The sequence below is a fragment of the Arthrobacter sp. LAPM80 genome (assembly GCF_046736435.1).
In the GTDB taxonomy this organism is placed as follows: Bacteria; Actinomycetota; Actinomycetes; order Actinomycetales; family Micrococcaceae; genus Specibacter.
In genome coordinates this window covers 1-57,671 of sequence record NZ_JBCHVD010000008.1, presented here as the reverse complement: position 1 = coordinate 57,671, position 57,671 = coordinate 1, and the positions used below count along the sequence as shown (strand labels likewise).

The 57,671-nt window shown below is 64.3% G+C and carries 49 protein-coding genes (1 of these 49 running past the window's edge); 35 read left to right on the top strand and 14 right to left on the bottom strand.

What is annotated here, in order from left to right; all coding sequences use genetic code 11:
* The 11 genes from AAGW05_RS10010 to AAGW05_RS09960 all read left to right on the top strand — a co-directional run.
* On the top strand, positions 1-1,163 hold the 3' portion of the coding sequence (locus tag AAGW05_RS10010) for a dihydroorotase (protein ID WP_411804372.1). The gene continues 154 nt to the left of window position 1, outside the view; 1,163 of the gene's 1,317 nt are visible here — the last part of the coding sequence; its start codon lies beyond the left edge, outside the window; the stop codon is at positions 1,161-1,163.
* Positions 1,163-1,687, top strand: coding sequence for a hypothetical protein (locus AAGW05_RS10005; RefSeq protein ID WP_411804371.1), 525 nt, complete (start codon positions 1,163-1,165; stop codon positions 1,685-1,687). Before AAGW05_RS10010 ends, AAGW05_RS10005 begins: the two co-directional genes overlap by 1 nt.
* Positions 1,688-1,689: 2 nt before the next feature.
* Positions 1,690-2,871: a glutamine-hydrolyzing carbamoyl-phosphate synthase small subunit gene (gene carA / locus AAGW05_RS10000; protein ID WP_411804370.1), complete on the top strand. Its 1,182-nt coding sequence runs from the start codon at positions 1,690-1,692 to the stop codon at positions 2,869-2,871.
* Positions 2,871-6,182: a carbamoyl-phosphate synthase large subunit gene (gene carB, locus AAGW05_RS09995; RefSeq protein ID WP_411804369.1), complete on the top strand. Its 3,312-nt coding sequence runs from the start codon at positions 2,871-2,873 to the stop codon at positions 6,180-6,182. The genes carA and carB overlap by 1 nt, the downstream gene beginning before the upstream one ends.
* Positions 6,172-7,077 (top strand): orotidine-5'-phosphate decarboxylase, encoded by a 906-nt coding sequence (gene pyrF, locus AAGW05_RS09990; RefSeq protein WP_411804368.1) that lies wholly within the window; start codon positions 6,172-6,174, stop codon positions 7,075-7,077. The genes carB and pyrF overlap by 11 nt, the downstream gene beginning before the upstream one ends.
* A 125-nt stretch (positions 7,078-7,202) precedes the next feature.
* Positions 7,203-7,523: an integration host factor, actinobacterial type gene (gene mihF, locus AAGW05_RS09985; RefSeq protein ID WP_411804367.1), complete on the top strand. Its 321-nt coding sequence runs from the start codon at positions 7,203-7,205 to the stop codon at positions 7,521-7,523.
* Complete coding sequence (gene gmk, locus AAGW05_RS09980; RefSeq protein WP_411804366.1) at positions 7,520-8,134, top strand: guanylate kinase; 615 nt, start codon at positions 7,520-7,522, stop codon at positions 8,132-8,134. The genes mihF and gmk overlap by 4 nt, the downstream gene beginning before the upstream one ends.
* Before the next feature lie 66 nt (positions 8,135-8,200).
* A complete protein-coding gene (rpoZ, locus tag AAGW05_RS09975) occupies positions 8,201-8,458 on the top strand; it encodes a DNA-directed RNA polymerase subunit omega (protein WP_044575390.1) in 258 nt (85 codons plus the stop codon).
* Positions 8,459-8,487: 29 nt separating this feature from the next.
* Positions 8,488-9,783, top strand: coding sequence for a bifunctional phosphopantothenoylcysteine decarboxylase/phosphopantothenate synthase (locus AAGW05_RS09970; protein ID WP_411804490.1), 1,296 nt, complete (start codon positions 8,488-8,490; stop codon positions 9,781-9,783).
* Between the two features lie 85 nt (positions 9,784-9,868).
* Positions 9,869-11,071 carry a methionine adenosyltransferase gene (gene metK, locus AAGW05_RS09965; RefSeq protein WP_411804365.1) on the top strand — a complete coding sequence of 401 codons (1,203 nt, stop codon included), beginning with the start codon at positions 9,869-9,871 and terminating at the stop codon, positions 11,069-11,071.
* A gap of 134 nt (positions 11,072-11,205) precedes the next feature.
* Positions 11,206-13,323: a primosomal protein N' gene (locus AAGW05_RS09960; protein WP_411804364.1), complete on the top strand. Its 2,118-nt coding sequence runs from the start codon at positions 11,206-11,208 to the stop codon at positions 13,321-13,323.
* A 141-nt stretch (positions 13,324-13,464) separates the two neighbouring features.
* Here the strand turns inward: AAGW05_RS09960 and AAGW05_RS09955 are convergent, their stop codons facing one another.
* Genes AAGW05_RS09955 through AAGW05_RS09945 form a run of 3 tightly spaced genes read right to left on the bottom strand, consistent with a single transcriptional unit; the run spans position 13,465 to position 16,347 of the window.
* Positions 13,465-14,550: a glycosyltransferase family 4 protein gene (locus AAGW05_RS09955; RefSeq protein WP_411804489.1), complete on the bottom strand. Its 1,086-nt coding sequence runs from the start codon at positions 14,548-14,550 to the stop codon at positions 13,465-13,467.
* Positions 14,551-14,582: 32 nt separating this feature from the next.
* A complete protein-coding gene (locus AAGW05_RS09950; protein ID WP_411804363.1) occupies positions 14,583-15,512 on the bottom strand; it encodes an alpha/beta fold hydrolase in 930 nt (309 codons plus the stop codon).
* Position 15,513: 1 nt separating this feature from the next.
* On the bottom strand, positions 15,514-16,347 hold the full coding sequence (locus tag AAGW05_RS09945; RefSeq protein WP_411804362.1) for an aldo/keto reductase: 834 nt from the start codon (positions 16,345-16,347) through the stop codon (positions 15,514-15,516).
* A gap of 153 nt (positions 16,348-16,500) precedes the next feature.
* On the opposite strand from AAGW05_RS09945, the gene AAGW05_RS09940 reads away from it, so the two are divergent.
* Together AAGW05_RS09940 and AAGW05_RS09935 are read left to right on the top strand one after the other, a co-directional pair.
* Entirely contained in the window at positions 16,501-17,319 is an 819-nt protein-coding gene (locus tag AAGW05_RS09940; RefSeq protein ID WP_411804361.1) for an NYN domain-containing protein, read from the top strand.
* A 102-nt stretch (positions 17,320-17,421) separates the two neighbouring features.
* Positions 17,422-17,817 (top strand): hypothetical protein, encoded by a 396-nt coding sequence (locus AAGW05_RS09935; protein WP_411804360.1) that lies wholly within the window; start codon positions 17,422-17,424, stop codon positions 17,815-17,817.
* Between the two features lie 4 nt (positions 17,818-17,821).
* Here AAGW05_RS09935 and AAGW05_RS09930 read toward each other — a convergent pair whose 3' ends face one another.
* Complete coding sequence (locus tag AAGW05_RS09930; RefSeq protein ID WP_411804359.1) at positions 17,822-18,760, bottom strand: sugar-binding transcriptional regulator; 939 nt, start codon at positions 18,758-18,760, stop codon at positions 17,822-17,824.
* Between the two features lie 191 nt (positions 18,761-18,951).
* Here AAGW05_RS09930 and AAGW05_RS09925 point away from each other — a divergent pair, with 191 nt between their 5' ends.
* The 8 genes from AAGW05_RS09925 to holA all read left to right on the top strand — a co-directional run bounded on the left by AAGW05_RS09925 (position 18,952) and on the right by holA (position 30,932).
* Complete coding sequence (locus AAGW05_RS09925) at positions 18,952-20,724, top strand: glycerol-3-phosphate dehydrogenase/oxidase (RefSeq protein WP_411804358.1); 1,773 nt, start codon at positions 18,952-18,954, stop codon at positions 20,722-20,724.
* Between the two features lie 83 nt (positions 20,725-20,807).
* Positions 20,808-21,554: an MIP/aquaporin family protein gene (locus tag AAGW05_RS09920; RefSeq protein ID WP_411804357.1), complete on the top strand. Its 747-nt coding sequence runs from the start codon at positions 20,808-20,810 to the stop codon at positions 21,552-21,554.
* Positions 21,555-21,603: 49 nt separating this feature from the next.
* On the top strand, positions 21,604-23,118 hold the full coding sequence (gene glpK, locus AAGW05_RS09915; protein ID WP_411804356.1) for a glycerol kinase GlpK: 1,515 nt from the start codon (positions 21,604-21,606) through the stop codon (positions 23,116-23,118).
* A gap of 325 nt (positions 23,119-23,443) precedes the next feature.
* Positions 23,444-25,945 carry a leucine--tRNA ligase gene (gene leuS, locus AAGW05_RS09910; RefSeq protein WP_411804488.1) on the top strand — a complete coding sequence of 834 codons (2,502 nt, stop codon included), beginning with the start codon at positions 23,444-23,446 and terminating at the stop codon, positions 25,943-25,945.
* A 114-nt stretch (positions 25,946-26,059) separates the two neighbouring features.
* A complete protein-coding gene (locus AAGW05_RS09905; RefSeq protein WP_411804355.1) occupies positions 26,060-27,091 on the top strand; it encodes a DegV family protein in 1,032 nt (343 codons plus the stop codon).
* A gap of 60 nt (positions 27,092-27,151) precedes the next feature.
* Positions 27,152-27,988, top strand: coding sequence for a helix-hairpin-helix domain-containing protein (locus AAGW05_RS09900; protein ID WP_411804354.1), 837 nt, complete (start codon positions 27,152-27,154; stop codon positions 27,986-27,988).
* Positions 27,985-29,829: a ComEC/Rec2 family competence protein gene (locus AAGW05_RS09895; RefSeq protein ID WP_411804353.1), complete on the top strand. Its 1,845-nt coding sequence runs from the start codon at positions 27,985-27,987 to the stop codon at positions 29,827-29,829. The genes AAGW05_RS09900 and AAGW05_RS09895 overlap by 4 nt, the downstream gene beginning before the upstream one ends.
* Positions 29,830-29,924: 95 nt before the next feature.
* A complete protein-coding gene (gene holA / locus AAGW05_RS09890; protein ID WP_411804352.1) occupies positions 29,925-30,932 on the top strand; it encodes a DNA polymerase III subunit delta in 1,008 nt (335 codons plus the stop codon).
* 96 nt (positions 30,933-31,028) lie between these two features.
* On the opposite strand, the gene rpsT is transcribed toward holA, so the two are convergent.
* Together rpsT and AAGW05_RS09880 are read right to left on the bottom strand one after the other, a co-directional pair.
* The gene (rpsT, locus tag AAGW05_RS09885; protein ID WP_411804350.1) at positions 31,029-31,289 is read right to left on the bottom strand and encodes a 30S ribosomal protein S20; all 261 of its coding nucleotides are present in this window, start codon (positions 31,287-31,289) and stop codon (positions 31,029-31,031) included.
* 178 nt (positions 31,290-31,467) lie between these two features.
* Complete coding sequence (locus AAGW05_RS09880; RefSeq protein ID WP_411804348.1) at positions 31,468-32,046, bottom strand: type II toxin-antitoxin system PemK/MazF family toxin; 579 nt, start codon at positions 32,044-32,046, stop codon at positions 31,468-31,470.
* A gap of 177 nt (positions 32,047-32,223) precedes the next feature.
* Here AAGW05_RS09880 and lepA point away from each other — a divergent pair, with 177 nt between their 5' ends.
* Both lepA and hemW read left to right on the top strand, forming a co-directional pair.
* A complete protein-coding gene (gene lepA / locus AAGW05_RS09875; RefSeq protein WP_411804347.1) occupies positions 32,224-34,080 on the top strand; it encodes a translation elongation factor 4 in 1,857 nt (618 codons plus the stop codon).
* Positions 34,077-35,306, top strand: a complete 1,230-nt coding sequence (gene hemW / locus AAGW05_RS09870) for a radical SAM family heme chaperone HemW (RefSeq protein ID WP_411804346.1) — start codon at positions 34,077-34,079, stop codon at positions 35,304-35,306. The genes lepA and hemW overlap by 4 nt, the downstream gene beginning before the upstream one ends.
* 9 nt (positions 35,307-35,315) lie before the next feature.
* On the opposite strand, the gene AAGW05_RS09865 is transcribed toward hemW, so the two are convergent.
* A complete protein-coding gene (locus AAGW05_RS09865; RefSeq protein ID WP_411804345.1) occupies positions 35,316-35,708 on the bottom strand; it encodes a DUF4870 domain-containing protein in 393 nt (130 codons plus the stop codon).
* A 58-nt stretch (positions 35,709-35,766) separates the two neighbouring features.
* The gene (locus tag AAGW05_RS09860) at positions 35,767-36,615 is read right to left on the bottom strand and encodes a DUF3097 domain-containing protein (protein ID WP_411804344.1); all 849 of its coding nucleotides are present in this window, start codon (positions 36,613-36,615) and stop codon (positions 35,767-35,769) included.
* A gap of 204 nt (positions 36,616-36,819) precedes the next feature.
* On the opposite strand from AAGW05_RS09860, the gene hrcA reads away from it, so the two are divergent.
* The 3 genes from hrcA to AAGW05_RS09845 are packed head-to-tail and all read left to right on the top strand — an operon-like array spanning position 36,820 to position 39,794.
* Positions 36,820-37,833, top strand: coding sequence for a heat-inducible transcriptional repressor HrcA (hrcA, locus tag AAGW05_RS09855; RefSeq protein ID WP_411804343.1), 1,014 nt, complete (start codon positions 36,820-36,822; stop codon positions 37,831-37,833).
* Positions 37,834-37,867: 34 nt separating this feature from the next.
* Positions 37,868-38,998, top strand: a complete 1,131-nt coding sequence (dnaJ, locus tag AAGW05_RS09850; protein ID WP_411804342.1) for a molecular chaperone DnaJ — start codon at positions 37,868-37,870, stop codon at positions 38,996-38,998.
* 4 nt (positions 38,999-39,002) lie between these two features.
* Positions 39,003-39,794: a 16S rRNA (uracil(1498)-N(3))-methyltransferase gene (locus tag AAGW05_RS09845; protein ID WP_411804341.1), complete on the top strand. Its 792-nt coding sequence runs from the start codon at positions 39,003-39,005 to the stop codon at positions 39,792-39,794.
* 24 nt (positions 39,795-39,818) lie between these two features.
* On the opposite strand, the gene AAGW05_RS09840 is transcribed toward AAGW05_RS09845, so the two are convergent.
* Both AAGW05_RS09840 and AAGW05_RS09835 read right to left on the bottom strand, forming a co-directional pair.
* A complete protein-coding gene (locus tag AAGW05_RS09840) occupies positions 39,819-40,826 on the bottom strand; it encodes a GerMN domain-containing protein (RefSeq protein WP_411804340.1) in 1,008 nt (335 codons plus the stop codon).
* A 69-nt stretch (positions 40,827-40,895) separates the two neighbouring features.
* Entirely contained in the window at positions 40,896-41,051 is a 156-nt protein-coding gene (locus tag AAGW05_RS09835; RefSeq protein ID WP_411804339.1) for a hypothetical protein, read from the bottom strand.
* A gap of 118 nt (positions 41,052-41,169) precedes the next feature.
* Between AAGW05_RS09835 and AAGW05_RS09830 the strand changes: the two genes are divergently transcribed.
* The 5 genes from AAGW05_RS09830 to AAGW05_RS09810 all read left to right on the top strand — a co-directional run bounded on the left by AAGW05_RS09830 (position 41,170) and on the right by AAGW05_RS09810 (position 46,751).
* Positions 41,170-42,243, top strand: coding sequence for a PhoH family protein (locus AAGW05_RS09830; RefSeq protein WP_411804338.1), 1,074 nt, complete (start codon positions 41,170-41,172; stop codon positions 42,241-42,243).
* Positions 42,240-42,713, top strand: coding sequence for an rRNA maturation RNase YbeY (gene ybeY, locus AAGW05_RS09825; RefSeq protein WP_411804336.1), 474 nt, complete (start codon positions 42,240-42,242; stop codon positions 42,711-42,713). The genes AAGW05_RS09830 and ybeY overlap by 4 nt, the downstream gene beginning before the upstream one ends.
* Positions 42,710-44,044 (top strand): hemolysin family protein, encoded by a 1,335-nt coding sequence (locus tag AAGW05_RS09820; protein WP_411804335.1) that lies wholly within the window; start codon positions 42,710-42,712, stop codon positions 44,042-44,044. The genes ybeY and AAGW05_RS09820 overlap by 4 nt, the downstream gene beginning before the upstream one ends.
* Positions 44,041-45,006: a GTPase Era gene (gene era, locus AAGW05_RS09815; protein WP_411804334.1), complete on the top strand. Its 966-nt coding sequence runs from the start codon at positions 44,041-44,043 to the stop codon at positions 45,004-45,006. The genes AAGW05_RS09820 and era overlap by 4 nt, the downstream gene beginning before the upstream one ends.
* Before the next feature lie 302 nt (positions 45,007-45,308).
* The gene (locus AAGW05_RS09810; protein ID WP_411804333.1) at positions 45,309-46,751 is read left to right on the top strand and encodes an LCP family protein; all 1,443 of its coding nucleotides are present in this window, start codon (positions 45,309-45,311) and stop codon (positions 46,749-46,751) included.
* 84 nt (positions 46,752-46,835) lie between these two features.
* Here the strand turns inward: AAGW05_RS09810 and AAGW05_RS09805 are convergent, their stop codons facing one another.
* A complete protein-coding gene (locus AAGW05_RS09805; RefSeq protein WP_411804331.1) occupies positions 46,836-48,800 on the bottom strand; it encodes a M13 family metallopeptidase in 1,965 nt (654 codons plus the stop codon).
* A gap of 253 nt (positions 48,801-49,053) precedes the next feature.
* Between AAGW05_RS09805 and leuA the strand changes: the two genes are divergently transcribed.
* The 3 genes from leuA to AAGW05_RS09790 all read left to right on the top strand — a co-directional run bounded on the left by leuA (position 49,054) and on the right by AAGW05_RS09790 (position 52,553).
* Entirely contained in the window at positions 49,054-50,796 is a 1,743-nt protein-coding gene (gene leuA, locus AAGW05_RS09800; RefSeq protein ID WP_411804330.1) for a 2-isopropylmalate synthase, read from the top strand.
* Between the two features lie 145 nt (positions 50,797-50,941).
* Positions 50,942-51,694 (top strand): DNA repair protein RecO, encoded by a 753-nt coding sequence (recO, locus tag AAGW05_RS09795; protein ID WP_411804329.1) that lies wholly within the window; start codon positions 50,942-50,944, stop codon positions 51,692-51,694.
* Positions 51,695-51,704: 10 nt separating this feature from the next.
* Entirely contained in the window at positions 51,705-52,553 is an 849-nt protein-coding gene (locus AAGW05_RS09790) for an isoprenyl transferase (RefSeq protein WP_411804328.1), read from the top strand.
* Positions 52,554-52,583: 30 nt separating this feature from the next.
* Here the strand turns inward: AAGW05_RS09790 and AAGW05_RS09785 are convergent, their stop codons facing one another.
* Positions 52,584-53,666 carry an alpha/beta hydrolase gene (locus AAGW05_RS09785; RefSeq protein ID WP_411804327.1) on the bottom strand — a complete coding sequence of 361 codons (1,083 nt, stop codon included), beginning with the start codon at positions 53,664-53,666 and terminating at the stop codon, positions 52,584-52,586.
* On the bottom strand, positions 53,663-55,336 hold the full coding sequence (locus AAGW05_RS09780) for an FAD-binding dehydrogenase (RefSeq protein WP_411804326.1): 1,674 nt from the start codon (positions 55,334-55,336) through the stop codon (positions 53,663-53,665). Before AAGW05_RS09780 ends, AAGW05_RS09785 begins: the two co-directional genes overlap by 4 nt.
* A gap of 93 nt (positions 55,337-55,429) precedes the next feature.
* Here AAGW05_RS09780 and AAGW05_RS09775 point away from each other — a divergent pair, with 93 nt between their 5' ends.
* On the top strand, positions 55,430-56,497 hold the full coding sequence (locus tag AAGW05_RS09775; protein WP_411804325.1) for a quinone-dependent dihydroorotate dehydrogenase: 1,068 nt from the start codon (positions 55,430-55,432) through the stop codon (positions 56,495-56,497).
* A 150-nt stretch (positions 56,498-56,647) separates the two neighbouring features.
* On the opposite strand, the gene AAGW05_RS09770 is transcribed toward AAGW05_RS09775, so the two are convergent.
* On the bottom strand, positions 56,648-57,652 hold the full coding sequence (locus tag AAGW05_RS09770; protein ID WP_411804324.1) for an aldo/keto reductase family protein: 1,005 nt from the start codon (positions 57,650-57,652) through the stop codon (positions 56,648-56,650).
* Between the last annotated feature and the right edge of the window lie 19 nt (positions 57,653-57,671).

Here is a 57,671-nt window from a genome sequence, read left to right as displayed (position 1 = left end):
CCGGCATGGTGGACCTGCACACCCACCTGCGGGAACCGGGCCGCGAAGACGCCGAAACGGTTGAAACGGGCACCCGCGCCGCGGCCCTTGGCGGCTTTACCGCCGTGCATGCCATGGCCAACAGCTCACCCGTCGCCGACACGGCAGGCGTCGTCGAGCAGGTCCACACCCTCGGGCGCGAATCCGGCTGGGTCGACGTGCGTCCCGTCGGCGCCGTCACCGTGGGCCTGGCCGGCAAGCAGCTCGCCGAGCTCGGCGCCATGGCTGACTCCCGCGCCCAGGTCCGCGTCTTCTCCGACGACGGCATCTGCGTCAGCGACCCCGTCATGATGCGCCGTGCGCTTGAATACGTGAAGGCGTTCGACGGCGTGATCGCCCAGCACGCGCAGGAACCCCGCCTCACCGAAGGCGCCCAAATGAACGAGGGCATCGTATCTGCAGACCTCGGACTGGCCGGCTGGCCCGCCGTCGCCGAGGAATCCATCATTGCCCGCGACGTCCTGCTGGCCCACCACGTCGGCTCACGCCTGCATGTGTGCCACGTGTCCACGGCCGGCTCGGTGGAGATCATCCGCTGGGCCAAGGAGCGCGGCATTTCGGTCACCGCCGAGGTCACCCCGCACCACCTGCTGCTGACAGAGGAACTCGTGCGCAGCTACAACCCTGTGTACAAGGTCAACCCGCCCCTGCGCGCCGACGCCGACGTGCACGCCCTACGTGCCGCGCTGGCAGACGGCACGATCGACATTGTCGGCACCGACCATGCCCCGCACCCGAGCGAAGCGAAGGAATGCGAGTGGGCCTCCGCGGCCATGGGCATGACGGGCCTGGAAACGGCACTGTCGGTGGTGCAGGAAACCATGATCGAGACCGGCCTGATGACCTGGGCTGACTTCGCCCGCGTCACCTCAACCACGCCGGCTCAGATCGGCCGGGTCCCCGACCAGGGCCGCCCTCTTGAGGTGGGGGAGCCGGCCAACATTGTGCTGGTTGACCCCAACGCACGCTGGAACGTCAACCCGGCGGCCATGGCCACCAAGGGCCGCAACTCGCCTTTTGCCGGCATGGAACTGCCGGGCAAAGTTGTCGCGACGTTCTTCCACGGCCATCCCACGGTGTTGGAAGGCAAGCTGAACACCCCTTATCTGCACGGGGCAAACTAGTGGACGAGCGGATCCTGCCGGGCGTCCTTGTGCTGTTGCTTGTTCTCGTCGTCTTTGCCCTGATGGGGTGGGGCTGGCGCAACAAGCTCAAGCGCCAGGGCGGGCTGGCCGAACTGCCTGGGATTCCAGGGAACCTGGGGGAGGCTTTGATCAGCGTTCCCGGCCAATATGTGGTCACCACCGCGGCCGGCGACTGGCTTGAGCGGATGGCAGTCCACGGACTCGGCATCCGCACCCCGGCAGTCGTCAACGTTCACCCCCACGGCGTCGTCATCGAGCGGAAAGGCGCCCAGGACCTGTTCATCAGTGCCAAGGCCCTGACGCAAGTGGACACGCAGGCGGGCATGGCCGGTAAATTTGTAGAGAAGGACGGGCTGGTGGTCATCAGCTGGCTTCTGGCGGACACTGAAGTGGACACCGGATTCCGCACCACCGAAGCAGGCGCCAAGCGCCCATTGATTCAAGCATTGCAGGCACTGCTGCCCGACGGCAGTGCACCAGAGAGCAACGGAAAGAACAATTGAGAATGAGTGATGCAACCATGCCTGCACAGGCACTTTTGGTCCTTGAAGACGGCCGCACTTTCCGTGGCACCAGCTACGGCGCACAGGGCACCGCCCTGGGTGAGGCTGTCTTCACCACGGGAATGACAGGCTACCAGGAGACCCTCACGGACCCCTCCTACGCCCGCCAGCTGATCATCCAGACGGCACCGCACATCGGCAACACCGGCGTCAACGCGGCAGATAACGAGTCAACCAAGATTTGGGCTGCCGGCTACGTCGTCCGCGACGCCGCCCGCCGACCGTCAAACTGGCGCTCCGAGGGCACGCTCGACGACGAGCTCATCTCCCAGGGCGTTGTCGGCATCCAGGGCGTTGACACGCGTGCCATCACCCGCCACCTGCGCGAACGCGGCGCCATGAAGGCAGGCATCTTCTCGGGCGCCGACGCCGGGCGCACCGATGCCGAGCTGCTCGCCGAGGTCCTGGCGCAGCCCGCCATGGCCGGACTGCGCCTGGCCGAGGAGGTCAGCGTGAAGGAAGCCTACGTCGTCGAGCCCTCAGCCCATGGCTGGGAAGGTGAGCCGCTCTTCACCATCGTGGCCCTTGACCTTGGCATGAAGGCCATGACGCCGACCCGCTTTGCCGAGCGCGGCGTGCGCCTGCACGTCCTGCCCGCAACGAGCACCTTCGACGAAGCCATGGAACTGAACCCCGACGGCGTGTTCATCTCCAACGGCCCAGGTGACCCCGCCACGGCCGACCGCCAGGTTGCATTTGTCCGCAGCTTCCTCGACGCAAGCGTCCCGTACTTCGGCATCTGCTTCGGCAACCAGATCCTGGGCCGCGCCCTGGGCTTTGGCACCTACAAGCTCCGTTACGGCCACCGCGGCATGAACCAGCCCGTCATGGACCGGACCACCGGCAAGGTCGAAATTACCAGCCAGAACCACGGCTTCGCCGTCGACGCGCCCCTGGATGGCCCCACACAGGCCCCCGAAGAACGCTTCGGACGTGTGGAGGTAAGCCACATCAGCCTCAACGACCAGGTCGTTGAAGGGCTTTCCTGCCTTGACATCCCGGCGTTCTCCGTCCAGTACCACCCCGAGGCAGCAGCCGGCCCGCACGACGCCGCCTACCTCTTTGACCGTTTCATCGCCCAGATGACAGCCCACAAGAACGCACAGACTGAGGAATCCAAGTAATGCCGAAGAGAGAAGATCTTAAGTCCGTCCTGGTGATTGGATCCGGTCCCATTGTGATCGGCCAGGCCGCAGAGTTTGACTACTCCGGCACCCAGGCACTGCGCGTGTTGAAGGAGGAGGGCCTGCGGGTCATCCTCGTCAACTCCAACCCGGCCACCATCATGACCGATCCCGAGTTTGCCGACGCAACCTACGTGGAGCCGATCACCCCCGAGGTGGTCGAGAAGATCATCGCCAAGGAACGCCCCGACGCGATCCTGCCCACCCTCGGTGGCCAGACCGCGCTGAACACGGCCATTGCCCTGGACAAGAACGGCGTCCTTGCCAAGTACAACGTCGAGCTGATTGGCGCGAACATCGCAGCGATCGAGCTCGGCGAAGACCGTGAAAAGTTCAAGGGCGTCGTGGAGCGCTGCGGTGCAGAGTCGGCCCGCAGCCACATCATCCACACCATGGATGAGGCCTTCGAAGCGGCCAAGGATCTTGGCTACCCCATGGTTGTCCGCCCCTCCTTCACCATGGGCGGGCTCGGCTCAGGCCTGGCCTACAACCCGAAGGACCTGGAGCGCATTGTGGGCCAGGGCCTGCAGTACAGCCCCACCACCGAGGTTTTGCTCGAAGAGAGCATCCTTGGCTGGAAGGAATACGAGCTTGAGATGATGCGCGACAAGAACGACAACGTCGTTGTTGTGTGCTCGATCGAAAACTTTGACCCGGTGGGCGTCCACACGGGCGACTCCATCACCGTGGCCCCGGCCATGACGCTGACCGACCGTGAATACCAGAACCTGCGCGACATCTCCATCGCGGTCATCCGCGAGGTGGGCGTTGACACCGGTGGCTGCAACATCCAGTTCGCGATCGAGCCTGACACAGGCCGCGTCGTCGTCATTGAGATGAACCCGCGTGTTTCACGGTCCTCGGCACTGGCCTCCAAGGCAACGGGCTTCGCCATTGCCAAGATCGCCACGAAGCTCTCACTGGGCTACACGCTCGATGAGATCCCGAACGACATCACCCAGAAGACCCCGGCCTCCTTTGAGCCGACCCTTGACTACGTTGTTGTCAAGGTTCCGCGCTTCGCGTTCGAGAAGTTCCCGGCAGCGGACGACACGCTGACCACCACGATGAAGAGCGTCGGCGAGGCCATGGCCATGGGCCGCAACTTCACCGAAGCCCTGCAGAAGGCACTGCGCTCACTCGAGCAGAAGGGTTCCAGCCTTGACTTCAAGACCGTCAACGCTCTGGATGTCCCCGATCTGATCGAAGCAGCCAAGCGCCCCACCACGGCGCGCCTGTCCCAGGTCCAGCGCGCACTGCTCGGCGGCGGCACCATTGAGGAGCTCTACGCAGCCACCGGCATCGACCCCTGGTTCCTTGACCAGCTGGTGCTGCTGAACGAAGTTTCGGCAACCATCCGCCAGTCAACCGCGCTGACCCCGGAAATGCTGAAGCTGGCCAAGCGGCACGGCTTCTCCGATGCCCAGATCGGCGCCCTGACGAACAACTCAGAGGCAGTGGTCCGCGGCGTCCGCCAGGCACTGAACATCCGCCCCGTCTACAAGACCGTGGACACCTGTGCGGCCGAGTTCAACGCGTACACCCCGTACCACTACTCCTCCTACGACGAGGAAGACGAGATCGCGCTGCACGAAAAACCGTCCGTCATCATCCTCGGCTCGGGCCCGAACCGCATCGGCCAGGGCATCGAGTTCGACTACTCCTGCGTCCACGCCTCCATGGCGCTGCGCAAGGCTGGCTATGAGACCGTCATGGTCAACTGCAACCCGGAAACCGTCTCCACCGACTATGACGTCTCCACCCGCCTGTACTTCGAACCCCTGACGCTTGAGGACGTGCTTGAGGTCATCGCGGCCGAGGAGCGCACCGGCGGCGTCATGGGCGTCTTCGTGCAGCTAGGCGGCCAGACCCCGCTGAAGCTGGCCCAGGAACTGGCCGACGCCGGTGTCCCGATCCTTGGCACCTCACCGGAAGCCATTGACCTGGCCGAGCACCGCGGCATGTTCTCGCGCGTTTTGGACGAGGCGGGCTTGATTGCGCCCAAGAACGGCACTGCCGTGTCCTTCAACGACGCCAAGAAGATCGCCGACGAAATCGGCTACCCCGTCCTTGTCCGCCCGTCCTACGTTTTGGGCGGCCGCGGCATGGAAATCGTCTACGACGAGGCCAACCTCTCGCGCTACATCAAGAACGCCACCGAAATCACGCAGGCGCACCCGGTCCTGATCGACAGGTTCTTAGAAGATGCCATCGAAATTGACGTTGACGCGCTCTTCGACGGCAAGGAGATGTACCTCGGCGGCATCATGGAGCACATCGAAGAAGCCGGCATCCACTCCGGTGACTCCGCGTGTGTGCTGCCTCCTATCACCCTGGGCAAGGACGTGCAGGAGCGGGTCCGCAAGGCCACCCTGGCCATCGCCGAGGGCGTTGGCGTGCGCGGCCTGATCAACATCCAGTTCGCCCTCGCAGCCGACATCCTCTACGTGCTCGAAGCCAACCCGCGGGCCTCTCGCACAGTGCCGTTCGTCTCCAAGGCAACCGGCGTGCAGATGGCCAAGGCCGCAGCGCTGATCGGTGTTGGCGTGTCCATCGCCCACCTGCGCAGCGTCCACCACATCCTGCCCGAAATTGGCGACGGCGGCACCCTTCCGGACAGCGCTCCGGTCGCCGTGAAGGAAGCCGTCATGCCGTTCAACCGTTTCCGCACGGTTGAGGGTCACGTTGTGGACTCCCTGCTCGGGCCGGAAATGCGTTCCACCGGTGAAGTCATGGGCATTGACAAGCACTTCGACACGGCATTTGCCAAGAGCCAGGCGGCCGCTAATGGCGCCCTGCCCGTTGACGGGAAGGTCTTCGTCTCTGTCGCCAACCGTGACAAGCGCAATATCATCATGGCCGTCAAGCGCCTCGCCGACCTCGGATACGAGATCGTCTCCACGGGTGGCACCGCTGACGTGCTGCGCCGCAACGGCATCGCCTCCACGACTGTCCGCAAGATCGCCGAAGGCACCTCCGAAGCCGGTGAGGGAACCATCGTTGACCTGATCAACAACGGCGAGATCGACATGATCTTCAACACCCCTACGGGTGGCCAGGCTCGCGGTGACGGTTACGAGATCCGCGCGGCAGCCGTCTCCAACGGCAAGCCCTGCATCACCACGGTGGCCGAGTTCAACGTGGCCGTCCAGGCCATGGAGGCACTGCGTACGTACGAATGGGATGTCACGAGCCTGCAGGAACACGCCAAGGTTTTGGCGGCAGGTCAGGCGCTCCAGCATGCCAAGTAACATCCCCAGCCCCTCCCACAGCTCGCAAGCTCGCAGTGGGTCCCTCGGGGCCGGGGGGCCCCGCGGCGGCCAGGGATTCGGCGCCCGCCTCGCCGCCGCGATGGTTGCCCGCGGCCCGCTGTGCGTTGGCATCGACCCGCACCCGGGGCTGCTTGCAACCTGGGGTCTTGAGGATTCCGTGCAGGGCCTGCGCACGTTCTCACAGACGGTGCTCGAAGCCGTCGCGCCGCTTGCGGCGGCCATCAAGCCGCAGGTGGCACTGTACGAGCGCCACGGTTCGGCCGGCTTCTCGGTTCTTGAGGAACTGCTTGCCGCCGCTGCACAGGCGAAGGTGCTGACCATCGCCGACGCAAAGCGCGGGGATATTGGCTCGACCATGGCAGGCTACGCCGATGCGTGGCTGCGCGACGGCTCGGCCCTTGCCGCCGATTCCGTGACGCTGAGCCCGTACCTGGGCTTCGAGTCGCTGCGTCCGGCGCTTGATCTCGCGGCGGCCAATGGCCGAGGCGTGTTTGTGCTTGCCCTGACCTCCAACCCTGAGGGCGCTTCGGTGCAGCACGTGGGCGGCAGCGAATCCGTGGCCAAGCGCATTGCGCAGGCGGCCGCCGTCGAAAACCGGCGCTATGCAGCAGATGCCCTGGGCTCGGTTGGCCTGGTTGTCGGTGCGACAGTGGGCAACGCGCTCATCGAGCTGGGCATTGACCTGGCGGCTGTCCACGGGCCGCTGTTGGCGCCGGGCCTTGGTGCCCAGGGCGCCACGGGAGCCGACATGCGGGCCACCTTCGGTGCCGCCTACCCTGCCGTTCTGGCGACCTCCAGCCGTGGCATCCTTGCCGCGGGCCCCACGGTCGCCGGTTTGCGCGCGGCCACGGTGGAGACCCTGGCGGGATTGTAGCGGCAGGTGATCGGCAGCACTCCGGCAGGCCTGGATTGATTTGCTTCCCCGGTGCGGATAAGTTCGATGAATCACTGTAGTCGAACCCCGCACCGGGGACAGTCATTTTTAGGGGAGTCTTTTTCGTGAATTTGCCGCAGTTGTCCCATCAGGAACGCGCAGACGCACGCATCAAGGCCATTGCGGCACGGGCCGTCAGGTCCCAGGCAAAACAGAACCTCAAATCAGGGCAGGCAAGTGTGGCTGACGTGCTTGAGGCGGCAGCCGGTGAACCTGCACTGGACAGACTTAAAGTGTGTGAATTATTGGAAGCCCTCCCGGGCATTGGAAAGGTACGTGCAACTGTGATCATGAGCGAGCTGGGGATTGCCCCAACCCGCAGGGTGCGTGGCCTTGGCGTGCACCAGCGCCGGGCCTTGGTGGACTACCTGGGGGCCAGATCATGAACACTGTTCCTGTACCCGGTGAGAACACCACCCGCACCAAGGCCCGCAGCGGGGTAACCGTCCTGGCGGGCCCCACCGCCGTCGGCAAGGGCACGGTCTCAACCTTCATCCGGGACAACTACCCCGATGTGTGGCTCTCGGTGTCGGCAACGACACGCACGGCACGTCCGGGCGAGGACGAAGGGGTCCACTACTTCTTCAAGACGGCCGAAGAGTTCGATGCGCTCGTTCAGGACGGCGGCCTGCTGGAGTGGGCGGTTGTCCACGGCGTCAACCGCTACGGCACCCTTCGAAGCACGGTTCAGGCCGCGGTTGCCGCCGGCAAGTCGGTGCTGCTGGAAATTGACCTGCAGGGCGCCCGGCAGGTCAAGGAGGCCATGCCGGAGGCGGATTTTGTCTTCCTGGCACCGCCAAGCTGGGACGAATTGGTCCGCCGTTTGGTGGGACGCGGCACAGAAAGCGCCCAGGAACAGCAGCGACGGCTGGAAACGGCTAAACTGGAACTTGCTGCCGCGCCGGAATTTGATTACGTCATTGTCAATGACGATGTAAGCCGTGCTGCAGCCGCGCTGGTTGACCTGATGGGGCTCACACCCCACCACATTGTTTGATCAGACTTTTTGGTTCCACCATTGTTTGATCTGCAAGACACCCTTTCGAATTTTTTGGAGAAGTAATTGACTACACAACCCGAAGGCATCATCAATCCCTCAATCGATTCGCTGCTTGAGGCAGCAGACTCGAAGTACGGACTGGTCATCTTTGGTGCCAAGCGCGCACGCCAGATCAACGCCTACTACGCACAGCTCCACGAGGGCCTGTTCGAGTACGTCGGCCCCCTGGTCGACACGAAGCTGAACGAGAAATCACTCTCAATCGCCTTCCGTGAAATCGACGAGGGCCTGCTGGTCTCCACGCCGGTCGAAACCGCGTAACTGAATTAAGCACACACACGGTGTCGAGCCTGAACATAGTCCTGGGGGTGGGCGGAGGAATCGCCGCCTACAAGTCCGCGTTGCTGCTGCGCCTCTTCACGGAGGCAGGCCACGCTGTCACAGTCATACCCACCGACGCGTCCACGAAATTTGTGGGCGTTGCCACGTGGGAGGCGCTGAGCGGACGGCCCGTCACGAACAATGTTTTCGACTCCGTGGACCAGGTCAACCATGTCCGGATCGGGCATGAGGCCGACCTGATCGTTGTGGCCCCGGCAACTGCGGACCTTTTGGCCAAGGCTGCCGGCGGCCACGCCAACGATCTTCTAACCACCACCTTGTTGATGGCGCGCGGCCCGGTGCTGTTCGCCCCCGCCATGCACACGGAAATGTGGCAGCATGCCTCAACCGTGGCAAACGTGGCCCTGCTGCGTTCGCGTGGGGTCCATGTCCTTGACCCGGCTGTCGGCCGTTTGACGGGCCCCGACACCGGCCCCGGCCGCCTGCCTGAACCTGAGGCGATCTTCGCCGCGGCCATGGCCCTTGTCGATGGCTCTTGCGCCGTGACGCACGACGCCGGGTCCCCGGCCCCCGCTGCCACCCCGGCTTCCGCCGTTCCCGCAGCATCCGGCCCCCTGGCCGGCAAGCGTGTGCTCATCACTGCCGGGGGCACCCGCGAACCCCTTGATCCCGTGCGCTACCTTGGCAACAAGTCATCGGGCAAACAGGGTGTGGCACTGGCCGAAGCGGCCCTTGCCGCCGGCGCGGCCGTCACCCTGATCCACGCACCGATGGAGGTGCCCGCACCCGCAGGCGCCACAATCCAGCGGATTGAAACTGCCCTCGAACTGCGTGCGGCAACCCTTGCGGCTGCGGCAACGGCCGACGTCGTCATCATGGCGGCAGCCGTCGCTGATTTCCGCCCCTCCACCATCTCCACGGGCAAGATCAAAAAACGTGATGACACCGCCGATCCCGTCATCGCCCTTGTGCGCAACCCCGACATCCTCGTCGAGGTCGTGGCCCACAGGGCGGCGAGGAACCAGGTGCAGCTGATCGTTGGCTTTGCCGCGGAGACCGGTGACGACCGGGCAGACGCACGCAGCTACGCCCGGGAAAAACTTGTCCGCAAGGGCTGTGACCTCCTGGTCGTGAACGAGGTGGGTCCGGGGGAGTCCGGTTCCGAGCGGGTCTTCGGCCAGGACAACAACCAGGTTGAGATCCTCGCCCTTGACGGTGCCGGCCCCGTGCAGGCTGCCGGCAGCAAGCGTGAGGTGGCGGACGCCGTCGTGCTTCTCCTGGCGCAGCGCCTGGCAGCACGGTAGCCCACCACGGTGATGATCCCCTCCTGTGTGACATTCCACGACCGGCGTCCCCTTAGCGCAATTCAAACCCAAGTAGAGTAGACCAGTGACTTCAGCAAACCCCCTGCGCCTCTTCACCTCCGAATCGGTGACGGCAGGCCACCCAGACAAAATTTGTGACCAGATCAGCGACGCCATCCTTGACGCGCTGCTGGCCGAAGACCCCGATTCCCGGGTGGCCGTGGAAACCATGGCGACCACGGGGCTCGTTCACGTGGCCGGCGAGGTGACAACGAACGCTTACGTTGAGATCCCGGCGATCGTGCGCAACACGATCCTTGACATCGGCTACGACTCTTCGGCCAATGGCTTTGACGGGGCGCGCTGTGGCGTGTCTGTCTCCATCGGCCAGCAGTCGCAGGACATTTCCGACGGCGTGTTCAACGCACTTGAGGTCCGCGAGGGCACCGCCGTTGACAAGTACGACACCCAGGGCGCAGGGGACCAGGGTCTCATGTTCGGGTACGCGAGCGACGAGACCGCGTCCTACATGCCGACCCCCATCTTCCTGGCCCACAGGCTTTCCGAACGCCTCACGAATGTGCGCAAGGACGGCCTGCTCTCTTACCTGCGCCCCGACGGCAAGACCCAGGTGACCATCGGGTACGACGGCGAAAAGCCCGTGTCCGTGGACACCGTTGTCATCTCCAGCCAGCACGCCGAAGGCACCTCACTTGACCAGCTGCGCGCGGACCTGCAGGAATTTGTGATCGCACCTGTCATGGAGGCTTCGGGCCTGGATGTTTCTGCCATCAAGACCTACCTGAACCCCGCAGGCCCGTTTGTTGTCGGCGGCCCCGTGGGCGACGCCGGCCTGACAGGGCGCAAGATCATCGTCGACACCTACGGCGGCATGGCCCGCCACGGCGGCGGCGCGTTCTCCGGCAAGGACCCGTCAAAGGTTGACCGTTCGGCCGCCTACGCCATGCGCTGGGTTGCCAAGAACGTTGTGGCGGCAGGCCTGGCCTCCCGCGCCGAAGTCCAGGTCGGCTACGCCATCGGTGTTGCCCGCCCTGTCGGGGTATACGTTGAGACGTTCGGCACCGAGACCGTCGACCCGCGCCGCATCGAGGCCGCGATTGCAGCGATCTTCGACCTGCGCCCCATGGCGATCATCGACAGCCTTGACCTCAAGCGTCCCATTTACGCCAAGACCGCCGCCCACGGCCACTTTGGCCGTGACGACGCCGACTTCACGTGGGAAAACCTGGACCGCGTCGACGCGCTGAAGGCCTTCTTCAACGCCTAAGGGTTTTTGGACCACGGTTTGTCCACAACTGAGCACAGCCTGCCGACAACTTTGTCAGTGGGCTGTGCTTAGCTGGTTTTAAGGCTCCCTTTTGGACCCGCCGCATTCATCCATACTTCAGTCAGGAGGACTTCATGGACGACGATCTCAGCCACGGCGTGCAGTTGAGCCTCCTTGGCGGCTTTGTGGCCAAGAAACGCGTGGCCGACCCCCACAGCGGTGTTGTCCTGGCCCCCAACCTTCCCGTCGCCCAGGTGGTGATCGACTCGCCCCTGCCGCATCTGGACCGGATCTTTGATTACTCCGTGCCTCTGGAGCTCGACGGCGATGCGCAGCCTGGTGTGCGGGTGCGGGTGAAATTCTCGGGCCAGGACCTGAACGGTTTCATCGTGGCGCGTGTGGCCGAGTCCGAGAGTGCGCGCCTGGTTCCGCTGGCCCGCGTGTACTCCGCCGTTCCCGTCCTTGCGCCGCAAGTGCTTGAACTCGCCCGCAAGGTTGCCGCGCGTTATTGCGGCACTGTGGCCGACGTGCTGCGCGTCGCCGTGCCGCCGCGGGTCGCCAGCCTGGATAAGGTGTTTCTCCAGCAGGCGGGGGAGCGCGCGAGCCTGTCCGCCATGGCTGATGCCCCCCTTGACGCCGAACCGCCCGCCACACCGGGACACTCCCTCTTCGCTGATTTCCCGCATGCCGAGGACTTCCTCACGCGACTTGCCATGGGGGACAGCCCCAAGGCAGTCCTTGGCTCGCTGGCGGGTTACGGCGCACACTCCTGGCATCACCAGCTGGCCCAAGTCGTGGCTTATTGCCAGATTTCAGGCCGTGGCGCCATTGTGGTGGTGCCTGATCTGCGGGACCTTGAACTCCTTGAGCAGGCCTTCGCCTCCGTGTTGCCGGTTGAGAGTTTCGTGAAGCTGACCGCCGACGACGGCCCCAACCTGCGCTACGCCAACTTTCTGCGCGTCCTCTCGGGCGATGTGCGGATTGTCATTGGCACCCGTTCGGCCGCCTACGCCCCGGTGGCGGACCTGGGCCTCGTATGCTGCTGGGACGACGGCGACGAACTGCACGTTGAGCGCCGCGCGCCCTACCAGCACAGCCGCGACGTCCTGCTGCTGCGCTCGGAGGTCGAGGATGCCGCAGTCCTCATGGCGGGGCACAGCCGCAGCAGCGAATCGCAGCGCCTTGTTGCCACGGGATGGGCCCAGGAACTTCTCGCGGGGCGTCCGGAGGTGCGCAAAGGGAGCGCCCGGGTGGTCAGCACCTCCGATTCCTACGAAACGGAGCGCGACCCGGCGGCCGCCATGGCCCGGCTCCCGCACAGGGCGTGGGAAACCGCCAAGGCCGCCTTGAAGTTCGGACCCGTCCTTGTGCAGGTTGCGCGCACGGGCTACGCTCCGGCGCTAGCCTGCCAACGGTGCCGGGAGGTGGCACGGTGCCGGCACTGTGCGGGGCCTTTGATGCAGACGCGGTCCCCGGGTTCGTCATCGAATATGGTGACCTGCAAATGGTGCGGCAAGGCGGAGACCGCCTTCAGCTGCAACACCTGCGGCAACCACGAGCTGCGCGCCATAGCCGTGGGGGCGCTGCGAACTGCCGAGGAACTCGGGCGGGCGTTCCCCTCCGTCCCGGTGATTTCATCCTCGGGTGACCACATCAAGACAACGGTGCCCGACAGGCCCGCCATCGTGGTGGCGACGATCGGGGCTGAACCTGTCGCGCCCAACGGCTACGCGGCGGCATTGCTTCTGGACGGTGATTCCATGCTGCGCCGGGAATCCCTGCGTGCCGGCGAGGAAACACTGCGGCGCTGGATGAATGCCGCAGCACTCGTCCGTCCCGCCAAGGACGGTGGGATTGTCGTTGTCACGGCCGAGGAATCCGTTGAAGTCGGTGCCTTGGTGCGATGGGACCCTGCCGGACATGCCGAACGTGAATTTGCGCTGCGCCACGAACTGGGGCTGCCCCCTGCCGTCCGGCTTGCGTCGCTGACAGGCAGCGAAGCCGACGTTGAGGCGTTCCAAGCCGCCCTGAAACTGCCCGCTGAGGTGCGCAGCATCGGTCCCGCGCCGGTGCTTGTGGGGCGTGGCGGAGACAGCGGTGATGACGCACCTGACTACAGGACCATCCTGCTCTTCCCGTACCCCATGGCGGCGGCCGTGACAGCCACCATCCGTGCACTGAAGGCCGCGAATGCGGCGCGCAGGGTCGGTTCCCCCGTTCAGGTTCGGTGCGACGGGCTCGACGTACTCTAAGCCCACCTTCCGTCGCCGAGTCAGCGGGTAAGCATCGAGTCAGCGGATAATAACCCGCTGACTCGACGTTGACCCGCTAACTGAATCGCGCATCGGGTCCATGTCCGGCATGGCACACAGCGCGAAGGTGGCGGACCCACCCTAGATGCGGTACCGGCTCCGCAGCTCCTGCGCGATGGACACAAGCTCCTGGGCCGAGGAATCCCAACTGAACGTTGCCGCCTGGGCGACCGACGCCGTCGAGCTGGCAGCCCATTTTTCAGGATCGGCCAGGGCGTGGACGGCTGCCGCAAAGTCAGACGGCGAATCGGCCGGCACATAGTGCGCGGCGGAACCGCCCACTTCCTTAAAGATCTCGGTGTCGGCCACCACCACGGGGGTCCCGAGCGCCATGGCCTCGACCAGCGGCAGGCCGTAGCCCTCGGCCTTGCTGAGGGTGACAAGAGCCGTTGTGCGCAGGAGCAGCTCATCGTACTCGGCGTCGGTGACCCCGTTGTGGAACACCACCGTTGCACCTGCCGGCACGAGGGCCTCTAGTTCCGTGCGCCGTTCCGCGGAGATGCGGCTGAGCAGGTTCAGCGTGAAGTCGGGCAGCCCGGCCATGCCGCGGATCAAGGTTTCCACGTTCTTGTAGGGCATGAACGAGCCCATGTACGTGAGCGACTTCTCCGGCGCCACAGCGGGATCGCGCGGTGTGCGTTCGCCCTGCGGCGCATTGCCAATGATCCTGACGGGCCGCTTGGTCAGCGCGTGCTTGCGCATCAGGCCCAGGGTGGTTTCGCTGATCGTCGCCACCACGTTTGCCCGGTTCAGCAGCACCCGCTGCGGCCAGTACGCCTTGTGGTAGAGGCGCCACAGGATGCGGACGGGGGCAGGCAAAAAGCCGGGGGGAGCGGGGTGCTCGTAGTAAATAAGGTCGTGCAGGGTCAGCACCAGCGGGTATTTCCGCCCCCAGCTGCCCATGGTCTGCATGGGGCAAAACACCAGGTCGGCGCCCAGCTTGTTCACATGGCGGGCCACGAAAAGCTCTAGTGGGGACAGTGGAGAGTTGATCTTCACCCAGGGAAGATCCGGCAGCAGGGCAAGCTGCCGCTCGTCGTGGATGAGCATCGTCACGTCGGCGTAAGGTGCGAGGGCGGCCATGAGGGACGCGCCGTAGCGGCTGATGCCGTCGTGGTGGTCCATGCGGGTGAACCGGGCGTCCATGACGATTTTTGGCTTGCCCATGGCAGTTGGCTTGCTCGCAGCGGTTGGGTAGCTCACAGTGCGGGGTGCCTTTCAAGGAAGTCGGTGATGGCGGCCGCGGCAGGCCCGGGCGTTTCGTAGTGGATCAGGTGTCCGACGTTCTCGATGACAACCAGTTCGCCATCGGGCAGCAGGTCAAGGAGTGTGTGCTGGTGGGGGAGTGGTGCGATTTCATCCCTGTCACCGGCAATTAGCAAGGTGGGCAGCGTGAGCTTGCCGGCGACCTCGCGGACCGTGCCGCTGACCGAGGCCCGGAATGCTTCAAGGAGCATGTCCCTGTTGGCGAAGCCGCTGAAGTAGGCATGGTGCTGGCCGTGGATGAACGCCAGCAGCGCCTTGTCCCGGGTTTTCGCCATCGTCACACTCATGACGTGCACTATCAGTTTGCTGCGGAGCAGAGCGAAGCCCAGGGATTCGGGCAGCTTTGCCGCAGCCCAATAGTAGAACACGGCAAGCTTGGTCATGATGCCCTTGGTCCCGTCCAAGGCGGGGGAGGCGATCGGGTTGACAAGGATCAACGGATACACCCTGCCCGGGTTGGCCGCCACAAAATGGCTGACCACTAGGGAACCGAACGAATGCCCCAGCAGGACGGTCTGCGGGCCAAGGGAGAGAGCGTCAAGGAAGCCCGCGAGGAATTCCGCGTATCCGGTGATGCCGTGCATTCCGGGGGCAAGCGCCGGTGAGGTGCCAAAGCCGGGCAGGTCGGCCATGATGATCCGGTCATCGGGAAGGAGCTCGACGACCCGTTCCAGGCCGTGGTGGTCGCCGCGGAATCCATGAACCATCACAATGGTGCGCGTGGCAGTTCCGCCGTCCGCCGGGGCATACTCCCAGAAGTGCACGGGCGTTCCGTTGACGTCAAGACGGTGGGCACTCTCGCGCCCGGTGAGGTTCACCGCCAGCGGCGGGGTGTCCGGCGTCGTGCTTCTCTTCAGCGCCATGCTAATTAACGGCACTGGGGCTTGAACCGGAGCGGCGGCCATTGTCCATCGAGGCAATGAGGCCCATCTCGGCGTCGGTCAAAACAAAGTCAAAGACTGAAAGGTTCTCGCGGACCCGCTGCGCCGAGCTGGCCTTGGGGATCACCAGGTGCCCCGACTGAACATGCCACCGCACAACGATTTGGGCCACCGATCGGCCATGCCCTGCGGCCAGGGCCACCAGGATGGGATCATCAAGGATCGCGCCACGGGCCAGCGGGCTCCAGGCCTGGGTGGTAATGCCCAACTCGGCATGCAGGGCACGCAATGGGGTTTGCGCCAGCCACGGGTGAAGCTCCACCTGGTTCACGGCAGGGACAACCTCGCAGACGTCGAGGAGTTGAGTAAGGTGTTCGGGCTCAAAGTTGCTCACGCCGATGGCCCGCACGCGTCCCTCCCGGTACAGGGTTTCAAGGGCCTTGTACGTGGGGATGAACAGCCCGCGCTCGGGGCAGGGCCAGTGGATGAGGTACATGTCCAGGTAGTCAAGGCCAAGCTGTTCCATGCTGGCATCGAAGGCCGCCAGGGTTGAGTCGTAGCCCTGCTCGGTGTTCCATACTTTTGAGGTGACAAACAGCTCGTCGCGGGGCATGCCGCCGGCGACAGCCTGGTTTACCGCCGCCCCGACACCGGCCTCATTCGCGTACAGAGCCGCGGTGTCGATGGTCCGGTATCCGATGTCAATCGCCGTCGAGACCAGGTCTGCACAGTCCTCCGCCGGGACCTTGTAGACGCCGAAGCCGAGCTGGTCGATGCTGACGCCGTTGTTGAGCGTGTGTTTGGGGGAACGATGCATACCCATGACTTTACCCAGTGCAGGCAGCGGCAACATCATTGGTGCAGTTCCTGAGCCGCGCATGCAGGGCCCCGGCGTGGGTACCACTTGACCCATGAGCGCGATTATTGGACCACTCTAGAGAAAGCCCCGGCAAACTGGCACACTGTGCCCATGATTCATCCATTGGGTACTCAGGATCCACCGGCTGGCGGCGGGAGCCGTTCGGCCATGTTCGTTGATTTTGACAATGTCTATTCCCGGCTGAGGCAGGTTGATCCTGCCGTGGCCGAGCGGTTTGCCCGGGAACCGGTTGAGTGGCTCAAGGCAGTGTCCAATGCCGATGCGCCCGCTGCAGGGGGCACCCGGCGTTTCCTGATGAGGAATTGCTACCTGAACCCCGAGGTGTTTTCGCCCTATCGAAAATACTGGGCGCGTGCCGGGTTCCGCGTCATGGACTGCCCCTCTCTGACGATGCACCGCAAGAGCAGCGCCGACATCCACCTGGTTCTTGACGCCATGGACGTTCTGCTGGGAGACGTGCGAATTGATGAGTTCTTCATAGCGTCGCCAGATGCCGACTTCACTGCCCTGGTGCAGCGCCTGCGTGCCAAGGACCGCCGGACAACCCTCATTGTCACAGGTGCCGTCGCCTCGGCGTACAGCGAAATGGCCGACGCCGTGATTCACTCCCTTGATGCCCTGAAGTCCCTGGGTGGGGGCGCCCGCGAATACGCGGCGCTGGTCGAGTTGCCCACCAGGGTCCCCGCGAAGGCTGACCCGGTGACACCGCCGGCAGTGGCGGCCGCCGCCACAATCACCGGCCCCGCGGCAGACGCCGTCCGGGCATTGGTCCGCCATGCCCCTGGGCCACTTCACGCGTCCGCTGTTGCCGGTCTTGCTGCGTCAAAGGAACCTGCCCTGGTGAACGGTTGGGCAGGCCGAAAGAAGTTTGGGGTCTGGGTGGCTCAGATCGGCGGGCACATCGGCTAAGCACCCAAGGCTTCTCCCGGCTGGGTGTGGGATTCACGCCGGTTCTCGGTGCAAGATCTTGGCCCCAAGCCCTCCACGTCAGCGGTTACAAATCCGCCTGCGATGACCTTCGAGCAACGCATTTCCCAAGCCGCGGCCGTCCCCTGCCTGTCCATGGCGCAGTACCGCCGGATCTTCCTTTCCCTCGCTGTGCGGTCCCACTCGTCATCGAATGCCGGTGAGCTGGCAAAACTTGTCAGGGATGACTGTGTGGCTGGCGGAACCCCGGCGCCGCGGGCCAAGATCAGTCTTGTTGTTCGTGGGCTCAAGATCGCAGGGAATCCGCTCGATGGACAGTCCCCGGCAACCACATTGGCTGCCGTGTGGGTGAAACATGTTCAGGAATCGTGCCACAGCGCTGGAGTGGTGTTGGAGGAGCGGGAGACCAAGGAACTGCAGCAGTGGGTGAGCGGTGGGCTGTGGGGAAGCGGCCCAGCCAAAAAGTTGGCGATCGCCTGAGGGTTCAGATGCCGTCAAGGCTGCTGAGGAAGCCAAAAATCGGGTCAGTGGCATGGCTGTCCTGCTCCACCAGTTCACGCGCCGTCGTCTCATCTAAAATCAGGTCGGTGACGAGCCCGGCAGCGAGTGCCCCACGCAGTCCGGTGATCTTCGTACGTCCGGAAACAACACAAATACGACGCCGGACCTTGCGCAGGCTCTCCAGGCTGGGTCCGCTGGAGCGTGAGTTGAGCGCAATGCCCTCATCGCTCCCATCCGAACGGAAGAACACCGTTGCCACGTCCCCGGCCACACCGCTGGCCTCAAGCGCGTCAAGGTCCGTGGAGTCAAGGTAGCCGCCGGAGTAGACATGGCTGGGGATTTCGGCGTCCATTGAGCCCACGCCGAAGATCGCGATGGTCATGCGTTCCTGCAAGTCAAGGATGCGGCGAACACTGCGTTCCTGCCACATCAGGGCCTTGGTTTCTGCATGGTCGAAGAAGGCCGGGACGGGAAACTGTTCAACCTTGGCGCCGTAGGCCGTTCCGAAGCGCCTGATGATCTCCGAGGCGTAGGTGATGCCCGAGGTCTGGGTGTTGCCGGCACCGTTGAGCTGGACGATCGTGGTGCTGTGCGTTGTCTTGCGGGTCAGATGGCGGCTCACGGTGCTCACCGTTGAACCCCAGGCGACGCCGATGACCGCGTTGGAGTCAACCAAGGGCCCGATGGTCCTGGCGGCCTGCATGCTGACCCGCTCGAGCACCTCCATCTCATTGAGCGTGTCGGAAATAGGAACCACGTGCACCTCCACCCGGTAGCGATTGCGGATGAGACGTTCAAGTTCGGGGGCGCGGTCGGAGGGGGTCTTGATCTGGATCTGCACGAGCCCGGTTTCCCTCGCTGTCGCAAGCAGCCTGGAAACGGTGGATCGGGACGTTCTAAGCTCGCGTGCGATGGCGTCCATGGTTTGGTCCTGCAAGTAGTACATTTGTGCAGCCCTGAGGGCATCTTGCTGTTTTGTCCGCTTCGATGACACGGTATCCCAGCCCTTTCTGCACGTTCGTGCAATGCTGTTGACTATATTTTCCGTTTATTCAAACAATAATGGGAACAGGCGCTCAGTGCGCGCAACAACGGGACTCGAATGAGGTCGATGTGAGAATCCTAGGCAACGCCGGCAAGAACGAAGATTCCAAGGATGCGACACCGGTGGTGCGTGCCCAGGTGGAGTCCCTTAAGGAGCGCCCGCATGCCCGCGTTTTGATCATTGGCGGCGGCATCAACGGCGTCGGAACGTTCCGCGACCTTGCCCTGCAGGGCATCGATGTTGCCCTGGTTGAACGTGGAGATTACTGCCAGGGTGCCTCGGGTGCGTCCTCGCACATGATCCACGGTGGCATCCGCTACCTGGAAAACGGCGAGTTCCGCCTCGTGCGGGAATCGGTGGTTGAGCGCAACGGGCTGCTGAAGATCGCACCGCACTATGTCAAGCCGCTGCAGACAACCATCCCGATCTTCAGCACCTTCTCGGGCATTCTCAGCGCCCCCATCCGCTTCCTGACCCACAAGCAGGGCAAGCCGCAGGAACGCGGGGCGTTCCTGATCAAGGTTGGCCTGACGTTATACGATGCCTTCTCACGTGACGGCGGCACAGTTCCCCGCCACGACTTCAAGGGCCGCAAGAAGGCCTTGGCCGAACTTCCCCAGTTGCACCCGGGCATCAAGTACGCCGCAACCTACTATGACGCCTCGGTGCACAACCCCGAGCGCCTGACCCTGGACGTGCTCCAGGATGGTGAGAAGGCCGGGGCGACCGCCACAGAGACCAGGGCCCGCGCCACCAACTATGTTGCGGCAACCGCGGTCAAGGATGACGGCGTCGAGCTCACCGACCAGCTCACGGGCGAAACTTTTACGTTCACCGCCGACGTCATCATCAACACCACAGGCGCCTGGGTCGACATGACCAACTCGGCCATGGGTGCTGCCACCAAGTTCATGGGCGGCACCAAGGGCTCGCACATCGTCTTTGACCACCCGGGCTTGCTGGCTGCCTGCAACGGCCGCGAGATCTTCTTCGAACACACCGACGGCCGCATCGTACTGATCTACCCCATGGGTGATCGGGTTCTTGTCGGCACCACGGACGTCGACGCCGACATGACCGCGGATGCCGTTTGCACCGAGGAGGAGATCGACTACTTCTTCGATCTCATCGGGCATGTCTTCCCCAACGTCCTCGTCACCAGGGACGAGATCGTCTACAGCTTCGCCGGTGTGCGCCCGCTGCCGCGCCACGACGAAACCGCTCCCGGTTTCGTCTCCCGCGACTACCGCATCGAGCGTTCGGACCGCACCATCGCCGGCGCCTCCGTTCCCGTGCTCAGCCTGGTCGGCGGAAAGTGGACGACCTTCCGTGCCCTGTCCGAGCACATGACCAACGACGTCCTGGCCATCCTGGGTGAGACGCGCAAAACATCGACGGCCAAACTCCCCATTGGCGGGGGCGTGAACTTCCCGGACACCAGCGCAGGCATTGAAGCCTGGATCGCCTCCCACACGGGCGATTCGGTGGATGCAGCCCGGTCGGGGACGTTGTTGACCCGCTATGGCACCCGCGCCGAGGACGTCCTGGCCTACCTGAAGGAAGGCGAGGACACCGTGTTCGACTCGACCGATGAACTCAGTGACCGCGAGGTTGCCTTCATGGTGGAGAACGAGCAGGTCGGACATCTCATCGACGTCATGATCCGCCGCACCTCACTGGCCTTCCGTGGACTTGTCACCAGCGAACTACTGGCCGAGACCGCGGCCGCACTTGCGGGGCCGCTGGGCTGGAACGAGGCGAAGGTTGCTGAAGAAATCAGCCACGCCGTGTATGTCCTGGACCATTTCCACGGAGTCCAGGTACAAAGCTTGATTGCCTAGCCCTTCGGGGCAATGGGGGCTCAAGAGGGCCAACCAACAGTGGTTGGCCCTTTCGTGTAGGAATTAACCAATTGGAGTCAAAGATGTCTCTAGGAATAGTGTTCGCATCCGAAGTGATGGGAACAATGATGCTGACCCTGCTGGGTTGTGGTGTCGTTGCCAACGTTGCCTTGAAAGGAACCAAGGGTAATTCCGGCGGGTTCCTGCTGGTCAACTGGGGCTGGGGCTTGGCAGTCTTTGCCGGTGTCTTTGTCGCCGCCAAATCGGGGGCACACCTCAATCCGGCCGTCACAGTAGGTTTGTTGGCCAACGGCAAGGCCGAGTACGCACCCGGTGTCGCTGTTGATTTCGCTTCCACCATGACGTACTTCGGTGGTGAGCTCGTTGGCGCATTCATCGGCGCCGTCGTCTGCTGGATTGCCTACAAGCAGCACTTTGACAGCGAACCTGATGCTGCAACGAAGCTGGGTGTTTTCTCAACCGGACCTGCCATTCGCAGCTATGGCTGGAACGTTGCCACTGAAGTCATCGGCACGTTTGTTCTTGTATTCGTCATCCTGCACTTTGCCAACGGCCCCGCCGCGCTCGGTCCGCTTCCCGTGGCACTTCTCGTTGTCGGCATCGGCGCGTCCCTCGGTGGTCCCACCGGATACGCCATCAACCCCGCCCGTGACCTGGGGCCGCGCATTGCGCACGCACTGCTGCCCATCAAGGGGAAGGGCTCCAGCGACTGGAGCTACGCCTGGGTACCCGTGGTTGGCCCCCTCCTCGGGGGCGCACTCGGGGGACTCGCAGCATCCTGGCTGCCCCTCGTGGTGGCGGCAAGTTAGTCAACCAACTGTTTGTTCATAATGTGATTCACGAGCAAAGGAATTAAACATGTCTCAGTATGTAATTGCCATTGACCAGGGAACCACCAGCAGCCGGGCCATCGTCTTTGACCATGACGGCAACATTGTCTCCACCGGCCAGCTCGAGCATGAGCAGATTTTCCCCAAGGCCGGCTGGGTCGAACACAACGCGACCGAGATCTGGAACAACACCCGCGAGGTCATCGGCACCGCGCTGGCCCAGGCCAATCTGACCCGCCATGACATTGTCGGCGTCGGCATCACCAATCAGCGCGAAACCGCCGTCGTCTGGGACAAGAACACCGGCGTGCCCGTCTACAACGCCATCGTGTGGCAGGACACCCGCACGCAGCCCATCGTGGACGAGCTGGCAGCCGACGGCGGCGTGGAGCGCTTCAAGGCCAAGGTGGGCCTGCCGCTGGCAACCTACTTCTCGGGCACCAAGATCAAGTGGATTCTTGACAACGTTGAAGGGGCCCGTGAAAGGGCCGAGGCCGGGGACCTGCTGTTCGGCAACACCGACAGCTGGGTCACCTGGAACCTGACGGGCGGGCCCGACGGCGGCGTGCACATCACCGATGTCACCAACGCCTCGCGCACAATGTTCATGGACCTTGAAACGCTGTCGTGGGATGAGGAAATCCTGGCCGTCTTCGGCGTGCCGAAGTCCATGATGCCTGCCATCAAGTCCTCCTCCGAGGTGTACGGCCACGTGCACGGCAGCCAGCTGCTGCGCGAGGTCCCCGTGGCCGGCATCCTGGGTGACCAGCAGGCGGCAACGTTTGGCCAGGCAGCTTTCAACCAGGGCGAGGCCAAGAACACCTATGGCACCGGCTGCTTCCTGATCTTCAACACGGGCGAGGAAATTGTCCACTCGAAGAACGGGCTGCTCACCACACTGGGCTACAAGCTCGGCGACGCCAAGCCGCACTACGCCCTTGAGGGCTCCATCGCCGTCACCGGTTCACTGATCCAGTGGCTGCGCGACAATATCGGCATGATCAAGTCCGCTCCCGAGGTTGAGGAGCTGGCGGCAGCGGTGGAGAACAATGGCGGCGTGTACATCGTGCCTGCGTTCTCGGGCCTGTTTGCACCGTATTGGCGTGCGGACGCCCGTGGCGCCATTGTGGGCCTGACCCGCTTTGTGAACAAGAACCACATTGCCCGGGCCGCCTTGGAGGCCACCGCCTTCCAGACCCGGGAGGTTCTGGACGCCGTCAATGCCGACTCGGGCGTGGACCTGACAGAACTCAAGGTCGACGGCGGCATGGTCGCCAACGATGCGCTCATGCAGTTCCAGGCCGACATCCTCGGGGTGCCGGTCATCCGCCCGAAGGTCACCGAGACCACGGCCCTGGGAGCGGCTTATGCGGCGGGCCTGGCCGTCGGCTTCTGGAACGACCTGGGCGAATTGTCGGCCAACTGGTCCGAGGACAAGCGATGGGAGCCGCAGATGGAGGCCGCCGAGCGCGACCGCCAGATGCGCCTGTGGAAGAAGGCCGTCACCAAGTCCATGGACTGGGTTGACGAGGACGTGCTCTAACCCCTTCCGTCTGTGACGCGCTTATTGCACCAAGATCGATCGAATATGGTTGATTGTCAGGCAATAGGTGCGTCACAGTTTTGGTTTAAGGCGCGACGACGGCGGCGCTCATCTGCCGCCGTCGTCCTTGCCGAAAGTACCGGTGACCGTCCTCCGGAACCAGTGAGCGGGGAGGGGGAGTGTGCGCTAAAGTAAAGGTGTGCATAACTTTCTCCTCCTTACCTAGCCGCGACTGATGTTGCGGCCGCCCCTTGCTATGTCGAGGGGCTTTTGTGTGTAAGGAACGAGACGCAGGAAGCCAATGATGAATGAAGAGGCAGGGTACGTGAGCGTGCAGTTCGAGACCGATGAGAACAGCGAAGAGGGCGTCTACAGTTTCGCCCAGATCGAAGCCAAATGGCCGGCCGTCTGGGAGGACCTAAAGGTTTTCACGCCCCTTGATGACGGTTCCAAGGAACGCCGCTACGTCCTTGACATGTTCCCCTACCCCTCGGGCGACCTTCACATGGGCCACGCTGAGGCCTTCGCCATGGGCGACGTCGTCTCACGCTACTGGCGCCAGCTCGGCTACGACGTGCTGCACCCGATCGGCTGGGACTCCTTCGGCCTGCCGGCCGAGAACGCCGCCATCAAGAACAACGCGCACCCCAGCGAGTGGACGTACGCAAACATCGACACGCAGGCCGAGTCGTTCAAGCGCTATGCCATCTCCGTTGACTGGACCCGCCGCCTACAGACCTCAGACCCCGAGTACTACCGGTGGACGCAGTGGCTGTTCAAGCGCTTCCACGAGCGTGGCCTGGCGTACAGGAAGAACTCTCCCGTCAACTGGTGCCCCAAGGACCAGACGGTGCTGGCCAACGAACAGGTCGTCAACGGCGCCTGCGAGCGGTGCGGCACCCTGGTGACCAAGAAGTCCCTGAACCAGTGGTACTTCAAGATCACCGACTACGCAGACCGCCTGCTCAATGACATGGACGCACTGAAGGGTAACTGGCCGGACCGTGTGCTGGCCATGCAAAAGAACTGGATCGGCCGCTCCGAGGGGGCCCATGTCACCTTCGTCATCGAGGCAGCCGGTCAGTTGCCGCAGCAGGAGCTGACCGTCTTCACCACCCGCCCCGACACCCTCTACGGCGCAACGTTCTTCGTAGTCGCCGCCGATGCCCCCCTTGCCCTGGACCTGGTGACCGCCGAGCACGCCGAGGCGCTCAGCGACTACCGCGAGCAGGTCAAGGCGCTCAGTGACATCGAACGCCAGTCAACCGAACGCCCCAAGTCAGGTGTGTTCACCGGCCGTTACGCCATCAACCCGCTGACCTCCGAGTTGCTGCCCGTCTGGGCCGCAGACTACGTGCTGGCCGACTACGGCACGGGCGCCATCATGGCCGTCCCCGCCCACGACCAGCGTGACCTGGACTTCGCCAAGGCCTTCGGCCTGCCCGTCCGTGCGGTGTTGGACACCGGCGCCGAGGACCCCGCCGACACCGGCATCGCCACCACCGGCGAGGGCACACTGATCAACTCCGGCGATCTCAACGGACTGTCCAAGGCTGAAGGCATACCGGCGGCCATCGAGATCCTGGGGAAGCTCGGGACAGGTGAGAAGTTCGTGAACTTCCGCCTGCGCGACTGGCTGCTCTCACGCCAGCGCTTCTGGGGCACCCCCATCCCGATCATCCACTGCGCCGACTGCGGCGAAGTTCCCGTCCCGGATGACCAGCTGCCCGTCCGCCTGCCGGACAACCTGCGGGGCGAGGACCTGTCCCCGAAGGGCACCAGCCCGCTGGCAGCCGCCGCCGACTGGGTCAACGTCGACTGCCCCGCCTGTGGCAAGGCAGCCAAGCGCGACACCGACACCATGGACACCTTCGTTGACTCGTCCTGGTACTTCCTGCGCTTCGTCTCACCCCAGTACACCCAAGGCCCGTTCGACCCGGCCATGGTCAACAACTGGATGCCTGTTGGACAGTACGTCGGCGGCGTCGAGCACGCCATCCTGCACCTGCTGTACGCGCGCTTTTTCACCAAGGTCATCCATGACCTTGGCCTGTTGGAGGCCACCGAGCCGTTCAGCCGCCTGCTGAACCAAGGCCAGGTGCTCAACGGCGGCAAGGCCATGAGCAAGTCGCTGGGCAACGGTGTGAACCTCGGCGAGCAGCTGGATAAGTACGGTGTGGACGCCATCCGCCTCACCATGATCTTCGCCGGCCCGCCGGAGGACGACGTCGACTGGGCGGATGTTTCGCCGTCGGGCTCGGCCAAGTTCCTGGCCCGCGCCTGGCGTCTGGCCCGGGACGTCGACAGTGCCGCGGGCACGCCCGCCGCCGGTGGCGACGCGGCCCTGCGTTCCCTGACGCACCGCACCATCCACGAGGCCAAGGCCCTCCTTGAAGGCCACAAGTTCAACGTTGTCGTTGCCAAGCTCATGGAACTTGTCAATGCGACCCGCAAGGCCATTGACTCCGGCGCCGGCGCAACAGACCCTGCCGTCCGCGAGGCGGCCGAGGCCGTCTCGATCCTGCTGAGCCTGTTTGCGCCCTACACGGCGGAGGACATGTGGGAGACCCTTGGCCACCCCGCATCGGTCGCCAACGCCGGCTTCCCAGCAGTGGATGAGGCACTGCTGGTCGAGCAGAGCGTCACTGCCGTCGTGCAGATCCAGGGCAAGGTCAAGGACCGCCTTGAAGTCTCACCCGACATCACCGAGGATGAGCTGCGCGAACTGGCCATGGCATCCGAGATTGTCCAAAAGGCCCTCGACGGCCGTGGCATCCGCACCGTGATCGTGCGTGCGCCTAAGCTGGTCAATATCGTTCCTGCCTAGAAAGCGTTTGGCACACCACCTTGGTGCCTTCCCAGCCCACCGGCAGGGAAGGCACCTCGGTGCTTAACGGCACCTATACGACCACGTTGATGGAAGCTTTTGGAAGGGAGAGCGGTGAGCGAAACAGCCGCAGCACGCACCTGGCTCCGCCAGCAGGTCCAGCGCCTCTGTCCCAAGTCCGTTGCTTCCCCGGCAGGCGGGCCAGGGCTGCCACGGCCGCCCAGACCGAGGATTGCCATCGTCACCGACTCCGCAGCCGCGCTGCCACCGGAATGGATCCAGGAATTCGCCGGGCACGGGCTTTTGACGGTCGTTCCCATGCCCGTGATCATCGGCGAAAACGTCTACTCCGACGACGACGCCGAACTTGAGACCCACGTGTCCCTTGCCTTGGCGTCGGGCACCCCTGTAAAAACTTCCCGGCCGTCCCCTGGCCAGTTTGACCGCGCGTACAAGGGCGCCGCGGATGCGGGCTACGACGCCGTTGTGTCGCTGCACATCTCCACGAAGCTGTCGGGGACCTTCGATGCTGCGCTGATGGCGTCCCGGCGCGCACCGCTGTCCGTGCACGTGATCGATTCCTGCACGGCCGGCATGGGGCAGGGCAGGGGGGTGCAGGCTGCCATCGCCGCGACACTGCTGGGAGCCGGCGCAGAAGAGGTGATGGCTGCAGCAACCGCGGCCATGGCTTCGACAAAAGTCTATTTTTACGTTCCCAGCCTTGAGCAGCTTCGACGCGGCGGGCGGATCAGCCTTGCCTCCTCCTGGCTGGGCACCGTCCTTGACATCAAACCCATCCTTGGCATCAGGGACGGCGCCGTGGTGCCCCTCGAAAAGGTGCGTTCGGCACCAAAGGCGATAGCCCGCCTCCAAGCGCTTGCCGAGGCCGACATCGCCTCCCGCGGCGCAGCGGCAACGCAGATCAGCGTGCACCATTTCGGCAACGAGGAGCAGGCCAAGGCCCTGGGCGGCTCGCTTGAGGCGGCATTCCCTAGCCTTGATGCCGCCACCCTGACGAGGCTGCCTGCAGTGCTGGCAGCCCACGCCGGGCTGGGTGTGCTTGTCGTCGTCGTGTCCGATGCCCTTCTCCCGCAGGGCCCTTCCCTGCAGGGCGATGTTCCTCCACAGGCGGCGCCCGGAACGTAGTTGCGCACATCCGGGCAGTCCTACGCTCAAGCCCCGTCCCGTGGAGCCTAGCGTTGTCCCATGAGAGGCAACAGCGGAGGTGGCGACAACGGGCGGGACCCGACCGGGCGCTGGTCACGTCCCGGTGGCACTTCACCGCCCGACGGCAGGCCGTGCCGGCGCGGGCCCCGGTGGGTCATTTCCCTGCGCGCACTGGTTGTGGTCCTTGCCATGATTTCAGCGGCCCTGGGTGTCCTCTGGATTGAATCGGCAGGAGTGCAGGGCGCTTCAGCCGAGCTCTCCACCGAGGTAGGCCGGAAACTTGTGGTGCCGCCGGTGGGTGATACAGGCGGTTCCGCGGAGCAAGCAACGGCTGGAAAGACGCCTGCGAGCCGCCCATCTGCGGCTCCGGCGCCCGCAGCAGCACCAGCCACGCCGATGCCGGGGATTCGTGTTGTCCACGTCGCCGGTGCGGTGAAGAACCCCGGCGTTTTCCCCCTTCCGCCCGGAAGCAGGGTCTATCAGGCGCTCGATGCCGCCGGGGGAGCCCTGCCCGGCGCAGCCCTTGACGCCCTAAACCTCGCCGCGCCGCTGGCCGACGGGACCCAGATTCTTGTGCCGACCGCTGAAGAAGCCGCAGCAGCGGCGGCACGTCAAGGAACCGGCCATCCGCCCGAGGGCGGCCAAGGGCCAAGTGCCCCGGCGGGCGCTGCGTCCCGTAACGGGCTGCTCAACGTGAACACGGCAACGGCCGCGGAGTTCGACACCCTGCCCGGCGTCGGGCCCGTGCTGGCAGGGCGGATTGTTGCCTGGCGCACGGACCACGGTCCATTTACCTCTGTGGAGGGACTCACTGCCGTCACGGGCATCGGACCCAAACTCCTGGCCGGCCTGCGGGACCTGGTGACGGTTTCATGACGGGCAGGGATCCGCGGTGGGCACGTTTTACCAGGGCCGCCGTCGACGCGAAGGAGCCCGACCCCGCCACAGGCCGCTTCGGGCGCCTGCGCGGCACCATCGGCCATCGGGCCCGGGACCTGCGCCGCCGCCTGTCGGAGGCCCATGCAGCACAGGCCGATTCGAAGCCGCGGCACCGCCCGGACATCAGGCTGCTGCCTGCTGTTGCAGGAGTGTGGTTGGTCGCGGCGGTCGCCGTCGGCTGGCCCCCGGCGCTGGTTGCCGGTGGTGCCATGCTGCTTGGCGGAAGCCTGCTGCTCGCCCTGGCTGTCCGCTGGCGGCTGCGGGGTGCACGGGACCAGGGGCGCGCCGGCCAGGTGGGCGGACGGCGCGCGTCCCGGCACCGGGGCCCGTTGCTCGGTGCCACTTTGCTGCTTGCAGGCGTGTGCATCCTTGCCGTGCTGGCGGCGATAGCCCTGCGGCAGTTTGCAACCGGGGCATCTGACCTGGCCGCGGCGCAGGGGGAGGACATGGCGCTCACCTTGGAGGTCGCCACCCAGCCCCACCCCATTGCCTCAGGGAACCTTGCGCCTCGGGTGGTTTTCGACGCTGTTGTCCTGCGTGCAACCACGAAGGGGCGGGAACTGACGGGGCCGATCCGCATCCGGGTGATTGGTGCGATGGCATGGGGAAAATTGCAGCCGGGGGACAGTGCGGGCACCTCTGGAAGGATTGTGCCTGTCGCCGCGGCCGACAACGTCAAGGGGCTGCTCAGGCCCGGCACCGAACCCATGGACGTCCTCCGGGTCAGGGACGGGCCACAGGCTGTCGCGGGGACCATCCGCAGTTCGTGGGTGACAGAGGTGCAACGGGTCTGGGCGCCGGTTTCCGCCGATGTGGCCGGGCTCCTGCCGGGCATGGTCATGGGCGACCGCGGCGGGATGGATGCCTCCCTGGACGAATCAATGAAGGTCGTGGGCCTGACGCACCTGACGGCTGTCAGCGGTGCGAACTGTACGCTCGTGCTGGCCTCACTCATGCTCATCCTGCGTACGCTCCGTGCGCCCCGGCCCGCCGCAGCGGCCGCAGCGATCGCGGGGCTGGCAGGATTTGTCATTGTCGTCGGCCCCGACGCCAGTGTTCTTCGGGCTGCCGTGATGGGCGGCATCGGCGCCGTGGCCATCGCCGGCGGCAGGCCGAGGAGGACCGGGAGTCTGCTGGCGGTGAGCATTCTTGTGCTGCTGTTGGTGGATCCATGGCTTGCCGGGGACTTTGCGTTCGTCCTCTCGGTGCTGGCCACGCTGGGGCTGCACCTTGTCGGGCGGCGCTGCGTTGAGTGGCTGTCGGTCCTGCTGCCCCTGTGGCTGGCGCAGGCGGTGGCCATACCCCTGGCCGCCCAGCTTTTCTGCGCACCTGTGATTGTCTTGTTGCAGGCGAGGCTTACACCCTACACAGTTCCGGCCAACATGCTCGCGGCCCCCGTTGTTGCGCTGGTGACCACGGTGGGCACCCTGGGCATGGTCCTCGCAGCCCTGGTTCCGCCGCTGGCAGCACTGTGCGCCGCGGCCAGTGGTGCCGGCGCCTGGTGGGTGGCCACCGTCGCGCATTTCATGTCGGTGCTTCCGGCGGCGAGCCTGCCCTGGCCGGCAGGGATTCAGGGCGCAGCATTGATGGCCCTGTTTGATGCTGCGGTGCTCTGCGGGCTCGTTGCGGTGGTTTCAAGGGAGCGGTTTGCGCTGGCAATCACCGGTGTGGTGGTTCATATTCCCGCAAGGTGGCGTCAGCGTTTCGGCTTCGGGGCCTGTGTAGCCGCGGCTGCCGCGGCCACCGTGTGGTGGACGGCGGCCGTGGTGCGGCTGTGAGCGGGGAGGCTGGGAGTTGCACCTGCCGGGTTGGGAATAGCAGCACGGGGTGGCACAGTAGAGGACGTGAAGAATGCAATGAAAAGACCGCACACGTGAGCGCGGCACCCAGAACCTCCGCACGTGGCCAGGTAGGTGGTGATTGGCGCGACGTGCCGCTGGCGCCCGTCGTGCTGGTTTACGGGCCCGAAGACTTCATCGCCAGCCGGGCCGTCGATGACGTCCGGCGGAAACTGCGCGCGGGCAGCCCCGAACTGGAATTGACGTCGATTGACGCCGCCCATTACACGGCCGGCCAGCTTGGCATGGTGGCCAGTCCGTCCCTGTTCAGCGAGCCGAAGTTGATTGAAGCCACGGCCCTCGCCAGCATGTCCGATGACTTCCTACAGGACGCCCTGGCCTACATCAAGGATCCGGCGCCCGACGTCACCCTGCTGCTGATCCATGCCGGTGGGGTGCGCGGCAAGAAACTGCTCGACGCACTCAAGGCCTTGGGAGTGCCGCGGGTCGAATGTCAGCCGTTGAAGAAGGACGTCGAAAAGGCGCAGTTCGTGGGCGCCGAGTTTTCCCTGGCCAAGCGCCGCATCGAGGCCGCGGCCGTGCGCGCGCTCGTGGCCGCCGTCGGGGCCAGCCTGTCTGAGCTCGCTGCCGCATGCTCGCAGCTGATTTCCGACACCACCGGCATGGTCGGCACCGATGACGTGGACAAATATTACGGCGGGCGGGTCGAGGCCACGGCCTTCCGCGTCGCCGATGCGGCCTTGGCGGGCAACGGGCCAGCCGCCCTGTCCACCCTGCGGCACGCCCTCGCCACTGGCGTTGACCCGGTTCCCCTCGTCGGGGCCCTGGCCATGAAGGTCCGGCAGGTGGCGAAGGTATTTTCCCTGCGCGGCAGCTCCGCACAGCTGGCCCGTGAAACTGGCATGTCCCCCTGGCAGGTTGAGGCCGCACAGCGTGACGCCGGGTATTGGTCCGGCCCCGCGCTTGTCACTGCCATCAAAGTCCTTGCCGAGGCCGACGCCCAGGTCAAGGGCGAGGCGAAGGACCCGGTGTATGCGGTGGAGCATGCCGTGACGGTGATATCGCAGGCCGCGCGGCGGTAACCCCGCAGCCACTGAGAAAACCAGACGTTAACCACGTTGGGCCCCCACCAATCGGTGGGGGCCCAACGCCAGAGTTGCGAAGCAGATCAGCTTCCCTTAGAGGGCGTTAACCCTCTTGGAGATGGCCGACTTGCGGTTGGCAGCGTTGTTGGCGTGCAGAACACCCTTGCTGACAGCCTTGTCCAGCTTGCGGCCTGCATTCACCAGTGCAGCCACAGCTGCATCCTTGTCGCCATTGGCAACTGCCGTGTTTACTGCACGAACAGCGGTCTTGACGCCTGAACGAACAGCAAGGTTGCGCTGACGCGCCTTCTCGTTGGTCAGGATGCGCTTCTTCTGGGACTTGATATTAGCCACGTTGTATAACTCTCTTTTGATACGTAAATTCGGTCGTAGAGGGCGTAGCTTGACCGTTGACAGCGGCGTGGGGATGCTCGAATTGTGGTGAACGTCAGGTCAAGCTGTTGCATCCGCCGACCTGCACGGATACACACAATTAACAAGTTTATCAGATATGGGCCCCAGGGTGCCGCTGCTACGTCCAGCCGTGTCGGCTCCGCAGGCCGCCCGCCACGACCGCAAACCGTTTCGCATCAAGCACCGCACCCTCGCGGCGCAGGTCGGCGGGGGAGACCTGGAGGATGCGGTCGAGCTTTACCTCGCTGGGGCGCCCCAGCTTGTCCCACGTGCCGGTGCCAATGTCGATGTAGTCGTTGTCGCCGCGGCGGTCGTTGCTGTGGTCCTTGCTCGTGAGCATGAGCGCGAGCAGACGCTTGCCGTTCCTGCCCACCACCAGCACGGGCCTGTCCTTGCCCTGGCTGTAGTCCTCCTCAAACGGCACCCAGGTCCACACGATCTCACCGGGGTCGGCGGCGCCGTCGGGCTTGGGCGCATAGGCAACCTTGGCTGTGCCGCTGAAGTCCCCGGGATAGGGCGAGCTCAGGCCCGCCAGCGGCGCGTTCGACGCCGGACGGCCCGCCGGGTGCGAACCGGAACCCGGGCGGGGCTTGGTTCCGGGACGGGTGGTCTTGGTTGGTGCGCTTCGCCCGGGTGTGAAAAGAACACGGGCGAACGAGCGGAGGAAGCCGAAAATTCGGTCGGATGTGGAAGGCATGGTTTCTAGGGTAGCCAATAAGTGGAATCGATTGGCCCGTCAGTTCTGCCCCCGGCCCCTAAACGTGGGAGACTTGATGGCAATGAGTGTCCCGCCGCCACGGTGCGGGCACAACCTCCTGCACGGTTCGGTGGTTCCACCGCAATCCCTGCGTCCATGCAACAGTAAGGAACCCTAGTGTCACCCATGGCCCGCACTGCACCGGTGCCCGCCGCCACCGATCCGGCGATCATCAGAAACTTCTGCATCATCGCTCACATTGACCACGGGAAATCAACCCTGGCGGACCGGATGCTCCAGCTCACTGGAGTTGTCAAGCAGCGTGACATGAAAGCCCAGTACCTCGACCGCATGGACATCGAGCGTGAACGCGGCATCACCATCAAGTCACAGGCTGTGCGCATCCCGTGGGAGGTCGACGGCACGTCCTACTGCCTGAATATGATTGACACCCCGGGGCACGTTGACTTCACCTACGAGGTTTCAAGGTCACTTGCCGCCTGTGAAGGTGCCATCCTGCTCGTTGACGCCGCCCAGGGCATCGAGGCCCAGACGCTGGCCAACTTGTACCTGGCCATGGAAAACAACCTCACGATCATCCCCGTGCTGAACAAGATCGACCTTCCGTCGGCGCAGCCGGAGAAGTACGCCGCTGAGCTGGCAAACCTGATCGGCGGCAAGCCCGAGGATGTCCTGATGGTCTCGGGCAAGACAGGGATGGGAGTTGAAGCCCTCCTTGACCAGATTGTCCGCGACCTGCCGGCACCCACGGGTGACCCGAACGCCCCGGCCCGCGCCATGATCTTCGACTCCGTCTATGACACCTACCGTGGCGTTGTCACATATGTGCGCGTGATCGACGGCAGCCTGAGCCCGCGCGAAAAGATCCAGATGATGTCAACCCGAGCCACCCACGAGCTCCTGGAAATTGGTGTCAGCTCCCCCGAGCCCACACCGTCCAAGGGCCTGGGCGTCGGCGAGGTCGGCTACCTGATCACAGGCGTTAAAGACGTGCGCCAGTCAAAGGTTGGCGACACCGTCACCACCTTCCACAAGCCGGCCACCGAATCACTCGGCGGCTACGAGGATGCCAAGCCCATGGTGTTCTCGGGTCTGTACCCGCTCGACGGCGCCGACTACCCCGTGCTCCGAGACGCGCTCGAAAAGCTCATGCTCAACGACGCGGCACTTATTTACGAACCCGAGACATCGGCCGCACTGGGCTTTGGTTTCCGTGTTGGCTTCCTTGGCCTGCTGCACCTTGAAATCACCCGTGAACGCCTCGAGCGCGAACACAACCTCGATTTGATCTCCACCGCCCCCAACGTGGAGTATGAGGTCACCCTTGAGGACAAGAGGGTCATCCACGTCACCAACCCCAGCGAATACCCTTCGGGCAAGATCGCCGAGGTGCGCGAGCCCATGGTGGCCGCAACCATCTTGGCCCCGACTGAATTTGTCGGCGCCATCATGGAACTGTGCCAGTCCCGCCGCGGCATCATGGGCGGCATGGACTACCTCTCCGAGGACCGCGTCGAGATCCGCTATCGCCTGCCGCTGGCCGAGATCGTCTTTGACTTCTTTGACATCCTCAAGTCAAAGACCCGCGGCTACGGCTCACTGGACTGGAAGGCTGACGGCGACCAGGTCGCCGACCTCGTCAAGGTCGACATCCTGCTCCAGGGCGAACAGGTCGACGCGTTCAGCGCCATCACCCATCGCGATAAGTCCTATGCCTACGGTGTCATGATGACGGGCAAGCTGCGCGAGCTCATCCCGCGCCAGCAGTTCGAGGTGCCGATCCAGGCCGCCATTGGCGCCAGGATCATCGCCCGCGAAAGTATCCGCGCCATCCGCAAGGATGTTTTGGCCAAGTGCTACGGTGGCGACATTTCCCGTAAGCGCAAGCTGCTGGAAAAGCAGAAGGAAGGCAAGAAGCGCATGAAGATGGTGGGCCGCGTCGAGGTTCCCCAGGAAGCATTCATCGCGGCGCTGACGACCGACGAATCCTCCAAGGACAAGTCAAAGAAGTGACACCCAGCGCTCTTCCCCTCGGCGATCCGGCCCCGGCCGACGGCATCCTGCCCGCGCAGGCCGCCGTCGGCGCGGCCGGGCGCAAGTTCAGCCTGTACGCGCACATCCCGTTTTGTGCGGTGCGGTGCGGCTACTGCGACTTCAACACCTACACGGCGACCGAACTCGGCGGCGGCGCGTCCCAGGATGCGTACGCGGCAACGGCCGTGCGTGAGGTTGAGTTTGCCGGGCGCGCCATGGCCGCATCGGGCCTGCCCGAGCGCAAGCTCAGCACCGTTTTCTTTGGCGGCGGAACCCCAACCCTGCTACCCGCCGGCGACCTCACCCGCATCCTGGGTGCCGCCGTCGAACAGTGGGGCATTGAGGACGGGGCAGAGGTCACCACCGAGGCGAACCCTGACTCCGTCACGAGGGAGTCGCTGCAGGAACTGTTCGACGGCGGCTTCACCCGCGTGTCCTTCGGCATGCAGTCAGCAGTCCCGCACGTCCTGAAGGTCCTGGACAGGACGCACAGGCCCGAGCGGGTGCCGCAGGCGGTCGCCTGGGCGCGTGAGGTCGGTCTGAACGTGAGTGTTGACTTGATCTACGGCACGCCAGGGGAGTCGATCGCCGATTGGGAAACCTCCGTGCGCACGGCCCTGAGCTATGAACCTGACCATATTTCCGCCTACTCGCTCATTGTCGAGGAGGGCACCAAGCTGGCCGCGCAGATCCGCCGCGGCCAGGTGCCCAACATTGACGACGACGACCACGCCGTGAAATATGAACTCGCTGACGCCCTCTTTCAGGAGGCAGGCCTGTCCTGGTACGAGGTCAGCAACTGGTCGCGGACACCGCAGGACGCCTGCCAGCACAACCTTGCCTACTGGCGCGGGGACGACTGGTGGGGCATCGGCCCCGGCGCGCACTCCCACGTGGGCGGCGTGCGCTGGTGGAACGTCAAGCACCCGACTGCCTATGCGAACCGCCTTGACAAGGGCGAGTCGCCGGCTGCGGGACGGGAAACCCTCGACGAGGACACCCGCACGATGGAACGCATCATGCTCACCTCGCGCCTGGCCGAGGGCATGCCCGTCACGACGGTGAGCGCCGGGGGCCGCAAGGCCATCGCGGGCCTCATTGCCCAGGAGCTTGTCGATCCCGTGAAGGCCTTCGCCGGCACGATCGTGTTGACCCTCAAGGGCCGCCTGCTGGGCGACGCCGTCACCCGTGCACTGCTGGACTGACCGGCAGAGCTACTTGATCAGCCGCAGGTTCAGGGCGTAGCGAATCGGATGGCCGCGGTTCACCCGGACGGCGGCAATGACGGAGAAGACCGTCAGGAATACCCAGACAAGCAGTGCCAGCATGGAGAACACCGTGCCGGTGGCCGGGCTGATGAACGAGAACACGAGAGCCACGACATTGAGGAGCACGGCAAGAACGGTCGGCGGTAGCGTGAAGTTCAGTGCCTCTAAGGACTCCTGAGCGGTGAATCGGCCGCGGGGGCCCAGCAACTTGTAAATCAAGAGCGAGGGAATGCAGCCAAGGATACCGCCGCAATGGGCAATGAACGCCCACTGCCTGTCTTCAGAGGGTGTGAGGGGCGGTTGGGGTGCACCATTGGACTGGTTGACCGGATGACTCACAGTGGCTGGCCTTTCAACAAGCGAAAAAATCGGGCAGGACTGAATCCGTTCCTCACTCCTAGGATACGGGTGCCGTGAGGAAATCAATGACCTCTTCGACGCGTCCAAGCAGCGAAGGTTCCAAATCCGAGTATGAATTGACCCGAGACAGCAGCCGCTGCCAGCCGAGTCCGATGTCCTCGGAGGTGGTGTGCGGCCAGCCGAAGGCCTTGAGGATTCCCAGCTTCCACTCCATTGATCTAGGGACAACAGGCCACGCGGGGATGCCGAGCGTTGACGGTTTGATGGCCTGCCACACGTCCACGTAGGGGTGTCCCACCACCAGCACATTGTTGCGCATCCCCGGGGTCTTCATGAGATTGGCCACAATGCGCGTTTCCTTCGATCCCGGCACGAGGTGGTCCACGAGGATGCCCAGACGGCGGTTGGGGCCGGGGGAGAAATCGGCGACGGCTGCCGCCAGGTCATCAATGCCGCGCAGGGGTTCCACGACAATGCCCTCCACTCGGAGGTCGTCTCCCCAGACCTTCTCGACGAGTTCGGCGTCGTGCTTTCCCTCAACCCAGATGCGGCTGGCCTTGGCAACCTTGGCCCGCACATCGGCAACTTTCACCGATCCTGAGGCCGTGCGGAGTTTCTCTTTGACGGGGACCACCACCGGGGCAATGAGTTCGATGGGTTCCCCTTCAAGCAGGAAGCCAAATCCAAGCGGGAAGGCGCGCACTTTCTCCCGGCGGTCGGCAAGCTCCACAATGTGCATGCCACCTGACTTTTCAAGGCGCTTGACGGCGCCAACCCAGCCTGTCTGAACCTCTTCGACAACCAGTCCGGCACGGGCCTGGACCTTGCGCAGGATGCGGGCGGCGGGCGCTGAGAGATCTTGGGGTCCCCATTGGTTGTACTGCACGTGAAAACCTGGCTCCTGGCACTCGGGGTAACGCTCTGGGCGAACGTTGCGTGATGAAAACCCATGCTAACCGGTGGATAGGCGCGCAGGGGTGCATTTGGCGCGGGGAGAGCCAAGTGGCGGAGCGACAAAAGGTATTAGACTTAGCACTTGATTGGGTAGAGTGCTAAGAAAATTGCGTGCCATTGAGAGGAGGTGCCGGGCATGAGTGAACCACGGAAGCTGGAAGTCCTTCGGGCCATCGTCGAAGACTATGTACACACACGCGAGCCCGTCGGCTCCAAGGCCCTGGTCGAACGGCACCAACTCGGCGTGTCCAGCGCCACGATCCGCAATGACATGGCGGCACTGGAGGAGGAAGGCCTGATCACGGCCCCCCACACAAGCTCCGGCCGCATCCCCACCGATGCGGGCTACAGGCTTTTTGTCGACCAGCTTGCCTTGGTGAAACCGCTTTCGGCGGCTGAACGCCGGGCCATCTCGACCCTGCTTGACGGATCCACTGACCTCGACGATGTCCTGGAACGCACCGTCAGGGCGCTGGCGCACCTGACAAACCAGGTCGCCGTCGTGCAGTACCCACGTTCATCCGGGGCCACTGTACGGCACATTGAATTCGTTTCGCTGTCGGCCCGGCAGGTCCTGATCGTGCTGATCCTGGCCTCGGGCAAGGTCGAACAAAGTGTCATCGATGTCGGTGTCGTCCTTGACGACGCCGTGCTGGCCGGATTGCGCAAGGTTTTCCTTGCCAACCTGAACGGACTGGCTGTCGCAAGGCTGCCCGACGCCCTGGCAGGGATTCCGGCCACCGTGCCGCCGGCCGAACAGGGCCCGGCAGCCCGTCTGGCCCAGGGGCTGATGCTGCTGGCAAGCAACGCCAGGGAGGACCGCATCGTCATGGCCGGAACGGCCAACCTTGCCCGGTCAACCGTTGATTTTCCCCTCAGCATCGGACCCGTCCTTGACGCCCTGGAGGAACAGGTGGTGCTGCTGCGCCTCCTTGGGGCCATGGCGCAGGACTCCCTGGGCATGGCCGTTGTCATCGGCCGGGAAAATCCCCATGACTCCCTGTCCGAGGCGTCGGTTGTGGCCGCCAGCTACGGACCCGACGAAAGTGCAAAGTTGGGTGTGGTGGGCCCCACGCGGATGGACTACCCCAACACCATGTCCAGTGTGCGCGCAGTGGCGCAGTACCTGTCCAGAATTTTGGCCGGCTAAGCGGCCACCGTTTCAACGTAAAGAGAGCAACACATTGAGCAATCACTACGACGCATTGGGCGTCTCCCGCGACGCGACCGCCGAGGAAATCAAGAAGGCCTACCGCAAGCTGGCGCGCAAACTCCACCCGGACGTCAACAGCGAGCCTGACTCCCAGGACCGTTTCAAGGCCGTCACCCACGCCTATGAGGTCCTCTCCGACCCGCAAAAGCGCCGCGTCTACGACACCACCGGCAATGAAAACGGCAACGACAACGGCTCAGGCGGCAACTTCAGCGGCGACGGCTTCGGCTTCCAGGACATCTTCGAGACGTTCTTCGGCGGTGGGGGAGGCGGCGGACGCGGTCCCGCGGCGCGCACCCGCCGCGGCCAGGACGCACTCATCACCGTTCGGGTTGAACTGCGCGAGGCAGTGTTCGGCGTGAACAAGAAGCTCGAAATTGACACGGCCGTCACGTGCCCCACCTGCGACGGCAGCTGCTGCCGCCCGGGCACCTCGCCCACCACCTGTGATGTTTGCCATGGCGCAGGCCAGATCCAGCGCCCCATGCGCTCCATCCTCGGCAACGTGATGACCCTGGCCACCTGCAACTCATGCCAGGGCTTCGGCACCATGATCATCGATCCCTGCAACGAGTGCATGGGCGAGGGTCGCGTCCGCAACCGCCGCTCCTTCACCATCAAGGTCCCCGCCGGCGTCGGCACAGGCACCCGGATCCAGCTCAGCGGCCAGGGCGAGGCCGGCCCCGCCGGCGGTCCGGCAGGTGACCTGTATGTTGAGATGAAGGTCAATAACGACCCCGCCTTCATGCGCGAGGGCGACGACCTGCACGCGACCCTCACGGTCCCCATGACGGCCGCAGCACTGGGCACCGAGCTGACCTTTGAAACCTTCGACGGCGAGCAGCCCATCAGCATCAAGCCCGGCACCCAGGCGGGGGAGACCATCAACCTGCGCGGCCTGGGCGTCACCCACCTGCGCGGATTCGGCCGCGGGGACCTGAAGGTCCACGTCCACGTCGAGACGCCCACCAAGCCCGACGCCGCCCAGGAGGAACTCCTGAAGCAGCTCGCGGCCCTGCGCGGTGAGACGTATACGGAGGGCAAGCTCGTCACCAGTGGCGGCATGTTCGCCAGGCTGCGCGACAAGCTCGGCAACCTCTAACGCCATGAGCAACCCAGTCTTCTACGCCGTCGCCGAGCAGCTGGCCGGGCTTGGCCCGGGCGCGTCTTTCACCCTTGACGGTGCCGAAGGCCGCCACGCGACAACCGTCAAGCGGCTGTCCGCCGGTGAGCCCGTTGACCTGTGCGACGGCGCAGGGCTGCGTTTGGTCTGCACGGTCGCGGACGCCGAAAAGGGCTCATTGACTGTGCGGGTGGAGGCCGTACTGCACGAGGGTGCCCCGGCCATCGGGTTCACCCTCGTCCAGGCACTGGCCAAGGGCGACAGGGATGAGCTGGCCATTGAGATGGCCACCGAACTGGGCATTGACGCGGTGGTGCCGTGGCAGGCCGAGCGGTCCATTGTGCGCTGGAAGATGGACAAGGCCGTCAAGGGACCCGAAAAGTGGCGCCAGGTGGTGGCGGCCGCGGCCAAGCAGGCGCGGCGCTCCACCGTTCCGCAGGTCGGCCAGCTCGTGGGGACCTCCGCCGTGTGTGAACTCATCGCGTCTGCAGGCCTGGCACTGATCCTGCACGAGGATGCCGTGGATTCGGTGTCAGCCGTTGCCCGTGAATGGCTCTCCGGTCAGACGTCAGGTGCGGGGGAGCTGCCCGCTGCAAAAGGCCCGCAGGGCGTGTTGATGATTGTTGGACCCGAGGGCGGCATGAGTCCGGCCGAGGTTGACGCCTTCATTGCTGCGGGTGCCCGCACTGCACTGTTGGGCAGGCACGTGCTGCGCTCGTCAACTGCCGGACCCGCCGCCGTCGTGCTTCTGAGCCAGGAACTCGGCCGCTGGTAGCAGCCCGCCCCACGTCTGTGGAGGCTACTTGACGGCCGGCCCGGCGATTGTCACGGTCTTCGTGTCAATGCCGATTTTCTTTCCGGGCGCCATGGGGTCCTCGATGTAGACGGACAACTGGTACTTTCCCGGCGGTGGGACAAGGTTGAAGCCGTACTCGCCCAGTTCGTTGGGGCCCTGGGGAATGGATGCTGTGCCGCTGAGGTACTGCCCGTCGACCTTGTCGCCGTCCATGTGGGCCAATGACCACACCACAGTTCCCGTGGTGGAGACGGCGCGGCCGGTAACCTTCAACGGCAGCGCGCTGTAGGTGCTGCCATCAGCGGGATCGATGATCCACACGGGGGCCACGTAGGCCGCATCGCGTGTGAGGGGCTTGTCAAGGACTACATGGCCGAACGCGTCATAGCCGGTGTGCCCGTCCACGAGGACGGATACCTGGATGGACGTGGTGGTGTCAACGAGTCCGGCCATGGCTGCAGCCGCCGTTGCGGTGTACACCAATTGGTCGATTGCGCGTTCAGCGATGCCCTTGTCGACCTTCTGGCCGAACGCGTCTGCTGATACATCGATGGTGATGACGTTCTTGGCTGAGATTGAGGCACCCAGCCTTGAGGGGCTGTTCCAGATGGAAAAGTAGTCCGGATCCCGGGGCTCTGTGCCCATCATGGTCCGCAGTGCGGCAACCATGGGGTCGTCGGTGATTTTAGCCGGGACAAACTCACGGTAGAGGAAGACGTCGTCATTGCTGTGGCCAAGCCAATACACAGGCAGTGTTTGCGAGGCGGTTGCCGTCTCAAGAGGTGCACTGGTCACCATGCCGGATGTTATTGAAGCGTTGCTTGTGGGCATTGATACATCATGCTGGTCCTGGGCCTTGGCGGCACAGCCAACCAAGGCAAGTGACAGGGACAAACCCATGATGGCAATCTTGTCCGCCATGCCCAGCCGCGCGAGGATGAGCTTTTGCCGGGAGGCCGCATCGGCACAGACACCGGGGCGCCCTGTCGGTGATGGCAGGAAGGCAGGCATGGGGCAGCTGACTCACAATTCTGGGATTCGGTTGGCTGGCAGCCCGGTTCCGGAGCCGCCTCTTACTGATCATCCAAAGCATCCCCACAAGGCTTCGAACTCATCCAGCTTGGCACAAAAGCTGCCTCGAATACCGCCCAGATTGGCCTTGCGGGAGAACTGAAACCGTATCGAAACACTTTCCTCCGCCATGCGGAAGAAAGATGCGCTGACGGCATAATTCATGGCGGAGCACGCCTCCGGGGCAGTGCACTAGAATCAAGAGGAAGTATAAGTATCCAGGATTCAGGCGGCACCCGCCGCCAGACGCAAGGGGAGATTTCAGGCCGGCACGGCCGAAGCCATGGCAGAGACACCAGTGAACCGCCACGATCCGTATCCCGACCAGGGGCCCGGACGGCACTTTCCGCACTCAGTCGACGGCACGCGCACCGAGGTGGTGCATTTTCTGTCCACCGAGCAAATGGTTGCAGCCCTCGGCGCTGAGGACGAGGGCCTGCGCGTCGTCGAGGGCCTGTACCCCGATGTAGCCTTCCTCGCCCGCGGCAACGTGCTCACCATCACCGGACCGGCCGCCGTCGTGCCCCGCATCATGCACCTCATGGAGGAAGCGCGCGGCATGGTTGCGCGCAACAGCCCCATGAATGCCGCCGTGTGGGAGCAGTTGGTCGCCATGCTGCATTCGCGCCCCGAAACCTCCGTCGTTGACATCCTCAGCTACGACATCCTCTCCAGCAGGGGCAGGACCATTCGCCCCAAGACGGCGAACCAGAAGGACTACGTCGACTCCATCGACAGGAACACCGTGGTGTTCGGCATTGGGCCGGCAGGCACCGGAAAGACCTACCTGGCCATGGCCAAAGCGGTCCAAGCGCTCCAGCACAAGGACGTCAGCCGCATCATCTTGACCCGCCCCGCCGTGGAGGCCGGGGAGCGGCTTGGTTTCCTGCCCGGCACCCTGAACGATAAAATTGATCCGTATCTACGCCCGTTGTATGACGCCCTGCACGACATGATGGACCCGGAAACCATTCCGCGGCTCATGGCTGCGGGCACCATTGAGGTTGCACCCCTGGCCTACATGCGCGGACGCACCCTCAACGACGCGTTCATCATCCTCGATGAGGCACAAAACACGACCCCCGAACAAATGAAGATGTTCCTGACACGGTTGGGCTTTGGCTCGAAGATTGTTGTCACCGGTGACATCACCCAGATCGACCTGCCAAGCGGCACGAAATCCGGGCTGCGGGTCGTCAGGGACATTCTCCACGACGTGGACGACATTCACTTCGCCGTCCTTGACGCCACTGACGTGGTTCGGCACCGCCTGGTTGGTGCCATCGTCAGCGCCTACAACAACTGGGATGAAGCACATCCCGGTCCAACGACACCCAAGGAAAGCACCTCCCGATGAGCATCGAAATCAACAATGAATCAGGCGTGGAGGTGCGCCAGGAAGAGCTTGTCAGGCTCATCAAGCACATCCTGGCAGCCATGAACGTCCACCCCCAGACCGAGGTTTCGGTGATCCTGGCTGACGTTGAGACCATGGAAAAGCTGCACATCGAGTGGATGGACGAACCCGGCCCCACGGACGTGCTGTCCTTCCCCATGGACGAGCTGCGTCCCGGCACGGCCGCCATGCCCACACCGGCGGGCCTGCTGGGGGACATCGTCCTTTGCCCCGTGGTGGCCCAGGAGCAGGCAGTCGCCGCAGGCCACTCCATGGAGGAGGAGCTGCTGCTGCTGACAACCCACGGCATGCTGCACCTGATGGGGTACGACCACCGTGACTCCGAGGAAAAGGAAGAGATGTTTGGCATTCAACGCGAACTCCTCTCCAGCTTCCTGGGCCGTGAAGCCCCCCGGGAGACAATGAAGTGACGCTTGTCGCACTTCCGGTCATGGGGATCATCTTCACGGCCATTGCAGCCTTCCTGGCCGCCATTGAGTCAGCCCTGAATTTCTTCCCCCGCCATGATGCTGAAACCGTCGCTGCCCACGGCCGCGTCGCTTCGCTTGAAAAGGTCCTATCCGAGCCTTTGGCACACCTGATTGCCATTCGTTTTTGGCGTGTGTGGTTCGAAATGGCGGCGGCAGTTGCTGTGGCCATCTTCCTTGTCGGCCTGCTCGACAACCAGTGGCTCGCGGGGCTTATAGCCACAGTCGTCATGGCGCTGCTGGGATTCATGCTGGTCGGGGTTTCGCCCCGTAGGCTTGGCCGCCTGTACTCGGGCACCCTCCTTGGCCGCTCGGCCTGGCTCGTCCACCTGCTCCGGCGCATCCTGGGACCAGTCCCGGAATGGCTGAACCGTATCGGTTCCTCCTTCGCCAAGGACGCCCCCGGCGAGGACAATACGTTCGTCAGCGAAGAGGAGTTCCGGGAGTTTGTCGACCGCGCCAGCGAGTCGGAAATGATCGAGGACAACGAGGCCGAACTCATCCACAGCGTCTTTGACCTGGGTGAAACCATGGTGCGCGCCGTCATGGTTCCGCGCACAGACATTGTCAGCATCGGCCAGGGCGACCCGCTGGAGGAGGCCCTTGAGGTTTTCCTCAGCTCCGGCTACTCTCGCATTCCCGTCATTGGCGAGAGCACCGACCACATCCTTGGCATCTTGTACTTGAAGGATGTTGTGGCAACCCTGTACCGCCTTTCCGACGGCGAGGAAAGCCCGCTGGTTGAAAACCTGGCCCGCAGCGTCCGCTACGTGCCGGAGACCAAGCCCGTGGATGACCTGTTGAAGGAACTCCAGCTTGAATCAACCCACGTGGCCATTGTTGTCGATGAGTATGGCGGCACGGCGGGCCTTGTGACACTTGAGGACCTGATCGAGGAAATCGTCGGCGAAATTGCCGACGAATACGATTCCGTGTCCCCTGACGTGCAGGGGCTGGGCCAGGGTCGGTACCTGATCCGGGCCCGCATGGCCGTTGACGAGCTCGGCGAGCTCTTCGGCAAGGACCTTGACGACGACGAAGTGGACACCGCGGGCGGGCTTATGGCCAAGCACCTTGGCAAGATCCCGTCCGTGGGTGACACCATCGAAGTCAACGGAATCCGCCTGACGGCCGAAAGGATGGAGGCCTCCCGCAACCGGGTGAGCCACGTCATTGCCAGCGCCGTCGAACCAGCCGAGAATGACAGTACGCACAGCACCACCCCCACTGAACACCAGCACCCCGACCGAACAGCACCACAGGAGCGATCATGAGTAAGTCCAAGAGCAAGTTAGGCCTGATTCAGGCCAAAGGTGAGGGGTTCCGCGCCGGCTTTGCTGTACTTGCCGGGCGCCCCAATGCCGGAAAGTCGACCCTGACCAACGCATTGGTTGGGCAGAAGGTGGCCATCACATCGGCCAAGCCGCAGACCACCCGCCACACCATCCGCGGCATCGTCCACAGGGAGACCTTTCAGCTGGTCCTGGTCGACACGCCGGGGCTGCACAGGCCACGCACCCTGTTGGGCAAGCGCCTTAACGATCTCGTGGCGGACACCCTGTCGGAAGTTGACGTCATCGGTTTCTGCCTGCCCGCCAATGAAAAGATCGGCCCCGGGGACCGCTACATTGCAACGCAGCTTGGCCAGGTCGGCAACAAGCCGGTTGTGGCCATCGTCACCAAGACCGACACTGTCGACCGCCAGGCCGTCACCGACCAACTAATCGCCGTCGAGGCGCTGGGCCGGGAAGTCATCGGCGAAAGGGGATTTGCCGCCGTCGTGCCCGTCTCCGCGGTCGAAGACTTCCAGGTTGAAACCCTGGCCAAGGTCTTCGCGGACTACCTGCCACTGTCGCCGGCCCTGTACCCGGACGGCGAATTGACCGACGAGCCCGAGGCCGTCATGGTCGCCGAACTCATCCGTGAGGCAGCGCTTGAAGGTGTGCGGGACGAGCTTCCGCACTCCCTTGCCGTGGTGGTCGAGGAGATCCTGCCCCGCGAGGGACGCACCGAAGGGCACGAGCTGCTGGATGTGCGCGTGAACCTCTACGTGGAACGTCCGTCGCAGAAGGCCATCATCATTGGCAAGGGCGGCGCGCGGCTGCGAGAAGTCGGGACCAATGCACGGCTCGGGATCGAGGCCCTGCTGGGCACCAAGATCTACCTTGACCTGCACGTGAAGGTGGCTAAGGACTGGCAGCGGGACCCGAAGCAGCTCGTCAAGCTCGGTTTCTAGAGAGCAGGGATTCGATGCAGGAAGGCGGCGGCCCCTACGGGCCGCCGCCTTCCTGCTGAAGGCCGCGGGGCGGTTTTACTCCATCGAAGGAGTGGCATGTGGGAACTTCCCAGTGTTCGCGGCTAAACTCGTGAGAGTCATTATTCGCAGTGAAAGGTTGATACATGGGGCGACGCCGTGCCGAAACGGGGGAGGTTAGCGCTGCCAGAACCCCGCGCATCAGACCACGCAGTGATGCGGAGCCGGTTGGGCGGCATTTCAAGCCCCGCCACAGGTCCCCGCTGTGGCTGAGAATCTCGGCGATGACCCTTGCGGCCATCCTCGTGCTGGGTGTTGGAACCGCCGGGCTGCTGTTTTACAAGCTGCAGACCAATGTCACCACAGCACCCCTGAACGCGGCCGTTGGAAGCAAATCATCCAACGGCCCGCAGGCCGAGGACACCGGCTCGCTGCAGATCCTCATCCTTGGCACGGACACCCGCGCCGGGGCTAACAGCGACTACGGCACCGCCGCTGAGTCTGCCGGGCCGGGGAATTCCGATGTGATGCTGCTCATGGACATCTCTGCCGACAACAGCCGCGTGTCAGTGACAAGCTTTCCCCGCGACCTGATGGTCCCGATTCCCGATTGCAGGCCTGCTGCCGGTGGCGATGTTGTCGCCGGCGCACCGATGGGCCAGCTCAATGCTGCTTTGCAGGTAGGGCCCGGCTGCACAGTGGCTGCCATCAACGACATCACCGGCCTGACCATCGACCACTTCATGCTGGCTGACTTCACTGCCGTGAAGGAACTTTCCAACGCGCTCGGCGGCGTGGAAGTTTGTGTTGACCATGCAATGTTCGACCATGACGGTTCGGGACTGAGGCTTCCTGCCGGAAAGAGCCTGATCAAGGGCGAGCAGGCCCTTGCATTCCTTCGCACCCGCCACTCCTTCGGGGACGCCAGCGACCTCGCCCGCATCAAGGCCCAGCAGTACTTCCTTGGTTCAATGATCCGCAAGGTCAAGAGCGAGGGCACGCTGACAAACCTGCCCAGGCTGTACAACCTCGCCGACGTCGTCACGAAGAACCTGACCATCGACGAAGGTTTGGCGAACATCCCGGCCATGGTCAGCATCGCCAACCGCCTGGCGAAGATTGACCTCGCCCAGGTTTCCTTCGTCACCGTGCCCAATGAAGCCTATGTTCAGGACATCAACCGGGTGCAGCTCAAGGAGCCCCAGGCTGGCCAGTTCTTTGCCGCACTGCGCCACGACACGGCCCTAACTCCGGCGCCGACTGCATCCGCCGGCTCGGGTACACCGTCGGGCGCTCCAGCAGCAACGACGCCGCCTGTCGAGGCCGCGACGCCCGCGCCCGCCTACAACAAGGCCATCCAGCCCGTCAACGTCACCAACGCCTCCGGGGTCGTGGGACGCTCTGTCGAACTGCTCCAGGCATTGGCAGCAAAAGGATTCAGCAGTTCCTGGCAGGCGGGCGACATCGCCACCCAGGCCCAAACCAAGGTGCTCTTTGGGCCAGACATGGGTGACGTTGCAGGCGACGTGGCCAGGCTCTTCAAGATCCCGGCAACAGCAGTCCGGCCCGACCCCACCGTCAGCGGGGTGCAACTTGTGGTGGGAAGCGACTGGGGGTCAGGAACCGAATTCGGCAAGATTGTTGTTCCCGAGGACATCGTTTCAAGCACGGCCGCCCAACGTGGGGAATGCATGGTTGTGAACCCCGCGTACTACGACGGCCCCTGAGTCGTCGGTTCAACAAGAAAAGGGCCCGGCCGCGGATGTTCTCCGCGGTCGGGCCTTTTCTTTATAGGCGCGATGTGCCGGCTGTTACCAGATGCTGACGCGTTCGGCCGGATCGCGCCACATCTTGTCAGTGGGCGCGGTTGAGAAAGCCTCATGGTAGGCATCGAGGTTGCTGGCAACTGCATTGCAGCGCAGCTCGGAGGGGGAGTGCGGGTCAATGGCCAGGCGGCGAATGGCCTCTTCGGGGCGGATCTTGGTCCGCCAGCACTCGGCCCAGGAGAAAAAGAACCGTTGTGCGCCAGTCAGGCCGTCAATCACTGACGGCTCGGCGCCGTTGAGGCTCAGCTGGTACGCCTTGAAGCCGATGGCCAGGCCGCCGAGATCGCCAATGTTCTCACCCAGAGTCAGTTCGCCGTTGACGAACTCGTCGGGGGCAGCCGTGGGGGAGAGTGCGTTGTACTGGTCCACCAACCTGGCGGTGAGCTTGACGAAGGCGTCCCTGTCATCATCTGTCCACCAGTTGCGCAGGGCGCCGCTGCCGTCGAACTGGGAACCCTGGTCGTCGAAGCCATGCCCAATCTCATGCCCGATTACGGCGCCGATTCCGCCATAGTTTGCGGCGTCATCGGCCCCGGCATCGAAGAAGGGCGGCTGCAGGATGGCTGCCGGGAACACGACCTCGTTCATGCTCGGGTTGTAGTAGGCGTTAACTGTCTGCGGCGTCATGAACCACTCGTCCCGGTCAATCGGTGCGCCGATCTTCGCCAGCTGGCGGGCCAGTTCGAAGTCGTTGCTGCGCTCGATGTTCGCCGACAGTTCGCCCGCAATAATGTCAAGGGCGGAGTAGTCGCGCCACTTGGCGGGGTAGCCGATCTTTGGCGTGAATGCCGCAAGCTTTTCAAGGGCCTTATCCTTGGTGGCCTGGCTCATCCAGGCAAGGTCAACGATGCTGACCCTGTAGGCCTCGATGAGGTTGGCGACGAGCGCCTCCATGTGCGCCTTGTGCGACTCGGGGAAGTGCTTGGCGACGTACAGCTGGCCGACGGCCTCGCCCAGTACACCCTCGACCAGCGCCACGCCACGCTTCCAACGTTCCTTGATGGCGGGGGTGCCGCTCAGTGTTGTGCCGTAGAAGGCAAAGTTGGCGTCGACAAAGTCCTTGGACAGGTATGCGGCCAGGCTTGAGATGGTGCGCATGGCCAGCCAGGCCTGCCAGTCCGCGCAGCGCTCCTCGGTGAGCAGCGCTTGCTGGCCGGTGAAGAATTCCGGCGTCGCAACCACCATTTCCGCGCCCTGTTCGGCCGTGACGCCTAGGGCGTCAAGCCAGGTTCCCAGTGCCGGCAGCAGGGCCAGCACTTCCTCATTGCTTTTGAGGTTGTAGGTTTTCTGCGGATCGCGCAGCGACACCTTGTCAAGGTGGGTTGCGGCGATTTCCGTTTCAAGGGCCATGATGCGCGGAGCCTTGCCTGCCGCGTCGGGGACTCCCGCCAGCCCCAGCATCTGCTGCACATGGGCAAGATAAGCCGTACGGATGGGTGCGAACTTTTCCTCACGGTAATAGGACTCATCCGGCAGTCCCAGGCCGGACTGGAAAAGGTGCAGCAGCGCGCGGTCGGGATTTCCGGCGTCGTTGTTGACATAGGCGCCAAACAGCGCGCTGCTGCCCGTGCGGTCGAGCTCGCCCATGAGGCGCACCAGCGACTCGATGGTGTCCGCCGCCTCAACGGCGGCCAGCTTCGCCTGAAGTGGGGCGGCTCCGGCGGCCTCGATCGCGCCCTCATCCATGAAGTCGGCGTACAGGGCGCCAATCTTGGCCGACAGCGAATCAATGGCGGCATCGGGATTGGCCGCCTCGGTGCCGGCGTGCTCAATGATGGCCTTGACCGCTGCCTCGGAATCGTCGCGCAGGGCAATGAAGGAGCCCGTGAGCGCGCGGTCCTGCGGGATCACCTCCGCCTCCAGCCAGGCACCGTTGACATGGTCATACAGGTCATCCTGGGGCCGTACGCTCGGGTCAATGTGAGTGAGATTGATACCGGAATGGCTCAAGTGAATCGGTTCCCCTTCAGTGGGACAGCAGTTTTCAAAAACCTTGCACAAACCCGCAAAGGTGAGTTCGTTCACTATCATCCTACGTGCCGTGTTAGGGTAAAAATGTGCGCACTGGAATGCTTCTTCTTAGCTGCCGCGGCGAGGCCTAGAACCCGTTGAATTGATCAATGCGGAAAATGGCCACCCTCGCTGCGGTGCTCGTGTTGCCCGGCCGGCCCCCCTCGTTGAACAAGATTGAAGGTCACCTCCAATGCGAAATGCGCAAAAAACCTCGGGAATGCCCGTCCACCGCTACATCCCGTTCCAGGACCAGATTGCCGTCAGCCTGCCGGACCGCAGCTGGCCCGACAAGGTCATCACCACCGCCCCGCGCTGGTGTGCAGTGGATTTGCGTGACGGAAATCAGGCCCTGATCGACCCCATGAGCCCCGGCCGCAAAATGAAGATGTTCAAGCTGCTGGTCAAGATGGGCTTCAAGGAAATTGAGGTTGGCTTCCCCTCCGCGTCACAGACGGACTTTGACTTTGTCCGCCAGCTGATCGAAGGCGGCCACATCCCGGACGACGTCACCATCCAGGTCCTGACCCAGGCCCGTGAGCACCTGATCGAACGGACCTACGAGTCGCTGCTCGGAGCCAAGCAGGCCATTGTCCACCTGTACAACTCAACCTCAGTGCTGCAGCGCCGCGTGGTGTTCAACCAGGACGAAGACGGCATCCTCGACATTGCCCTGCAGGGTGCCCGCCTGTGCAAGAAGTACGAGGAAAGCCTCGGCGACACGCACATCACGTACGAGTACTCGCCCGAGTCCTTTACGGGCACCGAGCCCGAGTACGCGCTGCGTGTCTGCAATGCCATCGCCGACATCTTTGAGGCATCCGCCGACCACCAGGTCATCATCAACCTGCCGGCCACCGTTGAAATGGCCACCCCGAACGTGTACGCCGATTCCATTGAATGGATGAGCCGCAACCTGCACCCCCGCGAGGGCATCATCTTGTCCCTGCACCCGCACAACGACCGTGGAACCGGCGTTGCCGCGGCGGAACTGGGCTACCTGGCCGGTGCAGACCGCATCGAGGGCTGCCTGTTCGGCAACGGCGAGCGTACAGGCAACGTCGACCTGGTGACGCTGGGCCTGAACATGTTTACGCAGGGCATCGACCCCATGATCGACTTCTCCGACATTGACGACATCCGCCGCACTGTCGAGTACTGCAACCAGCTGCCCGTCCCTGAGCGCTCACCCTACGGTGGCGACCTCGTCTTCACCGCCTTCTCCGGCTCCCACCAGGACGCCATCAAGAAGGGCTTCGACGCCATGGCGGCCGACGCCGAGGCGGCAGGAGTTGACGTTGACGCACACACCTGGGCCGTTCCCTACCTTCCGGTTGACCCGAAGGACCTGGGTCGCAGCTACGAGGCGGTCATCCGCGTGAACTCCCAGTCGGGCAAGGGTGGGGTGGCCTACCTGCTCAAGAACGAGCACAACCTGGACCTGCCGCGCCGGGCCCAGATCGAATTCTCCGGTGTCATCCAGAAGCGCACCGACACTGTTGGCGGTGAGGTCAGCGCGGCCGAACTGTGGACCATCTTCAAGGATGAGTACCTGCCCGCCGAAGGCGACGCGGAGCAGTGGGGCCGCTACCGCATCGGTGCGTTCTCCACCTCCACCGACGACGACGGCGAGATGACGCTCACTGCCAAGGTGCTGATCGACGGCGTTGCGCACACCCGCACAGGAACAGGCAACGGCCCCATCGCGGCTCTGCTGGCCATCCTGGCCGAGGACGGCGTGGACGTCCGCGTGCTCGACTACTCCGAGCATGCACTCTCCGAGGGTGGGGACGCGCGCGCTGCCGCATTCGTGGAGTGCGCCGTTGGCGAACGCGTGCTGTGGGGTGTGGGCATCGACGCCAACACCTCCACGTCGTCACTGAAGGCCGTCATCTCCGCCGCGAACCGCGCGATCCGCGACGCACAGGCCGCCTGAGAAGTCACCCACTGCGCCCCGCCACCACTCCACGGGGTGGTGGCGGGGCGTTTTGCTTGTTCAAGGATGGCAACCTGACGCCCGGATGGCAGCCACCCGGTGCGCCACAGCAGCCGGTCGGAGGCAAAGATGGGAGAATGGAAGGGTGTCCAATCAAATGTTCGCCGCCCGCACCTACAGGGATGACGCCGTTGTGCTGCGCACCCACAAATTGGGTGAGGCAGATCGGATCATCACCATGCTGACGCACCGTCACGGCCAGCTGCGTGCAGTGGCCAAGGGCGTCAGGCGCACCAACAGCAAGTTCGGTGCACGGCTTGAACCGTTCATGGTGGCCGACCTCCAATTGGTCAAGGGCCGTTCCCTTGACATCGTGACCCAGGCAGTGGCCAAGGCCAGCTACGGGGACGCCATTGCCGCCAACTATGACCGCTATGTGGTGGCCGCCGCCATGACCGAAACGGCCGAACGGCTCACCGACGTCGACGGAGAAACATCGAGCACCCACTACCACCTACTGGTCGGGGCGCTGGCGGCGCTGAGCCGCGGAGCACACGCACCCGAGTTGATTCTCGACTCCTACCTTTTGCGGGCCGTTTCCATTGCGGGATGGGCCCCCAGCTTTTCCGATTGCGCCCGGTGCGGGGAACCCGGACCACACGGAGCCTTCAATGCAGCCCTGGGCGGTGCCGTCTGCCACGACTGCAGGCCGCCCGGATCGCCGGCACCGGCGCCGGAAACCATGACCCTGTTGGCCCACCTTCTTAGCGGCGACTGGGCCGGGGCCGACTCATCAATAAACATCCATCGCCGTGAAGCAGCCGGCCTGGTGGCAGCATATGTGCAATGGCATTTGGAACGCACTGTGCGTTCCCTGAATCTTGTGGAGCGAGTATAAAAATATGGCGATGCAGCGCATTAGTTTCAAGGGCAGTAGCAGGAATAAGTCAAAGCCGGCGGTCGTGGCCCCCTGGCCCCATCCTTCGGGCACCGCGGTGCCGGCCATTCCCGCAGAGCTCGTACCCAAGCATGTTGCCATCGTCATGGACGGCAACGGGCGGTGGGCCAACCAGCGCGGGCTGCCCCGGATTGAAGGCCACAAGGCCGGCGAGCCGGCGCTTCTAGACGTCATGGCGGGCGCCATCGAGATGGGCATCAAGTATGTCAGCGTCTACGCGTTTTCGACCGAGAACTGGAAGCGTTCACCCGATGAAGTCCGTTTCCTGATGGGATTTAACAAGGACGTGCTAAGACGCCAACGCGACCAGCTTGATGCCTGGGGTGTGCGGATCAGGTGGGCGGGGCGGCGGCCAAAGCTGTGGGGTTCTGTCATCAAGGAGCTGGAGGAGGCCCAGGAACACACCAAGGACAACGACGTGATCACGTTGACCATGTGTGTGAACTACGGCGGTCGGGCCGAAATTGCCGACGCCGTCCAGGCCCTGGCCGCCGATGTTGCGGCCGGGAAGCTGAGCCCCAAGGCCGTCAACGAGAACACCGTCAAAAAGTACATGTACCTTCCCGATGTTCCCGACGTCGACCTGTTTCTGCGCTCAAGCGGCGAGCAGAGATTGTCCAACTTCATGCTCTGGCAGTCTGCCTATGCGGAGTTTGTGTTCATGGACACCCTGTGGCCCGACGTCGACCGCCGGACGCTGTGGGCTGCCGTGGACGAGTACGCCCGCAGGGACCGCCGCTACGGCGGGGCCGTGGACGCCGCGGTCGTTGACGCCGCGGCGGCCACGCCCGGGAAGTAGCTCCGCAGAGGTTTCCTTAACCCACACGTGTCACAAACGCTGATCGACATAGCCGCGCAGCCAGCGTTCAAGGCGCGCGTAGGCGTCGGTGCGGACGGGCGCGGCCGAGAGAAACACCTCGTGCAGTGCCCCTTCGATGCGTTCAAGTGTCATGGTGTCGCCCAGCTGCAGCGACCTCAGTGCAAGGGAGCGAACATCAAGGACGACGTCGGCGCGGAGCATCTCATCGCTCCAGACAGGACCGAGCATGCTCCTGGCTGAGAGCAGGACGAGGATGGGCATGGGCAGCTTGAGCCCGGAAGCGACTTCCTGCTGGGCGGCAAGGATGGCCTTCATCCAGCCGGCCCTGATGGGGAAGGCGTGGGGCGGGCGGAGTTTCTTGTCCACGGGCCATTGCCCGTAGGCGTCGGAGCTGATGCCGCGCCAGTAGAAGGAGCGCTCGGGCAGGCGCATGCGCATGAGGGGGCGCAGGTCGGCCAGCTGGACAAGGGGGGTTGCCGCGCGCCTGATGGCCGCGCCGCCCTGGATTTCCAGCCATGGGCTGTTGAGCACCAGATGGCTGACAAGCCCCGGGTTGTGGTGCGCCCACAGCGTGGCGATCAACCCTCCGGTCGAGTGCCCCACCAGGATGACGCGGTGATTTGAACCAGGGTTGCCTCCAACCTGGTTGTCTGCGCCGGGGCAATCCGTTCCTGCCATATCGGCCGCAATGACGCCATGGGCGGCGAGGATTTCGGCGTCGTAGTCGGCGAGGTCGGCCACGTAGCCGCCAAGCTCGGGGGAGTTGAGGCTGCGGCCGTGGTTGTGCAGGTCGATGGCGTAAAAGGAGTATCCGAGGCCCGTGAAGAACTCAGACAGCCCGGTGTTGTAGAAGTAGTCGCTCCAGCCATGGATAAACAGGACGGCCCGCCCATTGCCGCCCGGGCGCGCCTGTCCTGGCACGGCCGTGCCACTACCGGCGGGCCTGTGCCGCACAAGCGTCGCCCGGTAGGTGGTGCCCGGTGCGCGTGTGGTGTCAGCGTCGTGGTCCAACCGTGTTGGCACGAGGATCGACGTTGCCTGGTAGTCGGACCCCAGGATGTCGGGCACCCATTCTGCCTGCCCCGCGCTCATGCCCCGGACGTGCTTGCGCCGTGGCGTCCGGCGGCCCGCCCCGAGAAGAGGCACCCGCCAAGGAAGGTGCCCTCGAGGGATCTGTAACCGTGCATGCCACCGCCGCCGAAGCCTGCAGCCTCGCCCGCCGCATAGAGGCCCGCGATCGGCGTGCCGTCCGCTGCAAGAACCCTGGAGCAGAGGTCTGTGGTCAGACCGCCGAGGCTCTTGCGTGTGAGGGTTGTCAGCCTGACGGCGATGAGCGGGCCGTGCTCGGGCGCCAGCATCCTGTGCGGGGGTACAACACGCATCAATTTGTCGGTGGCAAAGCGGCGGGCCTCCCGGATGGCGTTGAGCTGGGTGTCCTTGCCCAGCCCGCTGTCCACCTGCCGGTCCCTGGCGGCCAGGGTTTCATGCAGCCCGTCGGGGTCGATTAGGTCGGTGCCCACCAGTGCATTCATCCTCACTGCCAGTTCCTGCGCCGTCGCGGCCTGGACAAAGTCGACGCCGTGGTCGATGAATTTTTGCACCGGTCCGGTGGCTCCGGGCAGCGCCCGCTTGGCCAGCAGTTTAACGTCCTTGTCCGTCAGGTCCGGATTTTGTTCGGAGCCCGAGAGTGCAAACTCCTTGCTGATGATGGTCTTGTTCAGCACAAACCATGAGTGCTCGTGCCCTGTGGTCTCGAGGTGGCGCAGGGTGCCCAGGGAATCGAAGCCGGGGAACAAGGGGACGGGCAGCCGGGATCCTGCGGCATCCAGCCACAGCGGCGATGGTCCCGACAGGATCCGGATGCCGTGGTTCGGCCAGACGGGATCGGGGTTGTGGATTCCTTCGGGGTAGTGCCACATGCGGTCAGTGTTGATGAGGGCGCCTCCGGCCCGTGACACTGCCTGCTGAAACTCGCCATCCACCGATGCCGGCACGCCGGTGAGCATGGTGGCCGGGCCCTCCCCGTTGGGCCACTGCTCGCGGACCATGGCGTGGTTTCCGCCGATCCCGCCCGTTGTGACGATCACGGCACCCGCGGACACGCTGAACCCGCCGGTGGCCTCACGGCTGCTTGCCACGCCCCGTTCGACCCCGGAGGCCACGAGCACCTGGCCCCGCACCCCGGTGACGGATCCGCCGTCGAACACCAGCTCGGTGGCACGGTGGCGGAAGGCCAGCTGCACCCGGCCGGCGGCCACACCTTCGCGCACCTTGGCCAGGAACGGTGCAACGATCCCCGGCCCCGTGCCCCACACCACGTGGAAGCGGGGAACGGAATTGCCGTGGCCCTGGGCGTCGTAGCCGCCACGCTCGGCCCACTGGACGAGAGGGAAAAGCCGGACGCCGAGGGCATGCAGCCAGGCACGCTTCTCACCGGCGGCAAAGTCAACGTACGCCTCGGCCCAGCGCCGGGGCCAGTGATCCTCGGCCCTGTCGAAGGCGGCGGAGCCAAGCCAGTCGGACAGCGCAAGTTCGGCGGAATCCTTCACGCCAAGGCGCCGCTGCTCGGGAGAGTCGACGAGAAACAGCCCGCCGAAGGACCAATGGGCCTGCCCGCCCAGTGACGCCTCGGGCTCCTGGTCAAGGATCAGCACCGTGCGGCCGGCGTTGTACGCCTCCGCGGCGCTGACCAGGCCCGAGAGCCCGGCCCCCACAACCACAACGTCCGCGTGCGCCCACGTCCGGCCTTCACTGGTATCCATGTGGCCATGCTAACGCGGTTTTGCCGCCGATTTGCCGCAGGCCCGGTCCCCGCCGTTTTGCAGTTGCGCCGGCAAACCGGAAAACTAGGAGGTATGCGAATTTATCCCACAGTTTTCCGTGTCTGTTTCTCCTGGATGGACGCCGAAAAGGCCCACAAGATCGGTTTTTCCATGATCAAGGCCCTCCATGCTGTGGGCGGCGGCGCCGTCTTGCGCCGCATGTTCACGCCCCCCGCCTCACTGCAGACCGAGGCGCTCGGCCTGAGCTTCCCCACACCGTTTGGCCTCGCCGCCGGATTCGACAAGGAAGGCAAGGGCATCAATGCGCTGGCCAACCTCGGCTTCGGGCACGTCGAGGTCGGCACCATCACCGGCCAGTCCCAGCCCGGCAACCCGCAGCCGCGCCTGTTCCGCCTGGTTGAGGACAGGGCCGTCGTCAACCGCATGGGCTTCAATAACGACGGCGCAGCAGCCGTCGCGCCGCGCCTCACCCAGGCGTTGGCCGAGTTGGCCAAGACCTATCCGGCCGTGCGCCCGATTGTCGGTGTGAACATCGGCAAGACAAAGGTTGTTGAGCTTGAGGATGCACTCGAGGACTACCTCATCAGCGCCCGCACGCTCGCGCCGTCGGCGGACTACATGGTTGTCAACGTCAGCTCGCCCAACACCCCGGGCCTGCGCCTGCTCCAGGATGTTGCCACCCTGCGCCCGCTCCTGACGGGCGTCCGCGAGGCAGCTGACACGTCGGCCGGCCGGCATGTGCCGCTGCTGGTGAAGATTGCCCCCGACCTGGCCGACGAGGACGTGGCCGACGTCGCCGCGCTTGCCCTTGAACTGGGCCTTGACGGCATCATCTGCACCAACACGACCATCAGCCGCGACGGCTTGAAGAGCCCTGCCGCACTTGTCGAGGAAAAGGGTGCCGGCGGCCTGTCGGGTGCGCCGCTGAAGGCACGTTCGCTTGCCGTGCTGCGCCAGCTCAAGGCCATCGTGGGGGACAGGCTCACGCTGATTTCCGTCGGCGGCGTTGAGACCGGTGCCGAGGTACAGGAACGCCTCGACGCCGGAGCCTCGTTGGTCCAGGGCTACACGGCGTTCCTGTACGAGGGTCCGTTCTGGGCCGCCCGCATCAACAAGGAGCTCGCAGCCCTGCGCAAGTAGTTCCCGCACGAAGGCAAGAACCCGAAGGCAAAAAGCCGGCCCTGCAGTCGGGGTCCCGGAGCGAGGATGGATTTTCAAGGTCGCCAGCGACCGAGGAAATCTTACTGCGAGCGAGGGACTCCGACGGAAGGGCCGGCTTTTTCGTTTCTGTCAGGCCACGCGGGTGGGCGGGCTGACCGTCTTGGTCGGGTCGTTCACTACTGACGGGGCGAGGGCCTCGTCGATGGCCGCCATGAGCGGGGCCGGGATCTTCACGCCCGAGGCCTTGACGTTCTCGGCTACCTGCTCGGGGCGCGATGCTCCAACCAATGCCGTGGCCACGTTCTCGTTTTGCAGGACCCAGGCAATGGCCAGCTGGGGCATGCTCAACCCGAGCTCCTCGGCAATGGGGCGCAGTTTTTGCACGTTGCCAAGGATCTCGTCGTCCAGGAAGCCCTTGATGGTGTTCATGCCGCCGTGCTCATCCGTGGCGCGCGACCCGGCGGGCAGGGGAGCCCCCGGCAGGTACTTGCCGCTCAGCACGCCCTGGGCCATGGGGGACCAGACAACCTGGGACATGCCGAGTTCGATGGAGGCCGGGATGACCTCGGGCTCAATGACCCGCCACAGGGCAGAATACTGCGGCTGGTTGGACACGAGCGAGAAGCCCGCTTCGCGGGCCAGGCGCTGGCCGTCGCGCAGCTGCTGGGCGTTCCACTCGGAGACTCCGATGTAAAGGGCCTTCCCGGCGCGGACGACGTCGGCAAAGGCGCCGATGGTTTCCTCCAGCGGCGTTTCATGGTCATAGCGGTGCGCCTGGTACAGGTCCACGTAGTCCATGTTCAGGCGGCGCAGGGAGCCGTTGATGCCCTCCATGATGTGCTTGCGTGAGAGACCCGTGTCGTTTGGCCCCTTTGGCCCAACAGGCCAGTACACCTTCGTGAACACCTCAAGCGACTCGCGACGTTCCGATGATAAGGCGGCGCCGAGGACTTCCTCGGCAGCCCCGTTCGCGTAGGCGTCGGCCGTGTCAAAGGTGGTGATTCCGGCGTCGAGCGCGGCACGCACGCACGCCGTGGCGACGTCGTTCTCCACCTGAGATCCGTGGGTGAGCCAATTGCCGTAGGTGATTTCGGTGATTTTCAGGCCTGAACGGCCAAGGTAGCGGTATTCCATGGCACCAGCCTAACCACTT

What these genes read in the sequence shown, in the direction of transcription:
- pyrF (WP_411804368.1), top strand. Translation starts at nt 6,172, where the DNA reads ATGCCAAGTAACATCCCCAGCCCCTCCCACAGCTCGCAAGCTCGCAGT.
- era (WP_411804334.1), top strand. Translation starts at nt 44,041, where the DNA reads ATGAGTAAGTCCAAGAGCAAGTTAGGCCTGATTCAGGCCAAAGGTGAG.
- hrcA (WP_411804343.1), top strand. Translation starts at nt 36,820, where the DNA reads ATGAGTGAACCACGGAAGCTGGAAGTCCTTCGGGCCATCGTCGAAGAC.
- gmk (WP_411804366.1), top strand. Translation starts at nt 7,520, where the DNA reads ATGAACACTGTTCCTGTACCCGGTGAGAACACCACCCGCACCAAGGCC.
- AAGW05_RS09775 (WP_411804325.1), top strand. Translation starts at nt 55,430, where the DNA reads ATGCGAATTTATCCCACAGTTTTCCGTGTCTGTTTCTCCTGGATGGAC.
- AAGW05_RS09790 (WP_411804328.1), top strand. Translation starts at nt 51,705, where the DNA reads ATGCAGCGCATTAGTTTCAAGGGCAGTAGCAGGAATAAGTCAAAGCCG.
- AAGW05_RS09770 (WP_411804324.1), bottom strand. Translation starts at nt 57,652, where the DNA reads ATGGAATACCGCTACCTTGGCCGTTCAGGCCTGAAAATCACCGAAATC.
- AAGW05_RS09845 (WP_411804341.1), top strand. Translation starts at nt 39,003, where the DNA reads ATGAGCAACCCAGTCTTCTACGCCGTCGCCGAGCAGCTGGCCGGGCTT.
- AAGW05_RS09950 (WP_411804363.1), bottom strand. Translation starts at nt 15,512, where the DNA reads ATGGCGCTGAAGAGAAGCACGACGCCGGACACCCCGCCGCTGGCGGTG.
- AAGW05_RS09935 (WP_411804360.1), top strand. Translation starts at nt 17,422, where the DNA reads ATGACCTTCGAGCAACGCATTTCCCAAGCCGCGGCCGTCCCCTGCCTG.
- AAGW05_RS09810 (WP_411804333.1), top strand. Translation starts at nt 45,309, where the DNA reads ATGACCCTTGCGGCCATCCTCGTGCTGGGTGTTGGAACCGCCGGGCTG.
- AAGW05_RS09780 (WP_411804326.1), bottom strand. Translation starts at nt 55,336, where the DNA reads ATGGATACCAGTGAAGGCCGGACGTGGGCGCACGCGGACGTTGTGGTT.
- AAGW05_RS09940 (WP_411804361.1), top strand. Translation starts at nt 16,501, where the DNA reads ATGATTCATCCATTGGGTACTCAGGATCCACCGGCTGGCGGCGGGAGC.
- AAGW05_RS09785 (WP_411804327.1), bottom strand. Translation starts at nt 53,666, where the DNA reads ATGAGCGCGGGGCAGGCAGAATGGGTGCCCGACATCCTGGGGTCCGAC.
- carA (WP_411804370.1), top strand. Translation starts at nt 1,690, where the DNA reads ATGAGTGATGCAACCATGCCTGCACAGGCACTTTTGGTCCTTGAAGAC.
- AAGW05_RS09930 (WP_411804359.1), bottom strand. Translation starts at nt 18,760, where the DNA reads ATGGACGCCATCGCACGCGAGCTTAGAACGTCCCGATCCACCGTTTCC.
- AAGW05_RS09840 (WP_411804340.1), bottom strand. Translation starts at nt 40,826, where the DNA reads ATGCCTGCCTTCCTGCCATCACCGACAGGGCGCCCCGGTGTCTGTGCC.
- AAGW05_RS09835 (WP_411804339.1), bottom strand. Translation starts at nt 41,051, where the DNA reads ATGAATTATGCCGTCAGCGCATCTTTCTTCCGCATGGCGGAGGAAAGT.
- AAGW05_RS09920 (WP_411804357.1), top strand. Translation starts at nt 20,808, where the DNA reads ATGTCTCTAGGAATAGTGTTCGCATCCGAAGTGATGGGAACAATGATG.
- AAGW05_RS09945 (WP_411804362.1), bottom strand. Translation starts at nt 16,347, where the DNA reads ATGCATCGTTCCCCCAAACACACGCTCAACAACGGCGTCAGCATCGAC.
- glpK (WP_411804356.1), top strand. Translation starts at nt 21,604, where the DNA reads ATGTCTCAGTATGTAATTGCCATTGACCAGGGAACCACCAGCAGCCGG.
- AAGW05_RS09830 (WP_411804338.1), top strand. Translation starts at nt 41,170, where the DNA reads ATGGCAGAGACACCAGTGAACCGCCACGATCCGTATCCCGACCAGGGG.
- AAGW05_RS09895 (WP_411804353.1), top strand. Translation starts at nt 27,985, where the DNA reads ATGACGGGCAGGGATCCGCGGTGGGCACGTTTTACCAGGGCCGCCGTC.
- AAGW05_RS09900 (WP_411804354.1), top strand. Translation starts at nt 27,152, where the DNA reads ATGAGAGGCAACAGCGGAGGTGGCGACAACGGGCGGGACCCGACCGGG.
- ybeY (WP_411804336.1), top strand. Translation starts at nt 42,240, where the DNA reads ATGAGCATCGAAATCAACAATGAATCAGGCGTGGAGGTGCGCCAGGAA.
- AAGW05_RS09880 (WP_411804348.1), bottom strand. Translation starts at nt 32,046, where the DNA reads ATGCCTTCCACATCCGACCGAATTTTCGGCTTCCTCCGCTCGTTCGCC.
- AAGW05_RS09960 (WP_411804364.1), top strand. Translation starts at nt 11,206, where the DNA reads ATGGACGACGATCTCAGCCACGGCGTGCAGTTGAGCCTCCTTGGCGGC.
- AAGW05_RS09955 (WP_411804489.1), bottom strand. Translation starts at nt 14,550, where the DNA reads ATGGGCAAGCCAAAAATCGTCATGGACGCCCGGTTCACCCGCATGGAC.
- carB (WP_411804369.1), top strand. Translation starts at nt 2,871, where the DNA reads ATGCCGAAGAGAGAAGATCTTAAGTCCGTCCTGGTGATTGGATCCGGT.
- leuA (WP_411804330.1), top strand. Translation starts at nt 49,054, where the DNA reads ATGCGAAATGCGCAAAAAACCTCGGGAATGCCCGTCCACCGCTACATC.